46 protein-coding genes and 1 pseudogene (1 of these 47 only partly in view) are annotated in these 50,048 nt (G+C 32.6%); 32 read left to right on the forward strand and 15 right to left on the reverse strand.

What is annotated here, in order from left to right; all coding sequences use genetic code 11:
• The 13 genes from SD960_RS17660 to SD960_RS17720 all read left to right on the forward strand — a co-directional run.
• Window positions 1-1,492 carry the 3' portion of a right-handed parallel beta-helix repeat-containing protein gene (locus tag SD960_RS17660; RefSeq protein WP_318805076.1) on the forward strand. Its footprint begins 203 nt before the window's first position, so 1,492 of the gene's 1,695 nt are visible here — the last part of the coding sequence; the start codon falls outside the window, past its left edge; it ends in the stop codon at window positions 1,490-1,492.
• A gap of 42 nt (window positions 1,493-1,534) precedes the next feature.
• Window positions 1,535-1,939, forward strand: coding sequence for a GNAT family N-acetyltransferase (locus SD960_RS17665; RefSeq protein ID WP_318805077.1), 405 nt, complete (start codon window positions 1,535-1,537; stop codon window positions 1,937-1,939).
• An 86-nt stretch (window positions 1,940-2,025) separates the two neighbouring features.
• Window positions 2,026-3,018 carry an anthranilate phosphoribosyltransferase gene (gene trpD, locus SD960_RS17670; RefSeq protein WP_318805078.1) on the forward strand — a complete coding sequence of 331 codons (993 nt, stop codon included), beginning with the start codon at window positions 2,026-2,028 and terminating at the stop codon, window positions 3,016-3,018.
• An 85-nt stretch (window positions 3,019-3,103) separates the two neighbouring features.
• Entirely contained in the window at window positions 3,104-3,889 is a 786-nt protein-coding gene (gene trpC / locus SD960_RS17675) for an indole-3-glycerol phosphate synthase TrpC (RefSeq protein WP_318805079.1), read from the forward strand.
• 149 nt (window positions 3,890-4,038) lie between these two features.
• Window positions 4,039-4,671, forward strand: coding sequence for a phosphoribosylanthranilate isomerase (locus SD960_RS17680; RefSeq protein ID WP_318805080.1), 633 nt, complete (start codon window positions 4,039-4,041; stop codon window positions 4,669-4,671).
• Window positions 4,672-4,683: 12 nt separating this feature from the next.
• The gene (trpB, locus tag SD960_RS17685) at window positions 4,684-5,865 is read left to right on the forward strand and encodes a tryptophan synthase subunit beta (protein WP_318805081.1); all 1,182 of its coding nucleotides are present in this window, start codon (window positions 4,684-4,686) and stop codon (window positions 5,863-5,865) included.
• Window positions 5,866-5,919: 54 nt separating this feature from the next.
• A complete protein-coding gene (locus SD960_RS17690) occupies window positions 5,920-6,237 on the forward strand; it encodes a gamma-glutamylcyclotransferase family protein (RefSeq protein ID WP_318805082.1) in 318 nt (105 codons plus the stop codon).
• 16 nt (window positions 6,238-6,253) lie between these two features.
• Complete coding sequence (locus SD960_RS17695; RefSeq protein WP_318805083.1) at window positions 6,254-6,991, forward strand: carbon-nitrogen hydrolase family protein; 738 nt, start codon at window positions 6,254-6,256, stop codon at window positions 6,989-6,991.
• Between the two features lie 104 nt (window positions 6,992-7,095).
• Window positions 7,096-7,857: a tryptophan synthase subunit alpha gene (gene trpA / locus SD960_RS17700; RefSeq protein WP_318805084.1), complete on the forward strand. Its 762-nt coding sequence runs from the start codon at window positions 7,096-7,098 to the stop codon at window positions 7,855-7,857.
• Window positions 7,858-8,043: 186 nt separating this feature from the next.
• Window positions 8,044-8,673, forward strand: a complete 630-nt coding sequence (locus SD960_RS17705; RefSeq protein ID WP_318805085.1) for a TetR/AcrR family transcriptional regulator — start codon at window positions 8,044-8,046, stop codon at window positions 8,671-8,673.
• Window positions 8,663-9,982: a TolC family protein gene (locus SD960_RS17710; RefSeq protein ID WP_318805086.1), complete on the forward strand. Its 1,320-nt coding sequence runs from the start codon at window positions 8,663-8,665 to the stop codon at window positions 9,980-9,982. The genes SD960_RS17705 and SD960_RS17710 overlap by 11 nt, the downstream gene beginning before the upstream one ends.
• Window positions 9,983-9,994: 12 nt before the next feature.
• Window positions 9,995-11,074: an HlyD family secretion protein gene (locus tag SD960_RS17715; protein WP_318805087.1), complete on the forward strand. Its 1,080-nt coding sequence runs from the start codon at window positions 9,995-9,997 to the stop codon at window positions 11,072-11,074.
• 3 nt (window positions 11,075-11,077) lie between these two features.
• Window positions 11,078-12,667: an MDR family MFS transporter gene (locus tag SD960_RS17720; protein WP_318805088.1), complete on the forward strand. Its 1,590-nt coding sequence runs from the start codon at window positions 11,078-11,080 to the stop codon at window positions 12,665-12,667.
• A 196-nt stretch (window positions 12,668-12,863) separates the two neighbouring features.
• Here the strand turns inward: SD960_RS17720 and yaaA are convergent, their stop codons facing one another.
• Complete coding sequence (yaaA, locus tag SD960_RS17725) at window positions 12,864-13,622, reverse strand: peroxide stress protein YaaA (protein WP_318805089.1); 759 nt, start codon at window positions 13,620-13,622, stop codon at window positions 12,864-12,866.
• A gap of 432 nt (window positions 13,623-14,054) precedes the next feature.
• Between yaaA and SD960_RS17730 the strand changes: the two genes are divergently transcribed.
• A complete protein-coding gene (locus tag SD960_RS17730; RefSeq protein ID WP_318805090.1) occupies window positions 14,055-15,488 on the forward strand; it encodes a CCA tRNA nucleotidyltransferase in 1,434 nt (477 codons plus the stop codon).
• Window positions 15,489-15,504: 16 nt separating this feature from the next.
• Complete coding sequence (locus SD960_RS17735) at window positions 15,505-16,530, forward strand: COX15/CtaA family protein (RefSeq protein WP_318805091.1); 1,026 nt, start codon at window positions 15,505-15,507, stop codon at window positions 16,528-16,530.
• Window positions 16,531-16,676: 146 nt separating this feature from the next.
• On the opposite strand, the gene SD960_RS17740 is transcribed toward SD960_RS17735, so the two are convergent.
• From SD960_RS17740 to SD960_RS17775, 8 genes are all read right to left on the reverse strand, one after another.
• Window positions 16,677-17,444, reverse strand: a complete 768-nt coding sequence (locus tag SD960_RS17740; protein WP_318805092.1) for a LytTR family DNA-binding domain-containing protein — start codon at window positions 17,442-17,444, stop codon at window positions 16,677-16,679.
• A gap of 37 nt (window positions 17,445-17,481) precedes the next feature.
• Window positions 17,482-17,847: a 2TM domain-containing protein gene (locus SD960_RS17745; RefSeq protein WP_318805093.1), complete on the reverse strand. Its 366-nt coding sequence runs from the start codon at window positions 17,845-17,847 to the stop codon at window positions 17,482-17,484.
• A gap of 17 nt (window positions 17,848-17,864) precedes the next feature.
• Entirely contained in the window at window positions 17,865-18,170 is a 306-nt protein-coding gene (locus SD960_RS17750) for a 2TM domain-containing protein (RefSeq protein ID WP_042564696.1), read from the reverse strand.
• Window positions 18,171-18,172: 2 nt separating this feature from the next.
• Window positions 18,173-18,499 (reverse strand): 2TM domain-containing protein, encoded by a 327-nt coding sequence (locus SD960_RS17755; RefSeq protein ID WP_318805094.1) that lies wholly within the window; start codon window positions 18,497-18,499, stop codon window positions 18,173-18,175.
• Between the two features lie 2 nt (window positions 18,500-18,501).
• Complete coding sequence (locus SD960_RS17760) at window positions 18,502-19,869, reverse strand: histidine kinase (RefSeq protein WP_318805095.1); 1,368 nt, start codon at window positions 19,867-19,869, stop codon at window positions 18,502-18,504.
• A gap of 17 nt (window positions 19,870-19,886) precedes the next feature.
• A complete protein-coding gene (locus SD960_RS17765) occupies window positions 19,887-20,510 on the reverse strand; it encodes a hypothetical protein (protein ID WP_318805096.1) in 624 nt (207 codons plus the stop codon).
• A 48-nt stretch (window positions 20,511-20,558) separates the two neighbouring features.
• Complete coding sequence (locus SD960_RS17770; RefSeq protein WP_318805097.1) at window positions 20,559-20,966, reverse strand: DUF2141 domain-containing protein; 408 nt, start codon at window positions 20,964-20,966, stop codon at window positions 20,559-20,561.
• Between the two features lie 385 nt (window positions 20,967-21,351).
• Window positions 21,352-23,517, reverse strand: coding sequence for a TonB-dependent receptor (locus SD960_RS17775; RefSeq protein ID WP_318805098.1), 2,166 nt, complete (start codon window positions 23,515-23,517; stop codon window positions 21,352-21,354).
• Window positions 23,518-23,656: 139 nt separating this feature from the next.
• On the opposite strand from SD960_RS17775, the gene SD960_RS17780 reads away from it, so the two are divergent.
• The 9 genes from SD960_RS17780 to SD960_RS17820 all read left to right on the forward strand — a co-directional run bounded on the left by SD960_RS17780 (window position 23,657) and on the right by SD960_RS17820 (window position 30,046).
• Window positions 23,657-24,115 (forward strand): DinB family protein, encoded by a 459-nt coding sequence (locus SD960_RS17780; protein WP_042564665.1) that lies wholly within the window; start codon window positions 23,657-23,659, stop codon window positions 24,113-24,115.
• A gap of 12 nt (window positions 24,116-24,127) precedes the next feature.
• Window positions 24,128-24,700, forward strand: a complete 573-nt coding sequence (locus SD960_RS17785) for a sugar O-acetyltransferase (protein ID WP_318805099.1) — start codon at window positions 24,128-24,130, stop codon at window positions 24,698-24,700.
• Between the two features lie 2 nt (window positions 24,701-24,702).
• Window positions 24,703-25,092 (forward strand): VOC family protein, encoded by a 390-nt coding sequence (locus tag SD960_RS17790; RefSeq protein WP_318805100.1) that lies wholly within the window; start codon window positions 24,703-24,705, stop codon window positions 25,090-25,092.
• A 296-nt stretch (window positions 25,093-25,388) separates the two neighbouring features.
• On the forward strand, window positions 25,389-26,693 hold the full coding sequence (locus SD960_RS17795; RefSeq protein ID WP_318805101.1) for a chloride channel protein: 1,305 nt from the start codon (window positions 25,389-25,391) through the stop codon (window positions 26,691-26,693).
• 97 nt (window positions 26,694-26,790) lie between these two features.
• Complete coding sequence (locus tag SD960_RS17800) at window positions 26,791-27,390, forward strand: HPP family protein (RefSeq protein ID WP_318805102.1); 600 nt, start codon at window positions 26,791-26,793, stop codon at window positions 27,388-27,390.
• 179 nt (window positions 27,391-27,569) lie between these two features.
• Window positions 27,570-28,109, forward strand: a complete 540-nt coding sequence (locus SD960_RS17805) for an IS1096 element passenger TnpR family protein (RefSeq protein WP_318805103.1) — start codon at window positions 27,570-27,572, stop codon at window positions 28,107-28,109.
• 118 nt (window positions 28,110-28,227) lie between these two features.
• A complete protein-coding gene (locus SD960_RS17810) occupies window positions 28,228-28,587 on the forward strand; it encodes a four helix bundle protein (RefSeq protein WP_318805104.1) in 360 nt (119 codons plus the stop codon).
• A gap of 41 nt (window positions 28,588-28,628) precedes the next feature.
• Complete coding sequence (locus tag SD960_RS17815; RefSeq protein ID WP_318805105.1) at window positions 28,629-29,687, forward strand: nucleoid-associated protein; 1,059 nt, start codon at window positions 28,629-28,631, stop codon at window positions 29,685-29,687.
• A 122-nt stretch (window positions 29,688-29,809) separates the two neighbouring features.
• Window positions 29,810-30,046, forward strand: a complete 237-nt coding sequence (locus SD960_RS17820) for a hypothetical protein (protein WP_318805106.1) — start codon at window positions 29,810-29,812, stop codon at window positions 30,044-30,046.
• 84 nt (window positions 30,047-30,130) lie between these two features.
• Here the strand turns inward: SD960_RS17820 and SD960_RS17825 are convergent, their stop codons facing one another.
• Both SD960_RS17825 and SD960_RS17830 read right to left on the reverse strand, forming a co-directional pair.
• Window positions 30,131-30,712: a TetR/AcrR family transcriptional regulator gene (locus SD960_RS17825; protein WP_318805107.1), complete on the reverse strand. Its 582-nt coding sequence runs from the start codon at window positions 30,710-30,712 to the stop codon at window positions 30,131-30,133.
• A 71-nt stretch (window positions 30,713-30,783) separates the two neighbouring features.
• On the reverse strand, window positions 30,784-31,536 hold the full coding sequence (locus SD960_RS17830) for a glucose 1-dehydrogenase (RefSeq protein ID WP_318805108.1): 753 nt from the start codon (window positions 31,534-31,536) through the stop codon (window positions 30,784-30,786).
• Between the two features lie 227 nt (window positions 31,537-31,763).
• Between SD960_RS17830 and SD960_RS17835 the strand changes: the two genes are divergently transcribed.
• On the forward strand, window positions 31,764-34,133 hold the full coding sequence (locus tag SD960_RS17835) for a GAF domain-containing protein (RefSeq protein WP_318805109.1): 2,370 nt from the start codon (window positions 31,764-31,766) through the stop codon (window positions 34,131-34,133).
• Between the two features lie 17 nt (window positions 34,134-34,150).
• On the opposite strand, the gene SD960_RS17840 is transcribed toward SD960_RS17835, so the two are convergent.
• The gene (locus SD960_RS17840; protein WP_318805110.1) at window positions 34,151-35,335 is read right to left on the reverse strand and encodes a Pycsar system effector family protein; all 1,185 of its coding nucleotides are present in this window, start codon (window positions 35,333-35,335) and stop codon (window positions 34,151-34,153) included.
• Window positions 35,336-35,361: 26 nt separating this feature from the next.
• On the opposite strand from SD960_RS17840, the gene SD960_RS17845 reads away from it, so the two are divergent.
• Window positions 35,362-39,096, forward strand: coding sequence for a metallophosphoesterase (locus tag SD960_RS17845; RefSeq protein ID WP_318805111.1), 3,735 nt, complete (start codon window positions 35,362-35,364; stop codon window positions 39,094-39,096).
• A gap of 154 nt (window positions 39,097-39,250) precedes the next feature.
• Here SD960_RS17845 and SD960_RS17850 read toward each other — a convergent pair whose 3' ends face one another.
• A complete protein-coding gene (locus SD960_RS17850) occupies window positions 39,251-40,111 on the reverse strand; it encodes a hypothetical protein (RefSeq protein ID WP_318805112.1) in 861 nt (286 codons plus the stop codon).
• 104 nt (window positions 40,112-40,215) lie between these two features.
• A complete protein-coding gene (locus SD960_RS17855; RefSeq protein ID WP_318805113.1) occupies window positions 40,216-41,268 on the reverse strand; it encodes a hypothetical protein in 1,053 nt (350 codons plus the stop codon).
• Between the two features lie 107 nt (window positions 41,269-41,375).
• Between SD960_RS17855 and SD960_RS17860 the strand changes: the two genes are divergently transcribed.
• The 3 genes from SD960_RS17860 to SD960_RS17870 are packed head-to-tail and all read left to right on the forward strand — an operon-like array spanning window position 41,376 to window position 45,477.
• Window positions 41,376-42,287 carry an ABC transporter ATP-binding protein gene (locus SD960_RS17860; RefSeq protein WP_318805114.1) on the forward strand — a complete coding sequence of 304 codons (912 nt, stop codon included), beginning with the start codon at window positions 41,376-41,378 and terminating at the stop codon, window positions 42,285-42,287.
• Between the two features lie 3 nt (window positions 42,288-42,290).
• Window positions 42,291-43,127: an ABC transporter permease gene (locus SD960_RS17865; protein WP_318805115.1), complete on the forward strand. Its 837-nt coding sequence runs from the start codon at window positions 42,291-42,293 to the stop codon at window positions 43,125-43,127.
• A 13-nt stretch (window positions 43,128-43,140) separates the two neighbouring features.
• Window positions 43,141-45,477 carry a choice-of-anchor L domain-containing protein gene (locus SD960_RS17870; RefSeq protein WP_318805116.1) on the forward strand — a complete coding sequence of 779 codons (2,337 nt, stop codon included), beginning with the start codon at window positions 43,141-43,143 and terminating at the stop codon, window positions 45,475-45,477.
• 89 nt (window positions 45,478-45,566) lie between these two features.
• Here the strand turns inward: SD960_RS17870 and typA are convergent, their stop codons facing one another.
• Window positions 45,567-47,363, reverse strand: a complete 1,797-nt coding sequence (gene typA, locus SD960_RS17875) for a translational GTPase TypA (protein WP_318805117.1) — start codon at window positions 47,361-47,363, stop codon at window positions 45,567-45,569.
• 167 nt (window positions 47,364-47,530) lie between these two features.
• On the opposite strand from typA, the gene SD960_RS17880 reads away from it, so the two are divergent.
• The 3 genes and pseudogenes from SD960_RS17880 to SD960_RS17890 all read left to right on the forward strand — a co-directional run.
• A complete protein-coding gene (locus SD960_RS17880; protein ID WP_318805118.1) occupies window positions 47,531-49,243 on the forward strand; it encodes a PAS domain-containing sensor histidine kinase in 1,713 nt (570 codons plus the stop codon).
• A 5-nt stretch (window positions 49,244-49,248) separates the two neighbouring features.
• Window positions 49,249-49,659: a response regulator gene (locus tag SD960_RS17885; protein ID WP_318805119.1), complete on the forward strand. Its 411-nt coding sequence runs from the start codon at window positions 49,249-49,251 to the stop codon at window positions 49,657-49,659.
• Between the two features lie 146 nt (window positions 49,660-49,805).
• A pseudogene (locus tag SD960_RS17890) lies at window positions 49,806-50,048 on the forward strand (DDE transposase); the annotation flags it as partial.

Here is a 50,048-nt window from a genome sequence, read left to right on the forward strand (position 1 = left end):
TTATAATATAAAGTATCAAAAAAATGGATATCTGGCTTATGAGTTATTAAATATTTTCATCAATGGAACTATGAAGTTAGACGATGTAACCTTATCATCTAATAATCTGGTTTTGGTAAATGGAAATGTAAATGGGACATGGACAAAAGGAAATACTTATCGCGTTACTGGTAATATTGTGGTACCTACAGGTCAAACTTTAACAATTGAAGAAGGTGTAGAAATAAAATTTGACGGCTATTATTCCTTGATTGTAAATGGAACACTTTTAGCAAATGGTTCAGCAAATAATTATATCAAGTTTACATCAAACAGTTCGTCACCAACCAAAAAAGATTGGAATCAGATTGCCATTTATGGAACGTCAAAACTGGATTATTGCATCATTGAATATGGGAAAATTAAAAATGATGATAATATAGGAATCTTACATGTTCTGGGAAATCTAGATATTTCTAACAGTATTATCAGAAATTCAGAACAAAGTGCAATAAGCATTAGAAACTCAGCGAATTTGACTATTAGAAACAATAAAATATATAATTGTGCATACGGATTATCAATTGACACGACAGAAAAGATTATTGTTGAAAACAATGAGATATTTAATCTCTCTATAATTGGTTTAAATATATATCAGGCAGCAACTTCGTCAGTATTCAAAAATAACATTATCCACGATTGCTTATATTATGGAGTACAATTAATGAATGTTGATTACACTCTGGAACGCAACATTATCTACAACAATGATTCTGGAATATATGTATCATACAGTAAACCAAACATTATAAATAACACAATTATATTTAATAGAGATGGTATTAGTTTGTATGACAATGAAGCTTATAAAATAACAAACCCGGTTATTAATTCTAATATCATTGCTTATAACTCAAATTATGCAATATATTCGAGAAGTACCAATAAACCACAGTCTGTTTCGTATAATTTATTTAGCAATAATACAGCCGGAACCGGAAATGTATTACCTGTAGGCGTTGGTCCAATAATTACTCAAAATAAAAATAATACGCCATCAGATGCTTACTACAACATATTTGTTGACCCAGAATTTGAATCTACTATTCAAACAGAAAGCACTTTTTGCCATTTAAAAAGCGATTCTCCAGCTGTAAATGCTGGCGATCCATCAATAATAATATCGAATGGTACAATTGTAGATATTGGAGCAAAAGAATTAGGTGGGAATTTATCTACCGGAGAATTTACAAATAATAAATTAACTAAAATAAAAGTTTTCCCAAATCCAACAGCTGATTTTTTATCTTTTGAAACAAATCAAAATTACACATTCGACTCCATCAAATTCTTCGATATAAACGGTAAAAATATTGATCAGATTAAATTAGATGAATCTAAATCTTCGTATTTCTGGAAAGTATCTAGCCATTTTAACAAAGGCGTTTTTCTATATGTGGTTATGAATGGAAATTCAATTATTGACTCAGGAAAATTCATAAAAAAATAGAACATAATTAAAAATTTGTTAGGAAATAATAATCCCAAAGCAATGATAACACTTTCAGAAACCCGAGAAATCAACATCGAAGACATTCTGATCTTATACAAAGCAAATGAATGGAGTTCGGCGAACAAACCAAATGAATTATATAAAGGTCTTTTAAATTCAGAAACCTTAATTACAGCTTGGGAAGGGGAAAAATTAGTAGGACTTGGGAATGCAATTTCTGATGGATTTTTAACAGTTTATTATCCGCATTTATTGGTGCTTCCAGAGTATCAGGGAAAAGGAATTGGAAAAATGATTGTAGATAAAATGCAGGAGAAATACAGTCACTTTCATATGCAAATGTTAACCGCCGATGGAAAAGCAGTTGACTTTTATAAAAAAAATGGCTTTGAAAGAGCCGGAAAAACCGAACCCATGTGGATTTATCAGGGAAATGAACATTAAAAAACAAGTAGACAGTCTCAGTTTTAAGTCTCAGTTTAAAAAAACTTAGAACCTTAGTATTTTAGAATCTTAGCAACTTAAAAAAAATGAAAACTATATTAAATAAATTAATCAATCACGAAGTGCTTTCAAAAGAAGAAGCAAAGGATGTATTGATTAATATTTCAAGCGGAAGTTATAATCCAAGTCAGATTTCGGCATTTTTGACCGTATTTATGATGCGAAGCATTACGATCGATGAACTTTCGGGTTTTCGTGAAGCTTTATTAGAATTATGTGTTCGCGTTGATTTATCAGCATATAACACTATTGATTTATGCGGAACAGGTGGTGATGGAAAAGACACTTTCAATATCTCAACTTTAGCTTCATTTATTTCAGCCGGAGCGGGAATAAAAGTGGCGAAACACGGAAATTACGGTGTTTCATCTATTTCTGGTTCAAGCAACGTGATGGAAAAAATGGGAATTAAATTCAGCAATGACCCTTCCTTTTTAGAGAAATGTATTGATAAAGCCGGAATTTGCGTTTTGCACGCTCCCCTATTTCACCCGGCGATGAAAAATGTTGGACCAATCCGTAAAGAATTAGCTGTAAAAACATTCTTTAATATGTTGGGACCAATGGTAAATCCGTCGTTTCCACAGAATCAATTGGTTGGAGTTTTCAACTTAGAATTGGCAAGAATGTATGCTTATTTGTATCAAAATACCGATATCAATTTCACTATCCTGCATTCGCTTGACGGATATGACGAAATCTCATTAACAGGGCCAACCAAAACGATAACATCTCACATGGAAGGGATGTTAAAACCGGAAGATTTTGGTGTTAGACTTTTATCACAAACTGAAATAGAAGGTGGAAAAACTATAGAAGAATCGGCAGAAATGTTCACTAACATTATTTCTGGAAAAGGAACTGAAGCACAAAATAATGTAGTTTTAGCCAATGCAGCAATGGCGATTGCAACCGTTACAAAATGTTCTACTTTAGAAGGATTTGAATTGGCAAAGGAGAGCCTTTTCTCAGGAAAAGGTCTAAACGCATTAAAGGCATTACAAGAATTAAGTAAATAAAAAAATAGTTTCTTTTGTTTCAGGTTTCAAGTTTCAAGTTAGTTGGAACGTGAAACCTGAAACCTGAAACCTGAAACAAAATAAGATGAATATTTTAGATAAAATAATATTTGATAAACAGCGAGAAGTCATTCTTAAAAAATCAATTATTCCAGTTTCTCAATTAGAAAGTTCTGTGTTTTTTGGGAGAGAAACTATTTCTTTGAGTCAAAAATTGAGAACAAGCTCTACTGGAATTATTGCGGAACACAAACGTCGTTCGCCTTCAAAATCAGTAATCAATCACAGTTTTACAGTTGAAGAAGTCGTTAAAGGATATGAAAGTGCGGGCGCTTTCGGAATTTCGGTTTTAACAGATGGAAAGTATTTTGGAGGATCTTTAGACGATTTACTTTTGGCAAGAGCAAGTGTAAATATTCCGCTTTTGCGAAAAGAATTTATTGTTGATGAATACCAAATTCTGGAAGCCAAAGCTTTTGGAGCAGATTTGATTTTACTGATTGCTGCGGTTTTAACTCGTGAAGAAATCAAATCTCTATCTGAATTTGCGAAAAAATTAGATTTAGAGGTTCTATTAGAAGTTCATAATCAGGAAGAATTAGAAAAATCAATTATGCCAAGTTTAGACATGATTGGTGTGAATAATAGAAACTTAAAAACGTTTGAAGTTAGTCTTGATTTCAGTAAACAATTGGCATCACAAATCCCAGATGATTTCGTAAAAGTTTCAGAAAGTGGTATTTCATCTATCGAAGCCATTTCAGAACTAAGACCTTACGGTTACAACGGATTTTTAATTGGGGAAAACTTCATGAAAACCGATAACGCAGGAAATGCAGCTAAAGATTTTATCGACAAACTAAATCTATAAAAGTTGCCACGAATTTCACTAATTAGCACGAATTGAATTAGTGGAAATTCGTGACACGACCGATAGCGAACAGGCGAAGCAAATTCGTGGCGAAAAAAAAACAAAAAAACTTAGTGTCTTAGCGCCTTCGTGGCAAAAACAACAATAAAATGAAACTCAAAATATGCGGCATGAAATATCCAGAAAACATCCTTGAGGTAGGCGCACTCCTACCCGATTATATGGGATTTATTTTCTGGGAGAAATCCGCGCGATACTTTAATGGAGAAATTCCGGAACTGATAGAAACGATCAAAAAAGTGGGCGTTTTTGTAAATCAGTCTCAGGAAGAAATTCTGGAAAAAGTTAAAAAATACAATTTACAAGCCGTTCAATTACACGGAAATGAATCAATAGAATTTTGTGCCGAATTAAAAACAAAATTGAATCATAAAATCGAAATTATAAAAGCATTTTCTGTAGATAATGATTTTGATTTTGAGAGTTTAAAACCTTTCGAATCTGTTTGTAATTACTTTTTGTTTGACACAAAAGGAAAATTACCCGGCGGAAACGGAACTACTTTTGACTGGACAATATTAAAAAAATATAAATCTGATAAACCATTCTTTTTGAGTGGCGGAATCGGAATTCAGGAATTAAAAGCCATAGAAGAAATTTCAAAAACAAATCTTCCTATTTATGCAGTCGATATAAATAGTAAATTTGAAATCGAACCAGGGCTAAAAAACAAAAACCTATTTAGCAATTTCAAACGAAAATTTGATGTTGCCAACTTTTAAAATTTTAATAAAATGAATTTTAACGTTAACGAAAAAGGATATTACGGAGAATTTGGAGGAGCTTATATTCCTGAAATGCTATATCCGAATGTAGAAGAATTACGCCAGAATTATTTAAAAATTACAAGCGAACCTGATTTTAAAGCGGAGTTCGACCAATTATTAAAAGATTATGTTGGACGCCCTAGTCCGCTTTATTTTGCGAAGCGTTTGTCTGAAAAATACAACACCAAAGTTTATCTAAAAAGAGAAGATTTAAATCATACCGGAGCACACAAAGTTAACAATACAATTGGTCAGATATTGGTTGCCAAACGTTTGGGCAAAAAACGTATTATTGCCGAAACCGGAGCCGGTCAGCATGGCGTTGCAACGGCAACAGTTTGTGCTTTAATGGGCTTGCAATGCATCGTGTATATGGGCGAAATTGACATTGCGCGTCAGGCACCAAACGTGGCTCGTATGAAAATGTTAGGCGCAGAAGTTCGTCCTGCACTTTCGGGTTCAAGAACTTTAAAAGATGCTACAAACGAAGCAATTCGCGACTGGATCAACAATCCTGTTGACACACATTATATTATCGGATCTGCAATTGGACCTCATCCTTATCCAGATATGGTGACACGTTTTCAAAGTGTAATTTCAGAAGAAATAAAATGGCAGTTAAAAGAAAAAGAAGGTCGTGAAAATCCTGATTATGTTGTCGCTTGTATTGGCGGCGGAAGTAATGCTGCCGGAACTTATTACCACTTTTTGCATGAGCCGGAAGTTGGAATCATAGCAGTCGAAGCTGCCGGAAAAGGTGTCGACAGCGGACATAGCGCTGCAACCAGTAAATTAGGAAAAGTGGGCGTTATTCACGGTTGTAAAACCCTTTTAATGCAAACGTTAGACGGACAAATTACAGAGCCGTATTCAATTTCTGCAGGTCTTGATTATCCTGGAGTTGGCCCAATGCATGCACATTTGGCACAAACGGGGCGTGGAGAATTCTTTTCGGTGACTGATGACGACGCAATGAATGCTGGTTTACAATTGACTAAATTAGAAGGAATTATTCCGGCGATTGAGAGCGCACATGCTTTTGCGGTTTTAGATCAAAAGAAATTCAAACCAACAGATATTGTGGTCATAAGTCTTTCTGGCCGTGGCGATAAAGATTTAGACAATTATATTGAGTATTTTAAATTGTAGTAATAATAATTTGGGCGTTCTCTGCCAAAAACTAATAACGGAAAAACAGCAATCATGGAACAATTATTTTCTTACGGAACATTACGATCTAAAGAAATTCAAAGACAGGTTTTTAATAGAATATTAATCGGAAAACCGGATCAGCTTTTGGGTCATAAGCTTAAAAGTTTACAGATAGAAGAAGAATTTGGAATGGCAGACTATGTTGTAGTTGTACCAAGCGCAGATGCTTCAGACATTATACATGGCGTAGTTTTCGATGTTTCTAATGCTGATTTAGCGAAAGTTGACATATTCGAATCGAATTCCTATAAAAGAGTTAGAGTAAAATTGAAATCCGGCACAGAAGCCTGGATTTACATGGAAAATTAATATTTATAGACCAAAAATGATTCTAGCAGCAGCGCAAACAAAACCAACACGAGGAAACATTGAAGCTAATTTATTAGATCATTATCGCCTTATAGAATTGGCTGTTCAAAATAAAGCGCAATTAATTGTATTTCCTGAATTATCAATTTCAGGCTATGAAAGAGAAGATGCTCAAAAATTGGCTTTCTCAAAAGATGATTCGCGTTTGAATCATTTAAGAAAATTAGCTGTCGAAAACAATATTATTATCGTTGCCGGCGCGCCAATTCAAATTGGTAATCAATTATTTATTGGAGAATTTGTAATTTCTGCGGATAATTCAATTTCAATATATACGAAGCAATTTTTGCATGAAGGTGAAGATGAGTTTTTTGAATCTTCTTTTAATTATAATCCAATGATTACGATTGAGAATAAAAAGATTTCGTTTGCCATTTGTGCTGATATTGATAATCCGCTTCATGCAGAAAATGCTTGTGAAAGAGAAACGGATATTTATATTGCCAGTATTTTCTTTTCACCAAATGGCATTCCGAATGCCTATCGAGATTTACAAAGTTATGCTCAAAAACATAAAATGAATGTTTTGATGGCAAATTTTAGCGGAGAATCGTGGGGATATCCTTCCGCAGGACAAAGCGCTTTTTGGAATAATAAAGGTGAATTGGTTGGACAAATGAATGATTTAGATTGTGGATTATTATTAATAGAAAATAAAAATGACGATTGGACAAGTCGAGTTGTTATGCATTAGCGAAGGTTCCTACAAAGTTTACAAAACCTTGCGGGTATAAAATAAAGTATTAAGAAACACCTACAAGGTTTTGTAAACCTTTCAGGAGAAAAAACATAAACGAAATGAACAGAATAACTCAAAAATTACAAGAAGATAAAAAGATACTTTCTATTTATTTTTCTGCAGGATATCCTAACTTAAATGATACGGTTCAGATTATTCAGGATTTAGAAAAAAATGGCGTTGATTTAATTGAAATCGGTTTGCCTTTTAGTGATCCTTTGGCAGATGGACCAACAATTCAGGCGAGTTCGACAACGGCGCTTCATAACGGAATGACCACTCAAATTCTTTTTGATCAGCTGAAAAACATCCGCGAAAGCGTAAAAATTCCGTTGATTATTATGGGTTATTTTAATCCGATGTTACAATACGGAGTCGAAGCTTTTTGTAAAAAATGTGCCGAAATTGGTATCGACGGATTAATTATTCCAGATTTACCGGTTGATGTTTATGCCGATGAATACAAAGCTATTTTTGAAAAATACGGATTAATTAACGTGTTTTTGATTACGCCACAAACTTCAGACGAACGTATTCGTTTTATCGACAGCGTTTCAAACGGATTTATTTACATGGTAAGTTCTGCAAGTGTCACAGGTTCTCAATCTGGTTTTGGAAATGTTCAGGAAGATTATTTCGAAAGAATATCAAACATGAATTTGAAAAACCCTCAGATTATTGGTTTCGGAATTTCAAATAAAGAAACTTTTAATCAGGCTACAAAATTTGCAAAAGGTGCCATAATTGGAAGTGCTTTTATCAAACATTTGAGTGAAAGCGGTTCTGGAAAAATTAAAGAATTTGTTGGTGAGATTCGATAGTTAAACTCAAAATAAAAACACAATAAAGTCTAGTTTGTCAAAATTCAAAGCTGAAATTTACATTTCAGCTTTTTTTATTCTCAAAATCTACTACACCGTTTTATGTTAATATTATGTTAAACAAAAATTAAACGATCGTTTAATTTAAACACTTGTTTAATTTTGTATCCGAATAGAAACAATACCATGTCACACATCGAATTAAACGATAAAAAAATTCAGATTCTGGAAGTTGCTGAAAAGCTTTTTTCTGAAAAAGGATTTGAGGGTACATCGATACGGGATATTTCCAAACATGCAAAAATTAACATTGCAATGGTCTCGTATTATTTTGGTTCAAAAGAAAGGCTGCTGGAAGCTTTGATTCTTTACAAAACTTCTGATTTAAAATTACAACTCGAAAATTTATTACAGGAAAATCTGGAACCTATTGAAAAAGTCAATAAATTAATCGAAATTTACATTAACAGAATAAGTTGTAACAAAGGGATTTTCAGAGTTTTACATTTTGAATTAAACTCAGAGAAAAGAGAAAGAAGCATGATCGCTTTTACTGAATTAAAAAAAGGAAATTTAAAATCTGTAGAAACTATTATCACACAGGGCCAGGCACAAGGCGTTTTTAGAAAAGATATCATAATTCCGCTTCTTACACCGACCATAATCGGAACCTTTTTTCATTTCCACATGAATAAATCATTTTTTGTGGAATTACTGAATTTAAAAACCGAGGAAATGTATAACAATTACATTAAAACCAGTCTTACAAAGCACATTCAACAAACTATAAAAGCTCTACTTGTTTATGAAAATTAATCAATTAATGCTCTTTGGTATTTTCTTCATCGGAATTTCATCAATAGAAGCACAAGAAAAAACAAGTTTAACCTTGGACGAAGCCGTTAAAATGGCTTGGGAAAAAAGTAACGAAGTTACGCTTGCCAACACTAAGGTAAACACAAAAAAATACGAATTACAAACGGTTAAGAATAACCAATATCCAGATTTAAAAATATCGGGGCAATATCAGCGTCTTACAAAGGCTTCGATTGATATGCCAAATCAGGGTGAGAGCGCTTCTTTAGCTTCTCCTGATCGCGCAATGATAGGAATGGCAAATTTAAGCTTGCCGCTTTTTGCAGGATTTAAAATTCAAAGTAATATTGATGCATACGAAAGCTTGTATCAAGCGGAAAGCGTTAATGCTATTAAAACAAAAGAGGATGTTGCTTTAACAGTAATCACTTACTATACTGCATTATACAAGGCACAAAAAACACTGGATGTTTTAAATGAAAATCAAAAAAGCGCTAAACAACGTGTTACTGATTTTACAGAACTGGAAAAAAACGGAATTATTCCCAGAAATGATTTATTGAAAGCACAATTATTGGTTTCTAAAACACAATTATCTATTGATGAAGCTAATAATAATATCAATAACATTAATTTTTATTTAACGACAATTCTTAAATTAGATCCGTCTGTAAAAATTGAGGTTAATGAAGATGATTTCTTTAATTTAAAAACGACCAACGCACCAACATCTGATGCTTTGGCTCTTGAAAACAGAAAAGATTTAGAGGCTATACGCTTGCAGCAAAAGGCTTCTGAAGCTAATATTAAAATAGCAAAATCCGGATATTACCCAACTATTTCATTGCTTGGCGGTTACACTGCGTTAGATCTTAAAGATATAATTACTGTAAAATATGCTATGAATTTTGGTTTAGGTTTATCTTATGATTTATCGGGAATTCTAAAAAACAGCGCGCACGTAAAAGAAGCTGAAAGCAAAGCACTTGAAGTAAAAAATACTGAAGCTATTATGACAGACCGTATTAAGGTTGAAGTTCAAAAATCTATTGAAGATTACGACTTAGCTATTAATCAAAGTGTTGTTTATGATGAAGCACTTCAACAATCAGTTGAAAATTACAGACTTGTAAAAGATAAATTCGACAACGGTCTTGCTGATACCAATGATTTGGTTGAAGCTGATGTTGAGCAATTAAGTGCTAAAATAAATACGGCCGTATCTAAAGCAACTATAATTCAAAAATATTACGAATTACTTTCAGTATCAGGACAATTATCACAATCATTCAATCTTTCTAAAATATAATCGATAGCTCTCATGGAAAAGAAAAAAACAAATACTAAATTCATCATTATACTAACCGTTTTGGTTTTAGTGGGCGGAACTTACGGAATAACAAAATACATGCATTCATTGGCTCACGAAGAAACGGATGATGCTCAGATTGAGAAAAAAATGAATCCGATTATCCCGAGAGTTTCAGGATATATTAGCAAAGTGTATGTAAAAGATAATGATTTTGTAAAAAAAGGAGATACTTTATTTACTATCGATAAAAGAGATTACCAATTGAAGATTGATGAAGCTAATGCTGCTTTACTAGGTGCTGAAGGGCAATACGAAGCTGCAAAAGCAGATATTGGAAGTGCTTATGCAAGTATTTCTGTTTCTGATGCACAAATGAGATCTGCAGGTGGTTCTATTGAAAGTGCAAAAATCAGATTGAGACAATTGACAAACGATTTTAACCGTTACAATAATTTGTATAAAACACACACTATTACAAAACAACAATTTGAACAAGCTCAGGCTGCAAAAGACGAAGCTGAAAACCAAGTTCGAGTTTTAGAACAACAACAAAGAGCTTCTTCTTACCAAAAATCTGTAATTCAGTCAAAATCAAAAGTTTCAGATAAACAAACAGAAGTTGCTTCAGCAAACATCAAAAGAGCTAAAACTATGCTTGATGTTGCAAAATTAAATCTTACTTATACTGTTGTTACTGCAGCAATTGACGGTCAGGTATCTAAAGTTGATATTCAGCCAGGGCAATTGGTTCAGCCGGGGCAATCTTTATTTTATATCATTAATAATACTGAAGCCTGGGTTGTTGCTAATTTCAAAGAAACACAATTAAACAAAATGGTTGTGGGACAAAAAGTAAGTTTAAAAGTAGATGCATATCCAAATTATGAATTCAAAGGTACTTTAACATCATTTTCTCCTGCTACAGGATCACGTTTTTCATTATTACCTCCTGATAACGCAACAGGTAACTTCGTAAAAACGATTCAGAGATTACCGGTAAAAATTAGTTTAGATGAATCAAACGATCCAGAAAAAGTAAAATTACTACGTCCGGGGATGAATGTTGACGTAGACGTACATTTAAAATAAAATATGGCAACAGCAGTACAAGCAGACGACGATTTAGTAGAATACGGATACAGACGTGTGATCATTACGATTACTGCAGTACTTTGTGCACTGTTGGAAATTGTTGACACGACGATTGTAAACGTAGCGCTAACAGACATGCGAGGCAGCCTTGGTGCTACTTTGACGGATGTGGCTTGGGTAATTACGGCATACGCAATTGCGAATGTTATTGTAATACCGATGACGAGCTGGCTATCACAGCAATTTGGAAGACGTAATTATTTTGTGGCTTCTATCATAATATTTACAGTCTGCTCCTTTTTATGTGGTAACGCCAGTAATATTTGGGAATTGGTAGCTTTCAGATTTGTACAAGGTATGGGTGGTGGAGCTTTATTGGTAACAGCCCAGACTATTATTACAGAAAGTTATCCGGTTGCAAAACGTGGTATGGCGCAGGCTATTTACGGAATGGGTGTAATTGTTGGTCCAACATTAGGACCGCCTTTGGGAGGTTATTTAGTAGATAACTATTCCTGGCCTTATATATTTTACATTAATATTCCATTAGGAATTATAGCTACTATTTTGGCTCTAACTTTTGTTAGAAGTCCGAAATATGGAGAAAAATTAAAAGCAAATCAGGTTGACTGGTGGGGAATTATATTGTTAGCTTCGTTCATTGGATCTTTACAATTTGTATTAGAACATGGTCAGCAAGACGATTGGTTTAACGATTCATTAATTGTAACCTTAAGTGTTGTAACAGTTCTTGGTTTAATATTGTTTATTTGGCGAGAACTTACTTATAAATACCCGATTGTAAATTTGAGTGTTTTAAAAGATGGAAATTTAAGAATTGGAACCGTAATGTGTTTTATTCTTGGTTTCGGATTATATGGTTCGACTTTAATTATCCCGATTTATACGCAATCTATTTTAGGATGGACAGCCACAGATGCAGGATTATTATTGATTCCGGGTTCGATTACAACCGCGATTATGATGCCATTTGTTGGAAACATGATTCAGAAAGGTGTGCCTCAGGGTTATATGGTTGGAGTAGGATTTTTAGTTTTCTTCTTTTTTACCTTTATGATGCAGACACGAATGACACCTGATACTGGTGTAGAACATATGTATTGGCCTTTAATTTTAAGAGGAGTTGGTTTAGGACTACTTTTTGTACCTATTACCACACTTTCACTTTCTACCCTAAAAGGAAAACATATTGGTGAAGGAGCTGCTTTTACCGGAATGATGCGTCAATTAGGAGGGTCATTTGGTATTGCTATTATTACCACTTTTATTACCCGTTTTAGCCAGGAACACAGAGTAAATTTGCTAACAAATTTAGATCCTGCAGATTATCAGGTCCAACAACGTATTCTGGGAATGCAAAGAGCATTTGAAGCTAAAGGTTATAGTGCCGACGTAGCGCTTAAAAAAGCATATCAGGCTCTAGAATTTTCAGTAATGAAACAAAGTACAGTTATGTCTTATATGGATATATTTATGTACTTAGGAATCATGTTTTTATGTTGTATACCGATTATCCTTTTAATTAAAAAAGGAAAGAACAAGATTAATCCTGCTGATGCAATGCATTAATAATAATTATAATAATTGATTTATAATACGAAAACGCCTGGCTATTAACCCGGCGTTTTTATTTTGTATACATTTTAAATTTTGTTCTCACGATTTGAAGGGATTAAAATCCCTGCCTAAAATATGAACCGAACCTTCGGTTCTCTCCCAAAAACCTTAGTATCTTAGCGTCTCAGAAACTTAGAGCCTTCAAAAACTATCTTGTAAAAACCAAATGATTTCCTTTAGAAAGATTGGCATCAAAACCATATCCATCATAATTGAAACCTTTTAAATCGTCAATGGTTTCTGCATTGGTGTCGATAATATAACGTACCATCATTCCCCTCGCCTTCTTTGCGAAGAAACTTATCATCTTTAATTTTCCGTCTTTGTAATCTTTAAAATCAGGCGTAATTATTGGAACTTTTAGAGCTTTTACATCAACCGCAGAAAAATATTCGTTACTCGCCAAATTGACGAATAATTCTCCTTTTTTTAATTCTTTATTTAAAGCTGCTGTAACGGTTGGTTTCCAAAATTCATGAAGATTTTTATATTCGCCAACAGGTAATTTTGTCCCCATTTCTAAACGGTAAGCCTGCATTAAATCTAAAGGTTTTAAAACTCCATAAAGTCCTGATAATATACGAAGTTTACTTTGCAAAGCATCAATTTTATCTAACGGAATGGTATACGCATCTAAACCCGTATAAACATCCCCATCAAAAGTATAAACCGCCGGACGTGCATTTTCCGGAGAAAAAGGTGTTTTCCACTTTTGATTTCGTTCCCAGTTTAAATCAGATAATTTTTCTGAAATTGACATTAATTCCGATAATTCAGCTGGCTTTTTGGGTTTTAAAACTTTATGAACCTGACGCGCTTCTTTTAAAAAAGCGGGTTCTGTATATTGAGAAGTAGGTAATTCTTTTTCGAAATTTAAAGATTTAGCCGGCGATATAACAATTTTCATTTTTGCGATTTTATGTGATCAAAAATACAAATTGAAATTTTAAAAATATGTTATTGTAATTGATTTGTTTGATACTTACATAAAACACATATATCGCTGCAAGTCCCAGCGGGACAAAATGTTTATAGTATAAATAAACATCCCATTTTCAAAAACCCCGGCAGGGTGAAATATTTTGTCGTTACATAAAAGCAATCTTATATCGCTCCGATGGAGCTTTGACTAAAAGAATAAATAATTTGCTATAAATATTCTGCTCCGCTGGAGCATTGGTCTTTTGAAGTATAATTTTATTAAAAATTGATACCATAAACTAAGAATTTCTATAAAAAAGTCACCATTACATTATAAAAGGCATTTTCTATGTTGTAAATTTGCAGACCTTTCATTCTCTTCAAGAATAGAAATGTAATATTAAAAATTACTGAATTCGTGGCTATACAAACAAATTATAAAACAGCTTTACAACATAAAATCTTCGGAATTATTTCGAAAGCATCTCAGGAACTAAACGTTGACAGTTATGTTATTGGTGGTTTTGTCAGGGATTTGCTTTTGAATAGAGGTTCTAAAAAAGACATTGATGTTGTTGCTGTTGGCAGCGGTATTGAATTGGCTTTGAAAGTATCTGAATTACTTCCTAAAAAACCAAAAGTGCAGGTTTTTAAAACGTACGGAACGGCAATGCTTCGATTTGAAGATACTGATATTGAATTTGTTGGTGCCCGAAAAGAATCTTATAATTTTGATAGCCGAAATCCGATTGTTGAAAACGGAACACTTGAAGATGATCAAAATCGTCGTGATTTCACCATCAATGCTTTGGCTTTATCTTTAAACGAAAAAACTTTCGGAGACCTTTCTGATCCTTTCAACGGATTAGCTGATTTAGAGAACAAAACAATCAAAACGCCTTTAAATCCGGATATTACCTATTCTGATGATCCGTTGCGAATGCTTCGCGCGATTCGTTTTGCAACACAGCTCAATTTCGAAATTGAAGAAAATTCATTGAATGCGATTACGAAAAATGCAGATCGTATTAAAATTATTTCCGGTGAAAGAATTGTAGACGAATTAAACAAAATCCTATCTACACCAAAACCGTCTATTGGATTTTTACTTTTATATCAAACCGGACTTTTAGATATTATTCTTCCCGAATTAACGGCATTGAATCAGGTGGAAGAAATTGAAGGTCATACGCATAAAAACAATTTCTATCACACTTTAGAAGTTGTCGATAATATTTGCCCAAATACAGATGATGTTTGGTTGCGCTGGTCGGCTCTATTGCATGATATTGGAAAAGCGCCAACAAAACGTTTCAACAAAAAACAAGGCTGGACCTTTCACGGACATGAATTTTTGGGCGGAAAAATGGCCAAAAAAATATTCGAACGCCTTCACATGCCATTGAATCACAAAATGAAGTTTGTGCAAAAAATGGTTATTATGAGTTCGCGTCCTATTGTTTTGGCGCAGGATATTGTAACAGACAGCGCGGTTCGTCGTTTGGTTTTTGATGCCGGAGAAGATGTCGAAGATTTAATGACGTTATGCGAAGCAGATATAACAACTAAAAACCCATCAAAGTTTAAAAAGTACCATAAAAACTTTGAAATTGTTCGCAAGAAAATTGTTGAAGTAGAAGAACGCGATCATGTACGTAATTTTCAACCACCAATCTCTGGTGAAGAAATTATGGAAATATTCGATTTGAAACCTTCACGCGAAATTGGGGTATTAAAAGAAGCTGTAAAAGAAGCCATTTTAGAAGGTGATATTCCAAATGAATATCAGGCGGCTTATGATTTTGTAATTAAAAGAGCGGAGAAATTAGGCTTAAAAAAAGTAGAGAAATAAGTATTTTTTAATAGAAATGAAAAAAGAAAATAAATCAGTAATCATTTGGTTACTATCGGGTTGTGTTTTATTGTTTTTAATGGTTGTTGTTGGAGGAATTACCCGTCTGACAAATTCGGGTTTATCAATGACCGACTGGCATTTGGTGACGGACACATTTCCGCCTTTGACAGAAGCAAAATGGAATGAAGCTTTTGAACAATACAAGAAATTTCCTGAGTATCAAAAAATCAATATTCACAATGATTTTCAATTAGCCGATTATAAATTTATTTACTTCTGGGAATGGTTCCACCGCTTTATTGGTCGAATTATTGGCCTTGTTTTCTTTGTGCCGTTTGTCTATTTCTTAATTAGAAAAAAACTGGATCGCGAAACTATTAAAAAATGTATTGTTCTTTTGGCGATGGGTGGTTTCCAAGGATTTTTAGGATGGTTTATGGTTCGCAGCGGATTAATTGATAATCCGGATGTTAGCCATTTCAGACTTTCACTTCACCTGACTTTTGCTTTTATCACTTTTGCTTATACTTTATGGGTTGCATTAGATTTGATTTATCCTAAGCGGGACATTAATAAAATAATTCCGCTTCGAAATATTGCCAGATATTCCTTGGCTGCTTTATTAATTCAAATTATTTATGGAGGTTTTGTTGCAGGATTAAATGCAGGATTAATTCACAATCACTGGCCTTTAATGAGCGATGGACAATTTATACACGATTCTGTTTTTATTGAGCAATCGACTTTGGTGAAGAATTTAATCGAAGGAAAAAGCGGTGTTCAGTTTGTGCACAGAACTTTTGCTTATGTTGTTGTTGCCCTTATATTGTTTTTATATTACAAAAGCACGAAATTTTCGCTTAACAGAACTCAAAGTAACGGAGTTAAAACTTTGGTTGTTTTTGTTTTCATTCAATTTTTATTAGGCGTTTTTACACTTTTATATAGCGTTCCATTGGCTTTAGGATTGATTCATCAAATTATGGCATTTTTCCTATTGAGCGCAATGACTTTTACTTTGCATCGTTTGAGCAAATAAAAAACAAAACATAAAAAAATCCTTCAAATGAAGGATTTTTTTATGTTTTTTTTAATGCTGATTCGATATGTAAACCGGATTAAAATCCGGCCCTACAAAATGGATCGAGCCGCTGGCTCTTTAATGTTGGAATGAATACAAATATTTTATCCTAACCAAGTTTTAAAATCCTGTACTTTTTCGCGGCTTACAATAACCTCGTCTTCTTTATATGTTGGTAAAATAACTTTTAGACGAGAATTGGTATAAACCTGAATTTCTTTGATTGCAGGAAGCGGAACAATAAATTTTCTGCTTACGCGAAAGAAGTTCTTCATGTCTAAATCCTGCTCCAAAATTTCTAGAGTCGAATCGATTAGATAATTTCTATTATCGAAAGTATGAATATAAGTTCCTTTGTTTTCACTAAAAAAACATTCTATTTCATCTGTCGTAATAACTTTTAAATGCTGACCGATTTTAACTGTAAATCGCTTTTTAAAACTTTTTTCAAAAGGATTAGATAACATTTGACGTATTTGTTCAAAATCCAGCTGAAGATTTTTAGTCTCAGATTCTATTTTAGGCAAACGCATTTTAAATTTAGTAACCGCAACGTCAAGATCATCTTCATCAATAGGTTTTAAAAGATAATCGATGCTGTTGAGTTTAAATGCTTTTAAGGCATATTCATCATAAGCAGTTGTAAAAATGATAGCGCTTTTAATGTCTACTTTTTCAAAAATTTCAAACGACAAACCATCTGACAATTGAATATCCAGAAAAATCAAATCCGGATGCTCATTATTGGAAAACCAGTTAACTGATTCTTCTACAGAATGTAACATGGTTTCTACAACTATATTTAGTTTTTCTAACTTTCGTTGCAATAACCTTGCAGCTGGTTTTTCGTCTTCTATTATTAGTGTTGTCATTTATTACAAAGCAAAATTTAAAAAAGTAAATTTACAATTATTCCCATTTATTACTGGCAGCTTCCTTTTTCATATATTCCTCAATTTTTCTTTGCTCCCAATCAGCGCTAAAAAACACATCTCTTCCAAAAACAGAGAGTCCGTGAGCCAATAAACCTATTCCCCAAAACAAAGCGGTTGAATATGTTTCCCAATCTAATAATCCGTTATCCAGAATTCCTTTTGAAAAAAAGTCGTCATTTACACTGGCAACAATGATGATAGCGTTTACAATAATATAAATTCTTAAATGCGAATAAAAACTTTTTATTCTTTTTACTTTTCTGTACGCTTCATTAAAGCGTTCATCTGTTGAAAATTCTTGCGAATATTCTTCGTACATGCGTCTTCTAAATCTTCCCATTATATTATTAAATTAAATTATTTCCACTTGTTTTTGTTCTCTTTTTCCTTTTCCATAAATTCTTTGATTTTTCTTTTCTCCCAGTCTTTTCCTAAAACCGGAAGTACTTCAAAAACCTTTAATCCGTGAAAAAGCACGCCTAATCCCCACCACAATAGCGGCCAGTAAAACCACAAATGATCTGGTGTTGTATATAAATTAATAAAAATTAAAATCACATTCACACCAATAAATGACGTAAGATTTGCGTAAAATCCTTTTATGCTTTCTACTTTCTTTTTTGCAAGATAGTATCTGTCTTCTTCGCTAAAATTCATTTCCATGATTACTCCCATTTTTGTTTTTCTTTTCTTTTATCTAAAATATTTTTGACTTTATTCTGCTCCCATTCCTCTCCAAAAATCTTATAATAAGCAAATGTATCAACTGCTGAAATTATAAATACACAAGTCCAGATTAACATTATAATGTAATTAAGATATTGGAACGGAAAGAAGTTAAGTGGAAATCCGAAATAATCTTTTAAAATAAAAATAATTAATCCTGTGATGTAAATAAACGTGTGAACATAAAATGACTTTAGTTTAATTACTTTTTTACTGGCGATTTTAAAATCAAATTTTTCACGATCAATATTAGAATTTGTTTCCATGACTATTTCCAGTTTTTTTGATTGTTATTCTCTTTTTCCAGAATCTGCCTAATTTTTCGTTCTTCCCAATCAGAGCTATAACCAAAAACTTTAAAAGCGTGCATTACTACTCCAAATCCCCATCCTAAAGCAGAAAACCAAAACCATTGAAATCCTGGTGAAAATTTTAAATTTATAAAGATCAGAAATGGAATTACACAACAATATGAAAGTATATTTCCGTAAAAACCTTTTAGTTCTTCAACTCTTTTTTTAGCTCTGAAATAAGCTTTATTTTCATCATTATAATCTACACTTGCATCCATAACTGTAATTTGTTTGGTTAAAATTGGAATTTTAACGGTGAAAGTTTCCGTGTTTTGTTCTATCAAAACCTTTCTGTTGGTTATAATTCCGTATCGATCAACAATATTCTGCAAACCAACTCCTTGTCTATCCTGCAAAACTTCTTTCTTTTGAAAAACATTTTGAATGGCCAAATAATCTCCGTCAACAAAAATTTTAATATGTAATGGTTTCTGCTCGCTTACAACATTGTGTTTTACTGTATTTTCGAGCAAAAGCTGTAAGGATAACGGAACCACTTTTGCATCGGGATTAATATCTGCTGTCGCTGGCAATTCGTAAAACAAGCTGTTTTCGAAACGCATTTTCAGCAAATTCATATAGGTTTTTGCAAACGACAATTCATCTTCAACAGAAACCAGTTCTTTATCTTTTTGCTCTAAAACATAGCGATATACTTTAGATAAAGAGGTCGTAAATCGCTGTGCATTATCTGGATTTTCTTCGATTAAGGAACTTAATACATTTAAACTATTAAAAAGAAAATGAGGATCTATCTGATTTTTTAAACTTTCGAATTTCGCATTTGCTGTTCCTGCGATAATTTTTTGCTGTGTAACTTCAAACTTCGAAGCCTGTTTCCATTTTACCATGAAACTTCTGGCTTGCATAAAAGTCGAAACTCCTAAAGAAAGGATAATATAAAAAAGATGAACCCAAAGCATTCTATCCCCAAAAAACTCTTTTATTGTCATGTCTTGCAGAACAATAAAAATGTAATAGTTAATGCCCAGCACTACCGGAACAGTATATAAAATAGTTACCAAGATTCCGTAATAAACTCTAAGATTTGTTTGCTCCAGCCAGTCCCATTTTTTATCTAAAAGACTGTTGATAAATCCGTTGCCAAAACCTAATCCAAAAGAATAAAGACAACTTATAAAAAAAGTAATAAGAACGTTTTTAACATTTAAATCTACTCCTAAAAAGGCGGTAAAGATTATTGTAAAGACCATAGAAATCTTGAAAGAAACAATCGTTCCGCTTTTTAAATCCCTATATGTTATATTTCTATGATCTTTCATTTATAAGTAGTTTAAATTTATTTTTTACAAGATTTTTGGGTTTCCAAAGCTCTGTCTAATCCCCATTTTGGAGAGAAAGGTGTTTCTGGTTTAAAAGTAGCAAAAAGTTCAATAGCTTTATCAACTTGCGCGCACAGCGGTTTTGTATCAACGCCTGTCCATTTTGCACCTCCTATTTGATAATCTGCTTCACCAAAAACGATTCTCGGATTGTTTGGATCTATCGCTTTTCCTTTTGCATACGCTTCCATTACTTTAGGTGAATATTTCATTCCGTTTGTCATTGGATCCGCAACAACATAAGCTGTATAAATCAAAGCCTGCAAAGCATATAATTCGGCATTATTTTGGTCTTTTATTAATTCAATATCCAATGCATCTTGCGCTTTTGTCAATTGTAAATCAACTTTTGTTTTATCTTTTTCTGTAAACGAAGATGTGGTGTTGATTAAAGCCACATAATAATTTGGCAAATAACTTGTTTTTTCAGCCGCCGCAATTCTTTCAAACATTGCCGAAGCTTCTGTATTTTTTCCTTCTTTCCAAAGTCCGAAGGCTTTTGTCATTCCTTGTTCAAACTGTGTTTGTGCAGTGCTTATTGCAACTATAAATAATGCGGTTAAAGTGATGATTCTTTTCATTTTATAAGTAATTTAAATGGTTATATTGATTTATTGATTAGTATTTATTTATAATGTAATTTCAATTTTCGAATCTTTATTGACAACAAATTTAGCATCATTATAAGCAGGCGGTCCCATAAATCCTTTTGCATTGTTTGAAGCTGCGTAATCTTCAGATGGAATTCCCATCATATTTTTATCCAACTTTCCGTTATTGTTTTCATCGTGATACGTTGAAATTGCATATTCTCCCGCCGGAAGATTCTCAAACGTCACAACTGCTTTATCGTTTTTAATTTCAGAAGAAAGGCTTTTATATACTGTTTTTAAGAATGTTCCTTCTGAGTTGTACAAGCCTACTTTAACAGCTCCTGTACTGCTTTTTAAACCTGAAACAGAAACAGTTAGTTTTACATTTTGAGCAGAAATAAAACTGCAGATAAATAACATTGTAATGGCGATAATTTTGGTCATGGTTTCTTTTTTTAAGGTTCTGAGGTACTAAGGTTCTGAGGTTCTAAGTTTTTTTTTCTTAGTTTCTTAGCAACTTAGTTTCTTTGATTTTGATGATTAAAACTCTGTTTGTTATTATTTTTAAGATTCTGAGGTGCTAAGGTTCTGAGGTTCTAAGTTTTTTTCTTAGTATCTTAGAAGCTTTGCAACTTAGTCCCTTCTAATTTTATAGTTCAAAAGTATGTCTGATTTTATTCATTTAAAATTAAATAATACTGAGTTGTTGATTTTGGTTACTGAATTGTTTTTTTTTTAGGGCCAAAGGTTCAGAATTACAGAGGTTCAAAGGTTTTTCTTTTGATTTTTACAGAAACCTTTGTCGCTTTGAACCTTTGCTCCTTTGTACCTATAAGTTTTTCAACTGATTTTCATTTTTATTATCACTGATTGTCCAGAAGAAACCAACGAAAAAGAATCTGTCTGCGGTTGGTGTTACGGCTTGTCTGTTGTAGATTCCGTTTGTATCTGGAGTTTTGGCGTAATCGTATCCAAAAACGTTTTGAGTTCCTAACACGTTTGAAACTGAGAAATACAGAATTTTTTGTGTTGTTAATAAATACGCCCAGTTAAAACTCAAACTGTTATATGATTTTGTTTTTCCGTTCATGAATTGCGTTTGGTTTGGATCATTATACGGACGACCTGAACTGTAACTGTTTGTAAAACCTATTTGCGATTTCCAATCGGTAATAAAATATTTTGTTACGATTGATAAACTATGATTGGCAACAAAATTTGGAGTGGCCATCGTTGGAAAATTCTTGTATTGTCTTTCAGAATCGATATAAGAATACGAAATCCAATATTCTAAGTTTTTATACAAATTACTGTCTCTCCAAAATAAATCCAATCCTTTTGCGTAACCTGAGCCGTTGTTATTGAAAACCGAATTGTAGGCAATATCTTTTGTATCATATTGAACCAAATTGCTGTAATCTTTATAATAAGCTTCGGCTCTAAAAGTTTGTCCAGGTCTTGTAAATTGGTAATTTAAAATATAATGCTGTGCTTTTTCACTTTCAAACTGATGGTATTTTGAATATTTGATATAATCAACAACCGGTGTTTGAGAAAAATCTCCGTAAGCAAATGAAAACTGACTTGTTTTAGAAACTTTATAAGCGATAGAAGCTCGTGGCGCAAGATTGGTTTCATTTAATAAACTATTGTTTGAAAGTCTGGCTCCGACTTTCATTGCCAGATTTTTTGAGAATAAGATATCTCCTTCGGTATAAAAAGCAGCGATGTTTGAATCATAACCGTTTGCAACATCAATAGAAACATTATCCTTGAAATTTTCATTGAATTTTGTGATGAAATAATCTCCACCAAAAGATAATTTAAAATAGTTCGAAATATTTTTTCTCAACTTCAATTTCAACTGCATTGCATTTTCATTCGAATCAACATCATTAATATCGTATTTAACTTTGTTTTTACTGTATCCGTAACTAATCCCTGAAGTTAATTGCCAACCAGTTCCAAAATCTCCTTTGTAAGAACCGTTTAAATAAAAGTTATTATTGTTCAGATCAGTTCTTATCGGATCAACGAAGTTTACATTTTTTTGATTTAAATCGAATTTCTCCGAATCAAAAGCAGCGTATAATTTAAAAATACCTCTTTCAAAATGATATCTGTAAACAGCTTCTCCTCCTAAAGATTGATACGGATTATTCCAGTCTACATTTTGTGGAATCACAGCCTGATAAGGCGCTAAATTGATATAATTGGTATTAATACTAAAAGAACTTTTTTTCCATTTTTGTGTATTTCCAATTCCTAAACCTACGGTCATTAAAGCAATATCTGTTTTATTTTGATCCGGTTCATCTTGTGTATTCAACAATAAAACACTTGATAAAGCTTCGCCATATTCTGCAGAATATCCTCCGGTAGAAAATGCGATTCCGCTAAATAAGAAAGGAGAAAATCTGCTTCGGGTTGGTAAATTATTGGTTGATGCACCGTAAGGCTGTGCAACGCGAAGTCCGTCTACAAAAGTTTGGGTTTCGCTGGCTTCTCCTCCACGAACAAATAAACGTCCGTCTTCGCCCACATTTTGTGTTCCCGGCAATGTTTGTAAAGCCGCAATAATATTTCCGGCAGAACCAGCAGTTGTTACAATATCTAAAGGTTTTAAAACAGAAACTCTCGCTTTGTCTCCAGATTCTAATGTTCCGGCTGTGATTACAACAGCATCAAGTGCGTTTACATTTTCTCTCAGTTTTACCGTTTGATCTTTATAATTGGTAACATCAATTTCTTTTTTGAATGTTTCATAAAGTAAAAAACTCACTACTATAAATTGATTTCCTGTTGCAGTTGTTTCAAAAGAAAATTCTCCTGTTTCAGAACTTGTGGCTCCATCGTAAGTTCCGTCGATATAAATATTTGCTCCCGGAACTGGTTTTCCTTTTTCATCTACCACTTTTCCTGAAATGGTATTTTGAGCAAAAATAACTGTCGTAAAAAATAAAATGCTAATTGTAAAAAGTAATTTGGTTGTCATGGTTTTTGATTTTGATGAAGCAAATGTATTTTAACAATCTAAGTTAAAAAATAATAAATAACCCAATTGTAGAAATTTGAGGATGAGTTGTAAATTACTTATTCGTATCTTAGCTTTCACGTTTAAAAACTATCAAATTATGTCAGAAAGTAAAAGAGTTTCAAATTTATATCAGTCCATTTACAATGGAAATCCGTGGCTTGAGGTTACCTTAGCCGATACTTTAAAAGATCTTACAGCAGCGCAGGCTATCAAAAAAGTAAACCCTAATCTAAATACGATTTGGGAAATTGTCAATCACCTGATACAATGGAGAAGAAATATTTTAAGACGTGTTCAGGGAGAAATTATCACCACTCCGGATCACAATTATTTTGTACCCATATTAGATTCATCAGAACCTGCATGGGAACAATCTTTACAGAGTCTTGCAAAATCTCAAGAACAATGGAGTGCCTTTTTAAGTGATTTTGATGATGCAGGTTTTGATAAAATAGATCCAAATAACAATCATAATTTTTATGAAGATATTCATGGAATTATTCAGCATGACGTTTATCATTTAGGTCAGATTGTTATTTTGAAGAAATTGCTTTAAATATTTAGAATATTGAAAACAGAAAAAGAAAAAATGATTGCCGGAGAATATTACATTGCCGGCGATCCTGTTTTAGTAAAAGATCGCCGAAGAGCTAAAAATCTATTACATCGTTTAAACGTAACTGAATATCGCCTAACCAAAAAAGCCAAAGAAATTTTAGCAGAATTGATTCCTAATACGGGTAAAAGCTTCTATATAGAGCCCCCGTTTCATTGCGATTACGGATATAATATTTTTTGTGGTGATAACGTTTATTTTAATGTCAATTGTGTTGTTCTGGATTGTGCGCCCGTTAATATTGGTTCGAATGTGTTTTTTGCGCCTAATGTTCAAATTTATACGGCAACGCATCCGCTTGACGCCGTATTAAGAAGATCGCTTGAAAACGCATTGCCAATTTCTATTGGAGACGATTGCTGGATTGGCGGAAATTCTGTTATTTGTCCCGGCGTTACCATTGGAAAAGGATGTGTAATTGGTGCAGGATCTGTAGTAACAAAAGATATTCCGGATAACTCACTAGCCGTAGGGAATCCGGCAAAAATTATTAGAAAATTAAATCAGGAAACTGAATCAAAATAAAAATGCTCACCTTAAATAAAGTTCACCACATTGCTATCTTATGTTCTGATTATCAAAAATCTAAAACTTTTTATACGGAAGTTTTAGGTCTGACAATTATTAGAGAAATTTATCGTGAAGAACGGCAATCCTACAAACTCGATCTGGCTTTGAATGGCACTTATATTATCGAATTGTTTTCATTCCCGGATCCGCCAAAACGTCCTTCAAGGCCTGAGGCTGTCGGGTTACGTCATTTGGCTTTTGAGGTGATTAATCTGGATGAAACTGTTGCTTTTTTAAACACAAAAAATATAGAAGCAGAACCCATTCGAATTGATGAAACGACCGAAAAACGGTTTACATTTATTGCAGATCCTGATTTGTTGCCCATTGAGTTTTATGAGCGATGATATTTTGCCACGAAGGCACTAAGACACAAAGTTTTCTTTAAGATTAAGTGATTAAACGTACTGTTTGTCATTTCGAACGAAGGAATCTTCGCGAGTAACTCTATGTGCAAAATCGCCAATCTTTGTCGAGCTTCTTGTGAAGATTTCTCCTCCGTCGAAATGACAAAAAACAAAAAAACTTTGTGTCTTCGTGTCTTCATGGCATTTAGTCTTTTTAAAGTTTTAACACATTTTAATGATTCTTTTTTGCGAAAAAACGAATTTGATTATCTAATTTTGTAATCCGCATAAAAATAATGCGGTTTACAAATTTACTTCTGATGAACAAAACGGCGCAAATCAAAAAAAATCATCAATTTATTAAGTTCCGAAAATTAGTTATTGTTTCTATTTTAATTGGCTTTCTTTCAGCCTTTTTAGGAATTTCACTTAAAAAAATCACTGAATATTACGAAGAAATCTTCTTTCATGAAGTTTCTGTAAATCCACTTTTTTACATTCTTTTTCCGGTTTTCGGATTGTCTGTAATTTATTTCCTTAGACAATATCTTTTTAAGAAAAAAGAAAACAAAGGAATCAAGGAAGTTTTTGAAAGCACAAAATCAACTTCAAAAAACTTACCTTCTTATAAAATTCCATCGCACTTTATAAACGGATTATTAACCGTTATTTTTGGAGGTTCAACCGGAATCGAAGTTTCTACCGTTGTTGCAACTGCCACAATTGGTTCTGTGGCTCAGCAAAAAGAAAATGTATTTCGTCAATACAAAACCGAATTAATTTGTGCGGGAGTTGCGGCTGGAGTTACAGCTTTATTCAGTTCTCCCATTGCAGGAATTTTATTTGCTTTGGAAGTTATTTCACGAAAAGTAACCCGTGCTTTTATTATTTCTAATGTTATTGCGGTTTCAATAGCTTTCGGTTTACTTTCTATTTTAAAAGAAGAACCTTTATTTGCTGTTACAATTTCAACCTGGCACTTAAGAGCAATTCCGTATTTTATTCTTTTGGGAATTTTAGCCGGAATGAATTCTGTTTACCTAACTCGTTGCGTATTATTTTTTAAATCTCAATTCGGAAAAATCGATACTCATTATTATAAAATCATTATTGGATCTGTAGTATTAAGTGTTTCTCTTTTTATTTTTCCACAATTATACGGAGAAGGATATCACGCCATAAAAGGAATATTTGGCAGTTCATCGCAACTTCCGCTAACCTTAACGTTGGCTTTTACCTTTGTTGGAATTTTACTTTTAAAACCAATTGTTACTTCCATAACATTAGCTTCCGGAGGCGACGGCGGTGTTTTTGCCCCGAGTCTTTTTATTGGTGCGTTTTTAGGATTATTGTTAGCATCGATTTTAAATACTTTTTTCCATGTTAATGTAATTCCGGTAAATTTCATGATTATAGGAATGGCAGCTGTTTTAAGCGCCAGTATTCACGCACCTTTTACAGCCATATTTTTAGTTTGCGGATTAACAAATGATTATACTTTATTTTTACCGATTCTTGTCGTTTGTTTGATTTCAAAATACACTGCAAAAATGATTTATCCTTACACAGTATATTCTTATACACCAGGTTTAGTAAAATAGGAAAAGATATTTTCGCACAGATTAATTAAATTGCCCACAGATAATTAATCTTTAAAATCATTTAATCTGTGGCAAAAAATAAAATAATACCACATAAATGCCCACTCAAAAATTAAAAAGAAGCTATCGCAAAACACGTTATATTCTTTATAAAGAAACATTAATTGATTATAAAGAACACTTTTGGTCTTTTATAGGATCGTTTGTCGGGATTGGAATTTTGGCTTACATTCAATCGATTCATTTTTCAGGAAACGATGCTGTTTATTTAATTGGTTCTTTTGGAGCTTCGAGTGTTCTGGTGTACGGAATCATTCAAAGTCCGTTTTCACAGCCACGAAATCTCGTTGGCGGACATCTTGTTTCTGCCTTTATTGGCGTTACAGTTCATAAACTTGCTCCGGATATTATCTGGATTGCTGCTCCCCTGGCCGTTTCGCTGGCTATTATTTTAATGCAAATTACCAAAACACTTCATCCGCCCGGAGGAGCAACGGCTCTTATCGCCATTATTGGTTCAGACAAAATAAAAGCTTTGGGTTACGAATATGTTTTTTCTCCCGTATTAGTCGGTGTTTTGATTTTGCTTTTAACAGCTTTGGTTTTTAATAATATGACCCCAAGCAGAAGTTATCCAAGTCATAGTTCTTATCATAAACGTTACCATAAGATTAGAAAACGCCTGGTTGGAAAATAGTAGTTTTTCTCTCCTGCAAGGTTTCCAAAACCTTGTAGGTTTCAATCGCAATCGTAGTTATACCTACAAGGTTTTGAAAACCTTGCAGGATCAGGAAAAATCTTTTCAACAAATCGCAATTCGTGATTCGGATTTCATTTTTTATATTTTACCTTTGACTTTTCAAAAATACAAAGATTATGGTTTATAAATTTAGAGTAATTCTAGACGCCGAAGAAGACATTTTTAGAGACATTGCAATTCTTGAAGACGATACGCTTGAGGATTTACACAATGCGATCTTCAACGCTTTCGGTTTTGACGGAACTGAAGTTGCTTCATTTTATACTTGTGATGAAACCTGGAATCAGGAAGATGAAATTCCGCTTTTTGATACTGGAGACGTTCCCGGCGAACAACGAACTATGGGCGATTATCCATTATCTAGTATTTTGGACAAGGAAAATACTAAAATCATTTACGTGTATGATTTTATCAGCATGTGGACTTTCTTAGTTGAATTGGCTGCGATCGAAGATCAAATTGCCGGAGCGACTTACCCTGAAACCTTATTCTCTCACGGAGAAATGCCGGACGAAGCCACCGAAAAAACTTTCGAAGCCGATATGCACGATGATATCTACGGAGAATTTGAAGATGATCTTGACGAAGACGATCTTGACATGTTCGAAGGCGACGACAGCTTTGAAGATTATGGATTTGAGGAGAATTGGAATTAGTTTTTTTTAGGTTCAAAGGTTCAGAGTAGCAAAGGTTCAGAGGTTTTTTCTTTTTAAATCTTTGATTTAAAATATACGAATATTCTTATTTTTGTATTTAATTTTTTAAATATAAAATATGAATACTTTTCGAGACCTTTTAATCTGGCAAAAATCAATGACCATAGTAACTGAAATTTACCAGTTAACAAATTCATTTCCCAAAGAAGAAATTTATGGACTATCTTCACAAATTAGAAGATGCTCTATATCAATACCAAGTAATATTGCTGAAGGTTACGGAAGAGATGGAAATAATGATTACCTGAGGTTTTTAAATATTTCAATGTCATCATTATTCGAGATGCAAACACAACTTGAAATCTCATTCAATTTAAAATATTTAAACGAAAATCAATTTAACAAAATAAATGGAGAAAGTAGAGAATTAGAACGAATGTTAAGTGCTTTTATCCGAAAAATAAAAGACAGGAAATAACCTTTGTTACTTTGAACCTCTGTACCTCTGAACCTTAAAATATGATCAACCTATTCAACACCCACATCGAGACGCTTGCGATACACCGCGTAGGGAACAAAAGCAGAAACGAAGCTATTTTTTTATCGGAACAGCCATTTAATTTAAATGATGAAATTGTGCCTTTGATAAAAGAGTACTTTTTTAAGCCTTTTAGAGAGAAAGAAGAAAACTATTATCAGTTTGCGCACGAAGTCGATTTGGATTACAATGACATGTTTAAATATGCAACTGAGATTTTTACTAATCCTGGTAACTTACAGGAGATTTCAAAAAAAATCACGACGCATTTGTTCGAGCAGTCAAACCATCCGCACATTAAAAACGGAGAGGTTTATGTAACGTATTTAACAAATTTAAGTATCGACAATAACATTGTGGATGCTATCGGAATTTTTAAAAGTGAGTTACAAGCCGACTTTTTACAGTTTGAAGAAAAAGACAGCAACCTTGAAATGATTTTGCAGCAAGGAATCAACCTGAGCAAACTTGATAAAGGATGTTTGATTTTTAATTATAAAAAAGACGAAGGATATAAAATTCTAACTGTAGACAGTAACCGTTATGATGCGCGTTATTGGTTAGAGCATTTTTTATCTGTAGATGCTTTTGAAGATGAGAACTTCATCACAAAAAAATACCTGAAGTTCTGTCAAAACTTCGCAAAAGATGTGGTTTTACCGGCCGAAGACAAAAAAGAAGAAGTAATGTTTATGAACAGATCTGTGAATTATTTCGCAAAAAATGATCAGTTTGAGGAACAGAATTTCCTGAATGAAGTATTAGACAATCCAGACTTGATTCCTGAATTCAAAAACTATAAGGTTGATAAAGGAGAAAAATACAGCATCGAAGATGTAACCTCATTCCCTATTGCAAACGCAGCAGTTTCAGACGCCAGAAAATCGATTAAAAATGTTATTAATTTAGATACACACATTCAGATTAAAATGGATTTTATCAACCCTGAAAGCGCAGAAAAATTTGTTGAAAAAGGCTGGGATGAAGAAAAACAGATGTATTACTACTTAGTTTATTTCAATAAAGAAGAAAAAAGCTAAGAGTTATTCATTTTCTATTACTTACTTAAAACAAAAAACGGCAACTACATTCAGTAATTGCCGTTTTTTATTTATTGTTATAAATTTTACTAGATTTGATATCTATTTCACTTACATAAAAAATGGCAGCTTTAAAAAAAACAGACCTTACATTAGAAGAACGAGCTTTTGAAACTGCAAAAACATTGCTGAAAAAATATCAAAATCCACATAATCTTAAATTGGAGGAAAATTCAAATTTAGAAGATTCTTATAGTATTTTAATCACTCTTTTATACACTGAAAAATTAGACGAGGAAGAACAATTAGCAATCGTCTCTATTATAGATGAAATGAAACTACTGGACGGAAACAGATAACTATTTTATTTTTCTATCAATTAAAACAAAAAAACGGCAACCACATTAGTAGTTGCCGTTTTTTTGATTGAACTGTTTTCTAAATTATAATATAGAAAATAATGCTTTTACAATATCGTCATAAACTTGTTTATCTCTTTCGCCGGTTCTGGCGAGAACCCTGATCCCGTAATAATTGTTGAAAATAAATCGGGCTAAAACTCTCGCATCAGTACCTTTAGAAATATGTCCGGCCACTTGTCCTTTTTGAACTGCTTTTGTAAAAACTTCCTCCATTGTCTGACTGTTGTTCTTTACGATTTTTGCAATCTCTTCATCATGCATGGCAAGTTCAACAGAAGAATTGACCATGAAACAGCCTTTTGTAATTCGGTCTTCTAAGCTCTCGATAATTGCCTGTTTAAAAATATCATGCAATGTTTCTTTTACGTTTACAGATTCATCCAAAAGTTTAACAACCTGATCTTGCGACTGTTTTTGATAACGCAACAACGATTGAGCAAATAATTTCTGCTTGTCTCCAAAAGTATCATACAAACTAGAACGGCTTAACCCTAAATGCGTTACCAAATCCTGCGCTGAAGTTCCGTTGTAACCTTTGTGCCAAAAAATCTCGATAGCTTTGTCTAAAGCCTGATCTTCGTTAAATTCTTTTGTTCTAGCCATAACTTTTCAATTAAATTACTTTGCAAAGATACAAAAATACGGAACAATCGTTCCTGAATTAGTCAAAAAAATTATACAACAGCATTTACTGTAAGTCCGCCATCGACAACAATTTCTGTTCCTGTAATAAATGAAGCATCATCTGAAGCAAGGAAACCAACAGTCTTTGCAATTTCTGCAGATTGTCCAAAACGTTTCAATAAGATTTTATCAGCCAAAACTGCCCCAAAGCCTTCCACTTCTTCTTTTTGCAAACCTAATTTTCCATAAAGCGGAGTTTCAACAGGACCAGGAGAAACGGCATTTACTCTGATTTTTCTTGGAGCCAATTCTGTTGCAAAAACTTTGTTTAAAGATAAAACAGCAGCTTTACTTGAAGCATAAACGCTGGAATTTGGCATACCAACATGTGCGTTGATTGAAGTGTTGAAAATAATAGAACCTCCATCATTTAAAATTGGCAACACTTTTTGAACTGTAAAATAAACTCCTTTTACATTTACATTCATAATACTGTCATAATGTTCTTCTGAAGCTGATTCTACCGGAGCAAAAGATGCAATTCCGGCATTTAAAAACAGAATATCAACTTTTCCGAATTTTGCTTTTACCTGTTCTACTAAACTATCGATTGATTTTAAATCTGATTGATCTGAGATAATCCCAGTTACATTTAATTCTTTTTCAGCCTGAGCCAAAGCTTCTTTGTTTCTTCCTGTTATAATTACTTTTGCGCCTTTCGCAACTAATTCGGCTGCTGCTGCATACCCTATTCCGCTATTTCCACCTGTTACAATAGCTACTTTGTTTTCTAAATTTTTCATTTTTATTTGTTTTTAAATTATTGATTATTCAATTATTATGGTACAAAGATATTATAACGGAACGATCGTTCCGTTATAATCAATGTTAATATTTAGTTAAAATAATTAATCGTTTTTAAAAGTGCCCAGTTATAAGGCTTTCCCTCTATATTGCCATAAACGAAAGAAATCGTAAAATGTCAAACATTCTTAATTTATGCTTAATTTTGTAGCCTAAATAAAATACCATGGATAATCTTCTACACAACGAAAGTCCTTTCCAAACCATAATATCTTTTCATAAGCTAATTGAATCTTTTGAAGAAATTGCTTTATCAAATATTGATTATCGATCCAATTATGCCAAAGCAATTTTAAAGGAAGTTGAAGCAATTCCGGAATTCAGGACAGGAATTCACGACTATGCGATAATTAAAAAGAATGAAGCTTTAATTAAAAATATTACCGCAGATTTATTTCCTACCGCATTAACATACAATGAAATAAAAGCGATTACGATTCCTTTTCAAAATATATCTTTTAATTATACCGAACGTTTCAAGAAAATCCTGCGTAATGCGGGAGACGAATTTTACATGGAAATTCGTGATTTTGATAGTCATCAGTTTTATATCAACAATTGCTGCCTTATCCTGAGCAGTTATTACAAACAAAATATAGACTTCAACAAACCTTTCTTTTACGATATTCCGGATGAAGAAGGTGTCGAAAAACATTATCGAATTTTGTACAATGCCGATTTCATGGAAATTATTCCAACCGAAAATTCAGTGCATTTAACGCAGGATGATATCGATTTGTTAATTGATAATTATAATGATATTGATTTATGGAAATCTAAATTTCCTCCGGGAAGCTGGACTTTAAAAGGTTTCGGTATTGTTTCTTTATTTGATGCAACGACTGAAAGTGCTATTTCGAACTTAAAAAGCAATTTACTTAAACCGGATACAAAAACTGTTGCTTCTAACGATATTATAGAGAATATTTTTAAATCAATTTTTAAAATTTCACATCTTAAAGTTGGTTTTATTATTTATAATCCAGAAGAAGAAAAATTCATCAGACCGGTAAAATATGATAATCAGCTGCAGAGTTTTTTACTTTCTAAAGAACAGGAAGTGGATTGCAAGAACGCTTTTTTTGGATGTTCGTTTGAAAATTTATTAGATAATAAAGAGCCATTTGTGATTTCGAATGTAAAAAAATTCATTGAAGAATCTCCAAATCACAGGCTTGGCGAACATTTATTAAAACAAGGCATTCAAAGCGCTGTATTTGCACCTGTTGTAAAAGACGGAAACTTACTTGGGGTTGTAGAATTGGTTTCTGAAAATCCTAGAGATTTAAATAGTGTAAATGCAACTAAACTCGAATTGGTTTTACCGTATTTAACAGATACCATTGATCGTTATAATACGGATATGCAACATCAGGTTGAAGCGATCATTCAGCGTGAATACACTACGATTCACCCAAGTGTTTATTGGAAATTTAAAAAAGAATCACAAAATTATTTTCAAAACAGTAATCATACGAAAGATTATATTTTTAAGGAAATTGTTTTTAAAAATGTGTTTCCGTTATACGGACAAATCGACATTAAAGGTTCGTCTGAACACAGAAATGAAACGGTTAAAAGAGATTTAAAAAATCAGCTGACAACGCTTTTGGATATTTTCGAAAATCAAAAACCCAACAGCAATTTAGTACTTCTTGAACAACGAAAATTTGAATTGGAGTCTATGCGTGCTGAGCTGGAGAATCCTTTAAAAGCAGATACTGAGCAACATATTCAACGTTATATAGAAGAAGAAATTCATCCTATTTTAAAGAATACGAAAGACACGGCAAAAAACCAAAAACTGGAAGAATTGTATTTTGAAAGTCTGGACGAAAAAACAGGAATGTTCTATCAGGAAAGAAAGAAATTTGACAATGCAATGTCTATTATAAACAAGAGATTAGCATCGGTTCTGGACAAAAAACAGCTTGAGGCACAACAAATTTATCCGCATTACTACGAGCGTTTTAAAACAGATGGTGTTGAACACAATTTATATATTGGTGCTTCAATTTCGCCAACAAAACCTTTTGACATCATGTATTTGCACAATTTACGTTTGTGGCAATTACAGACTTTATGTGAGATGGAATTAGAACATCACCAGCTTAAAGAATCTTTACCTTATGAGTTGGATGTAACTTCGTTGATTTTAGTTTTTAGTCAGGCGCTTTCTATTCGTTTTAGAATGGATGAAAAACGTTTTGATGTCGATGGAACTTACAATGCAAGATATGAAGTTGTAAAAAAACGTATTGACAAGGCACATATCAAAGGCACAACAGACAGAATTACTGAAAAAGAAAAAATTACAATTGTGTATTCTCAAAATAATGAGGAAACTGAATATTTGAAATACATTAAATATTTACAGCATAAAAAAATCCTGGAACCTTCTATCGAGCAATTCGAAGTAGAAGATCTTCAGGGTGTTTCGGGTTTACGTGCTATTCGTGTAAAAGTAATTAACAATGTAAACAATCAGGCAACAAAAAAAATAACCTATCAGGATTTATTGGATGAGCTCAACTAATTAGTTGAGCTTTTCTTTTAAGCGCTAACTCCTTTAAAAGCTATTACAAAAGCAATTACGGTTATAATAATTCCTGCCATAAAAAGATTATAGGCAATGCGTAGTAAATTGTATTTACGCTGTAAAACCAATCCAAGATAGTACAAATCTTTAATCATGGTCGAATACAGATATTCGCGATCTTTCATCATTTCATTCATTGCCCAATCGTATTCTTCTAAAGGCATTTTGTAGAAATTCCCAAAAAACAATAAATTGATCTTTTTGGCTTCTATATCTTCTCTTGTAAAAACTCCCGTCGTTACTTTTGGACGTGTTGAAAGAATAGCAAAAATAATTGTTGTAACACTAGACATTAGCATAATAAATGTCGGAATCACTAAATGCGCATTTTTCGGACTGTCTAATTTTGGGATAATAGATGAAAGTGCAATCGAAATGATAATTGCATTTACAGATAATAAGATATTGGCTTTACTATCTGCGATTCCACTTAAGCGTGTATGATTTCCCAGCGTAACGCGAAATAAGGTATCAACGCCGCGATCGGGTTTTTCTATTTTATCTTTCTTTTTATTTTCTTCTTCCACTTTGTCGGCAGCTTTCTTTTCTTGTTTATCAATTTTTTTCTGAACAAGAATTAAGTTTTTCTCTTTTAAAGGCTGCCATTTTTTCAAGGCATAATCTGTATAAAAGCGATGTTTATTTAGTAAAAAGTTCAGGTTTTCTTTTGCCCATTCGGTATTAGAAAACGAAACATTGTAAGCGTTTTTTAATTCGAGACGTAATAATTCACAAGTTGTTTCATATTGGGATCCCATTAGATGTGCGTAATCTGCATCTTTTATGATTTTTTCCAAATGAGTTTTTGGAACATATTCTTTTATAGTAGCTAAAATTAAAGAAGCAACTTTTGCAATAAATTCATCAGATTGTCCTTTTTCTTTCAAAAACTTGGTTGCAATTTTAACACTTTCTTCTTCATGTTTTTCATAACCAACGGTATAACCTGTGTCGTGAAACCAGGCTGCGACCAAAAGCATTTCTTTTTCATTTCCATCTACATCTTCTTTTTTACACAGCTCTTTTACCGCATTTACTACAGTTAAAGTATGGTTAAAATTATGGTAAGAATATAAATTAGAAAGTTTATCTTTGAGTAAATTACTGACGAAATCTTCGGACTGTTCTATTAGATTCATAAAGAATATTTTTATACCACTAAATTATGAAATTGTTTTTGGATAATCATTTTATTACTAAGATTAAAAGTTATTCTTTAGTAATTACCCTATTATTCTTACTCTATTCTTGCGCAACACATAAGGCGCAATACGGAAAAAATGTAAGCGCTAACGAAACTGACAACGCAACTGATACAATAAAAATTGCACACACTTTATTTTTGGTGGGAGATGCCGGAAATGCAGATGAAGAGCAATCGCAGCAAACACTTGAATTATTGCATCAAAAATTGAAGAAGGCGAATAAAAAATCGACTTTGATCTTTTTGGGAGATAATATTTATCCAAAAGGTTTTCCGAGTAACGACAATGCTTCGGATAAAACTTTGGCAGAAACAAAATTAACCAATCAATTAAAATTAACAGAAGGATTTAAAGGCAAAACCGTTTTTATTCCCGGAAACCACGATTGGTACAGCGGTATTAAAGGTCTGGAACTTCAGGCAGATTTTGTAACGAAATATTTAAATGATAAAAAGGCATTTTTGCCAAGAAAAAGCTGCCCGATAGAAGATATAAAAATTGATAGCACAGCAACATTGGTTGCTATTGACAGTGAATGGTTTCTGGAAGATTGGAACAATCATCCAACAATTAATGATAATTGTGACATCAAAACCAGAGAAGATTTTTTTGATGAACTGGAAAACATTCTAAACAAAAATCAGGAAAAAACTGTTGTTCTGGCAATTCACCATCCCTTATTAAGCAACGGAACGCATGGAGGTCAATTTTCGTTAGAAAAACAATTATTTCCTTTAGAGAAAAAAATTCCGCTTCCGATAATTGGTTCGTTTATTAATTTACTTCGAAAAACATCTGGCGTGAGTCCGCAGGATATTCAAAATAAACAATATACTATTTATGCCAAGAGAATTAAAACACTTTTACAAGGGCAGAAAAATGTAATTGTAGTTTCGGGACACGATCATAACCTTCAATATATTAGCAAAGAAAATATCAGGCAAATTATTAGTGGCGCAGGTTCTAAATCTGAAGCTGCGAGAGCCATTAATGAAAATGATTTTTCGTACGGCGGAAATGGTTATGCAACGCTCACTTTATTTAAAAGCGGAGATGCCAAAGTAACCTATTTTGGTAATGAAAATCAAAAAGAAAAATTGCTTTTTGAACGTGAGATTATAAAAGCTAAAGAAATTAACTGGGCGGCGGGTGAATCAAATAAATTTCCTGCTACAATTAATACTTCAATTTATTCTGCTGAAATGACTGATAAAAGTTTATTTCATAAATTTTTATTTGGGCAGCATTACAGAAAATATTACAGTATGCCTATTGAAGCGCGAATTGCTACCGTAGACACATTAATGGGTGGTTTAAAACCTATTCGCGAAGGCGGCGGGCATCAATCTGTATCTTTAAGAATGTCTGATCCAAAAGGGCGAGAATATGTAATGCGTGCCATGAAAAAAAGCGCTACCGTATTCTTACAGTCGGTTGCATTTAAAGATCAATACGTTGTAAATGATTTCGAAGAAACCTATACTGAAAATTTTCTATTAGATTTTTATACGACTTCTCATCCTTACGGACCTTTTGCAATTGGCAGTATGGCAGATCATTTAGGGATTTCGCACACCAATCCGGTTTTATATTATATTCCAAAACAAAATGGATTGAAAGAATTCAATGCAAACTTTGGCGATGAATTGTATATGGTAGAAGAAAGACCCGCAGATAATCATCTGGATGGCAAAAATTTTGGAAATCCAACCGATATTATCAGTACCGAAGATATGATGGCCAACCTTCATAAAGACGAAAAATATTCGGTTGATGAAAAAGAATATATGAAAGCGCGTTTGTTTGATATGCTAATTGGCGACTGGGACAGACACAGCGATCAATGGCGTTGGGGAGAATATAAAAAAGGTGACAAAGTGGTTTACAAACCAATTCCGCGTGACCGTGATCAGGCTTTTGCCAAATATGACGGAACTTTACTTTCTATTTTAATGAATATTCCTGCGCTTCGTCATATGCGTACTTTCAAAAACAAAATTGACAATGTAAAATGGCTCTCCAGAGAACCTTATCCTATGGATTTGGCTTTCCTAAAAACTTCTGAAGAAAAAGACTGGATCGAACAGGCAAAATTTATTCAGGAAAACTTATCAGATGCTGATATTGATAATGCTTTTAAAAACATGCCGAAAGAGGTTCAGGATGGAACTATTGAAGATATTAAACGCAAGCTGAAAAACAGAAAAAAAGACCTGCAAAAATATGCTTCAGAATATTCAGATGTGCTGTCTAAAACTGTAATGATTGCCGGGACGGATAAAAAAGACAAATTCGTTATCAACCATAATGCCAGAAAAAGCATTGAAATTCAGGTATACCGAATTAAAAAAGACGGCGATGAACTTGTTTATACCAAAACGGTAACGGATGCTAAAACCAGAAATCTTTGGGTTTATGGTTTAGACGATTCTGATGTTTTTCAGGTTGTTGGAGATCAGAAATCAAAAATCAAAATTCGCTTAATTGGCGGACAAAATAATGACACTTATAATATCGAAAACGGAAAAAAAGTAATAGTTTACGATTTCAAATCAAAAAACAATACTTATAATCTTGATTCTAAAACAAAAACGGAGCTTACAGATGATTATGATGTAAACTTATACAATTATGAAAAACCAAAGTATAATGTTATTTCAGGGCTTCCCAATATCGGATTTAATCCTGATGATGGCGTAAAAGTTGGTGTGAATTTAAATTATACCGTAAACAATTTCAAACAGAATCCGTATACGCAAAGACACGTTGTAAATGCATTTTACTATTTTGCTACAGGTGGTTTAGAATTTAATTATGTAGCACATTTCCCTGGATTATTGGGTAAATGGGTTATTGATGTTGAATCACTTTATACAACTCCAAATTTTGCTATGAACTATTTTGGCTACGGAAACGAAACCACATATGATAATCAGGAAGTTGACATGGATTACAACCGTGTTCGCATTAGAAAATTTAATGTTTCAGGTGCCATCAGACACGTCGGACGTTATGGAAGTGAATTTAGTGTTCAGCCTGTTTTTCAAAGACTGACAGTTGAAGAAACCCAAAACAGATTTATAGACACTCCAAATATTATAAATCCAAATGTTTTTGATAGTCAGAACTATGGTGGTTTAAAAGTTAAATATCTTTTTAAAAATTCTGATTTTGCTGCTAAACCTACTTTAGGGGTGGCTTTTATGGTTTCGGCAACCTGGCTGACTAATTTAGATGAAAGCAAACAAAATTTCCCAACTCTTGAAAGTCTTTTAGGATTTACTCATAAAATTGATCAAAACGGAAAATTAGTGCTGGCTACCTATCTAAAAGGAAAAGCTGTTTTAAATAATAATTATGACTTCTATCATGGTGCAACTTTAGGTGGAGATACTGACTTAAGAGGTTACAGAAACGAACGATTTTTAGGAAGTTCTTACTTTTCTCAAAGTAGTGATTTACGATTGAGCCTTGGTAAAATTCAAAAAACAATTGCTCCCTTAACATACGGAATTTTGGGTGGTTTTGATTATGGAAGAGTTTGGCTTGACGGTGAAGATTCTAAAAAATGGCATCAGGATTACGGTGGTGGACTTTGGGTAAATGCTATTAATGTTTTAACTGCCAGAATCTCCTATTTTAAATCTCCTGATGAAGTAGGAAGAGTTATTTTTGGAGCGGCATATAGTTTTTAGGAAAGGTGCTAAGTTGCTAAGATTCTAAGATACTAAGTTTTTTTAGCCACGAATTCACGAATTTTTTATTACAATAATTCGTGAATTCGTGGCAAACTTTTTTCTCTTAATATCTCAGAATCTTAGTGACTTAGAACCTTAGTATCTTAGCAACTTATTTAAGCTTGAACTCGTAGACGTTCCCTCCTACTTTGTTTGTTTTTTCGTCGGCGATAAGCAGCGTGCTGTTATCTTTAAAAACTATAGCTTCTTTTTGGGAAAAGTGATTTAGTTTGATTTCTGTCTGAGTGCCTTTGTGGAATAAATCTCCTTTGAAATCTTTAAACAAAACTATTTTATCATGACTTAATACTACAACTTTCTTCCCATCCGGACTGATCGTTGCACTTGTTAAAACGCAATGATTATAGTTATCGCAGGTTTTAAATTCTCCAATTTTTGTTGCTTTTTGAGTTCCGGCTGCGTTTAGGATTTTGTAGATAAAAACTGTTCCGTCAAAGTTTTTACTTCGGTTTTTTGTGAAAAGGTAAAAATAATTTCCATGTTCAAAAAAACCTTCAACATCATAAAACATTTCTTTTTTCTTTGGAGGAAACTCTGTTTGTTCCGGATACGAAAATGAAACTTTATATTCGGCTACAGCCATATCTTTATCCAGCTCATTTTTAGCAACTTTATAAATACATAAATCTTTACGTTCGTTGTCGTTATTTCCAAAATCACCAATATAAATATTATCGTTTTTATCTTTGGTAATATCTTCCCAATCTACATTTGTGGCATTTGTAATTGTTATTGTTTTGGCTAATTTTCCGTCTGAATTTAAAGCATAAATGGCATTTTTATTCCCACTGTCTTCTAATGTATAAATCAAATTGTTTTTAGGAAAATAGGTAATCCCGGAAACTTCTTTTAACTTTTTAGGAAGTGAATAAAGTTCCTTTAAATCATTATTTGATTGTTGCTGACAAGCCAATAAAGCAATGGAAATTCCAAGTAAAAAAAACTTTTTCATAATATATATTTATTATTGCTACGATTTTTAACCATATAAGTCATATAAGATATTTAAGTTCTGTTTTTAAATGAACTTATATGACTTATATGGTTTAAGAACCTTTAAATCAAATTAGTATTTTTAAAATTACGCGTAATAAACTCAAAAGCTGCAAACATAATATGTCCCATTGATTTTGCATTTTTGAATTTCATATCATTTGTATAACGGTACAATTCCATTTTTAGTTGATTGAGATGTTCTTCTGTCGAAATGGTGTCATGACACATTATATTCAATAGTTTTTTAATTCTGTTTTCGGCAGAGTGAATACGTTTCGCCAAAATTGCTCTTTCCTCATCTTTATACTGAATAATAGAACGTTCTTCTAATTTTTCTTTGATGAGCTTTATCATCGGATAATTTTCCTTAAAAAATTGTGGACGATAAATTTTAAAATTTCCCTCATAACATTGCTGATCAAAGTCAATTGGGCGAATTTTATAAACTACCTGATCAAAATCGTGAATTGGCACAATTACATAATTATATGCTCGCATATCGCCTAAAAGCCGAATCATACAACGTTCGTTGAATTTTACAAACTCTTTTGCAATTTGAGATTTCTCCATTTCGGTACAATTATCCAGTAAAGTATCCATGAAAACATCTCCGGGAATTCCGATAATATGCTCCTCGATTAGAGTGTCTTTAAAAACTAAAAAATTTATTTTATCTGGAGAAAGAATATCTTCCAATTCTAAACCATAAATCCTTGAAGCATCTGCTTTTTTGATATAAAAATGAACGTAATTATCATTCAGAATATTTCTAACTTTTATGCGAAAAGGTTTCGAGTTTCCGAAAGTACAATAATCAATTGCATCAATATTTAAAAACTGGATAATCTCGCTATTTCCATCAGAATGCAGGAGTGAGTAGATTTTTTTTAGATTAAGGTCGATTTCACTTCTTTCAAATTCACTGTAATATACACGAATCCAGAGCGTATCGGTTTCATTCTTATCATAAACATTTACAGAACCGGCAAACCGCAATAAATCATCATAGAACACTGATACTTTTGAAATTCGTTCGTATCGTTCTAAATAACTTAAAAGAGATTGCGTTAAAGGATAAGATGGTTTTTTTAAAACCATTAAAGGTTCGCTCATTTTGAATATCTTTAATACAAATTTACATCAATAGCATGATATAAATAAATTTAGCGTAACAATATACAAGTTGAATCGTCATACTAAAAACTAAAACCGAAATAAATTTGGAAACCATACTTACTATTGAAAATCTTCACAAACGATACGGGCGTATTCAGGCCTTAAAAAATGTATCTTTTGAAATTCAAAAAGGCCGTGTATATGGCATTTTAGGCCCCAACGGAAGTGGAAAATCAACCACGCTGGGAATTGTACTGAATGTTGTAAACAAAACCTCAGGCGATTATCGTTGGTTCAACGGCAACATTCAAACGCATGAAGCTTTAAAAAAAGTTGGTGCAATTATCGAAAGACCAAACTTTTATCCTTACATGACTGCCGAAGAAAACCTGAAGTTAGTCTGTAAAATAAAAAGTATTGACTATTCTAAAATAATCGAAAAACTGGATTTAGTAGGTTTATCAGAAAGAAAAAACAGCAAATTCAGTACTTTTTCTTTAGGAATGAAACAACGTTTGGCCATTGCTTCAGCACTTTTAAATGATCCTGAAATTTTAATTTTGGATGAACCAACAAACGGATTAGATCCGCAGGGAATTCACCAGATTAGAGATATTATAAAAAAAATTGCATCGCAGGGAACAACAATTTTATTGGCTTCACATTTGTTGGATGAAGTCGAAAAAGTGTGTTCTCATGTTATTGTTTTAAGAAAAGGTGAAATTTTATACTCTGGTTCAGTAGATGGGATGTCTGCAAATGAAGGCTTTTTTGAAGTTATGGCAGATGATAATGTACTTTTAAAAACTGTTTTGCAGCAGCATCCAGCAATAGACAGAATTACTGAAGAAGATGGAAAATTATTGGTTTATTTAAAATCAGATTTATCAGCATCAGAACTGAATCAGTTTTTGTTTTCTAAAAACCTTACTTTAAGCCATTTGGTAAAACGTAAAAATAGTTTAGAAGCACAATTTTTAGAATTAACCAAAAATGCCACCATCAAAAACAACTAAACCATGAACCGACTTATATCTATAGAATTACAAAAAATCTGGAAAAACAAAGCCAGTCGTGTCCTTACTTTAACGTATTTTATTTTACTTTCTTTTATTGCCTTAATTGCTTCGATAAAATTCGACTTTGGAGTTGTTAAAATTCATGTGGCAGAAATGGGAATTTTCAACTTCCCCTTCATCTGGCATTTTAACACTTATATTGCTGCGTGGCTAAAGCTTTTTCTGGCGATCGTAATTGTTTCAATGATGGCGAATGAGTACAGTTATGGTACTTTAAAACAAAACCTAATTGATGGTTTAAGTAAAAAAGAATTCATTTTGTCTAAATTCCTGACAGTTGTACTTTTTGCATTATGTTCTACAATTTTTGTTTTTGTAATGAGTCTAATTTTAGGATTTAGCTTTTCATCTTACACAGAATTTGACGTTATTTTTATGGATTTGGACTACCTTTTGGCCTTTTTCGTTAAACTTACCGGATTCTTTTCTTTTTGTTTGTTTTTAGGAATCTTCGTAAAACGATCTGCGTTTGCATTAGGTTTTCTTTTAGTATGGCTTTTTGTAGAATCAATTATAAAAGGGCTTTTAGTTTTTCAGGTTTTTCCAAATAGTAAGACTGGTGATTATATCATGCAATTTTTACCTTTAGAAGCAATGTCTAATTTAATTGTTGAACCATTCACAAGATTATCAGTAATAAAAACGATTGGAAACCAAATTGGCGTTGAAAATACTAAGGATTATGACGTTCATTATCTTTCAATTCTGATTGTTTTGATCTGGACATATTTGTTTGTTTATTTTTCTTACAGAATACTAAAAAATAGAGATTTATAGTATATTTGCTACTATGAATTATTTTAAAATTGCTTTGTTTGTTTTATTTCTAAGTTGTCTATCTGTAAAGGTAAATGCACAATTTATAAGTATTGATGATCAAAAAACACCCCAGCAGCTTGTTGAAAATATTTTAGTAAACAGTTCATGTGTTACTATTACAAATACATCAGGAAAAGGAGATGATTTTAGTCCCGGTCAAAAAAGTTTTGCTTATTTTAATGCCGGTTCAACCAGTTTTCCTTTTACTGAAGGTATAGTTTTAGCAACTTCTAAAAGTACAAACGCAATTGGTCCTTATAAAAGTGATTTAGGTGAGGGAAATACAAAATGGCTAGGTGATTCAGACTTAGATCAAACTTTAGGAATTAGCTCTATAAATGCTACTGCATTAGAATTTGATTTTGTACCATTAACAAACTTTTTAAGTTTCAATTATATTTTTGCATCAAATGAATATCAATCTTTTTATCCATGTGTTTATTCTGATGGCTTTGCATTTTTAATTAAAGAAGTCGGAACAACCGATCCTTATAAAAATCTGGCTGTACTTCCTAATACAAATACACCGGTTTCGTCAACAAATGTTCATCCAAAAATTGAACCTAGTGTTGCCATTAATGGGGACAAATATGACGGCTGCGCAGCTAAAAACGAAATTTATTTTAATGGATTAAATAGTGATTCGAGTCCTGTAAATTATGCTGGACAAACTGTTGTCATGAATGCGCAGACTACTGTAATTGCAGGAAGAAAATATCACATAAAACTCATTATTGCAGATGATAAGAACCAATATTATGATTCAGCTGTGTTCTTAGAAGCTGGAAGTTTTATTTCAAAAATTGATTTTGGAGAAGATCGCACAATTGCAACCAATAATCCCGCTTGTTTTGGAGAAAAAATTCTTTTAGACAGCAAACTTTCCGCTACTGATCATACATTTAAATGGTATAAAAAAGATAATCCTGCTACAATTTTAGGCACAAATTCAACTTTTGAAGTTGCAGAAGCCGGAACTTATAAGGTTGAAGCTACTGTAATAGGCACGACATGTGTATTATCCGGAGAAATAAAAATTGATTATGCTCAGCAAATCCTTTCGACAAATACTACCTTAATACAATGTGATGATAATACAGATGGAATTTCAATTTTCAATTTAACGAAAGTAAATAATATCATAAAAAATAATGATTCGGAAATTCTAAACAGTGGATATTATGAATCATTAGCTAATGCACAAGCTAAAATAAATCCAATTTTAACGCCTGAAAAATACACGAATAAATCAGCCTCTCAAATTATTTTTGCAAGACTAGAAAACAAGTACGGTTGTTATAAAATAGCCGAAATAACATTACAAATTTCAAATACAACTATTGCAAGTCAAAACCCGGTAGCTACATGTGATGGAGATGAAATACAAGACGGTTTTTATCAATTTGATCTAAGTGCAGAAGTTACTCCTCAAATTATTTCAGGGTTACCAGCTGGATTAACTGTTCAATATTATTTAGATACAAATACTGCAGTAACAGAAACAAATCCTTTAGCCAATATCTTTAAAAACACAACAGCTTTTACACAAACAATCTATGCGAGAATTGTTAACGGACCGGATTGCTATGATATAGCTCCGATTACACTTGTTGTAAACACTTTTGATCCGCCAAATTTTGAAGATGAATCTAAATATTTATGTAAAGGAGATGAAATTGATCTGACAGTTGCTACAGGATTCTCAAGTTATTTGTGGAATACAGGAAATACAACAAATACAATAACTGTAAATGCAGCCGGAGATTATTCAGTTACTGTAAAAGACGCAAATGGTTGTGAGAAAACTAAAAAATTCAAAATAATTTTATCAGAACCAGCAACTATAACAGGTGCAGTAATAAAAGATTTTTCTGCCAATGAAAATTCAGTTTTACTGGAATATACAGGAGTTGGAAACTATGAGTTTTCATTAGACGGAATTGTTTTTCAAAAAGATCCATTATTTAACAATGTTACTCCTGGAATTTATAATGCTATTGCCAGAGATCTAAATGGCTGCGGTTTATCAAACTCTTATCTTATATATGTTTTGGACTACCCTAGATTTTTTACTCCAAACGAAGATGGATATAATGATTTGTGGTTTATTAAGAACTTAGATCAACTACCTAATTACACGCTCTTTATTTTTGATCGTTATGGTAAATTACTAAAACAAATGAACCGAAACAGCAGTGGTTGGAATGGAATCTTTAACGGACAATTATTACCGTCAGATGACTATTGGTTTAATCTAACTTTTGTAGATGGTAAAATTGTTAAAGGTCATTTTAGTTTAAAAAGATAACGGTACAAAATTCCAAATTTCAATGTCATAAAATAAAAAATCCCAAACTCCTTACGGAATTTGGGATTTTTATATTGAAATTTAAAACCTTAGATTTTATATCTTTTTCTATCAGTTTCTGTCAAATAGATTTTTCTCAAACGAATAGATTTTGGAGTTACCTCTACATATTCATCTTTTTGAATGTACTCTAAAGCTTCTTCAAGAGAGAAAATAATTGGCGGGATGATTCTTGCTTTTTCATCATTTCCAGAAGAACGAACGTTAGATTGTTTTTTCTCTTTTGTTACGTTTACACACATATCATCAGCACGAGAGTTTTCTCCAATTACCTGACCTTCGTAAATTTCAGCATTTGGTTCAACAAAAAACTTACCACGATCTTGCAATTTATCGATAGAATAAGGAATAGCTTTTCCTTTCTCCATAGAAATCAACGAACCTTTGTTACGTCCTGCAATTTCTCCTTTGTAAGGCTCATATCCAATAAAACGGTGTGCCATAATAGCCTCACCAGCTGTTGCAGTAAGTAATTGATTACGTAATCCAATAATTCCACGAGATGGAATATTAAATTTTACAATCATACGTTCCCCTTTAGTTTCCATAGAAAGCATTTCTCCTTTACGCATTGTAACGAATTCAACTGCTCTACCTGAAAGGTTTTCCGGTAAGTCGATTGTCAATTCTTCAATTGGCTCACATTTTTTACCATCAATTTCTTTGATGATAACTTGTGGCTGACCAATTTGCAACTCATATCCTTCTCTTCTCATTGTTTCGATAAGAACAGATAAGTGAAGTACTCCACGGCCAAAAACCATGAATTTATCAGCAGAATCAGTTTCACCTAACTTCATAGCTAAGTTTTTCTCCAATTCTTTTGTTAATCTTTCTCTAATATGACGAGAAGTTACAAATTTACCTTCTTTACCAAAGAAAGGTGAATCGTTAATTGTAAACAACATACTCATTGTTGGCTCATCAATTGCGATAGTTTGTAAAGCTTCAGGATTTTCAGCATCGGCGATAGTATCTCCAATTTCAAAACCTTCAACTCCAATAATAGCACAGATATCTCCAGCAATTACTTGTTGTACTTTTTTACGGCCTAAACCTTCAAAAGTATGTAATTCTTTAATACGTGATTTTATAACTTTACCGTCTCTTTTTACCAAAGAAATTGGCATACCTTCATTCAAAATTCCTCTTTCAAGACGACCAATAGCGATACGACCTGTAAATGCAGAGAAATCTAAAGAAGTAATCAACATTTGAGGAGTTCCTTCTGATACTTTAGGAGCTGGTACATTTTTGATTACCATGTCTAATAAAGGCTCAATGTTGTCAGTTTGGTTTTTCCAATCGTCAGACATCCAGTTGTTTTTAGCAGAACCATAAACAGTTGGGAAGTCTAATTGCTCTTCAGAAGCACCTAATTCAAACATTAAGTCAAAAACTTTTTCATGAACTTCTTCAGGAGTACAGTTTTCTTTATCAACTTTGTTGATAACTACGCATGGCTTAAGACCTAAGTCAATCGCTTTTTGTAATACGAAACGAGTTTGTGGCATTGGACCCTCAAAAGCATCAACTAGCAAACATACACCATCGGCCATGTTCAATACACGTTCTACTTCACCTCCAAAATCCGCGTGACCTGGAGTGTCAATAATGTTGATTTTAGTTCCTTTGTATTGAACTGATACGTTTTTAGAAGTAATAGTAATACCTCTCTCACGCTCTAAATCGTTATTATCAAGAATTAAATCACCTGTATTTTCGTTGTCACGAAATAATTGACAGTGATACATAATTTTATCAACCAAAGTGGTTTTACCGTGATCGACGTGGGCAATAATTGCAATATTTCTAATAGATTCCATCTGAGATTTTTAATGGGTGCAAAGGTACACTTTATTTTGATATAAAAAACGTTTCTTTGATAGTTTGCGTATCTCCAAGTAATTAGTTCAACTCTCAATGTTAATTTTAAGGTCAAAATGAAATCTAATTTTTGCTTAATTATGGTTAATTTAATTATATTTGAGTAATGAAAAGTAAAACTATCCAAATTACTCTAATCTATATTATGATTTCGTTATTTGTGACTATAATCTGTCATAAATTACTCACTAGTTTTATCTCCTCTAAAGAAAACTTTTATTTTTTCATTATAAAAGACATCATCTTCATTTTAATTACTGGTCTTGTTTTCAAATACATACTTTCAAAAAACGAAAGCAAAAATGTCTCAATTTTCGAAAAATTAAAACAGACAAACGAAGAAATCAAAGAATCAAATGAAAAATATGATATTGTAGCAAAAGCTACCAGCGATACTATTTGGGATTGGAAAATACAGGAAGACCGCATTAACTGGAACAAAGGAATTGAGAGCGTTTTTGGATACAAACAAGAAGAGGTTGGTAAAACTTCAAAATGGTGGTTTGACAAAATTCATCCCGAAGACAGTATCAGAATGTCTATAAAACTATATTCCTTTATAGAGCAAAAAACCGAAAAATGGCAGGATCAATATCGCTTTAGATGCTCAGACGGAACCTATAAATATGTTTTAGACCGGGGCTTTTTACTTAAAGACGAAAATGGAAGAGCTATTAGAATGATCGGAGCAATCCAGGATATTACTAAACAAAAAGAAGAAGAACAACGATTGAAGCTTCTCGAAACTGTAATCACACAATCGAAAGATTCGATTTTAATTACAGAAGCGAACTCTATAAACGGAAAAATACCTAAAATTGTTTATGTAAATCCTGCATTTTTACAAATGTCAGGCTATCATTCAAATGAAATAATTGGAAAATCAACTAATATTTTCAATAAAGGACCAAATTCAGATTCGGATGAATTAAAAAAACTTTTGCGAGCTATTAAAAATGAAGAAGAATGCTTAATAGAAACTATAAGCTACACCAAACATAAAGAAGAATACTGGGTGCGTTTTTCTATGATTCCAATTTTTAATAATGAAGGAGTAATTTCACATTGGATTTCGATTCAACGAAATATTACAGATGAGAAAAAACTAGAAACAGAAAAAGAACATCTTATTCGCGAATTAACACAAAATAATAAAGATTTAAAACAATTTTCATACATCACATCACATAACCTGCGCGCGCCTTTGTCTAATTTAATTGGACTTTTAAATCTTACCGAAGATATTCCGATAGAAAACACGGAATTAAAAGAAATATTAGCCGGTTTTAGCAAGTCAACTCACTTATTAAATGAGACCATTAATGATTTAGTAAAGGTTATTATTATTAAAGACAATCCTTCAATGCAAAAAGAAGAAGTCTCTCTAAAAGAAGTATTCGAAAACGTATTTAGCCAACTATCATTTCAAATCGAATTACACAAGCCAATAATCAAACTTAAGTTTGACAGAGTGCCATTATTAAACACAAACAAAGCTTATATTGAAAGTATTTTACTTAATTTACTCACCAATTCTATAAAATATAAATCAGAAAACAGGAAACTAAAAATATCTATAACTGCTGAACAAATAGATCATCAAGCCATTCTAACCTTTAAGGATAATGGAATTGGAATTGATATTGAAAGAAATCGCGATAAAATTTTTGGATTATATCAAAGATTTCACAATTACCCAGATAGTAAAGGATTAGGATTATACCTTGTAAAATCTCAAGTAGAGACTATGGGAGGCACTATTAGTATAGAAAGTGAAGTTAACAAAGGAACTACTTTTACAATAACATTTAAAAATTAATTATTATGCTTGAGCAAATTTTATGTATTGATGACGACCCTATCACACTAATGCTATGCAAAAAAGTGATTGCGAAATCTTCTTTTTCTAAAGAAATCATTACAGCTCCAAATGGCGAAGAGGCATTACATCATTTCAATACATTAAAATATAACAACAAAAACAAAATAAGCAAAAAACCGGAATTAATCTTTTTAGACTTAAATATGCCTGTAATGGGTGGTTGGGAATTTTTAGACCATTTTACCTCTAAGGCTTATTCTGAATTTAATACCGCAAAAGTTATAGTATTATCATCCACAATTGATCCGCACGATCTGGCCAAAGCAAAAAAATATCCTATAATAATAGATTTTCTTTCAAAACCAATTACAAAGCCTATGTTAGAATATTTAAAAAAGAAAATGGAACTTTAAAAACATACAATCGAAAAACCAGATTCAAATATTTCTGTAGAAGTATTTGAATCTGGTTTTTTTTATTAGAAATAGAAATGGATCAACACATATTGTTGTGGGGAAATATTATAATCTTGATATTTGTATTTTAAAAATAAATAGCAATGCAAGATTCTTTTATCGATATCCTTAAGTTATTGTTGCCTGAGATAATAGTTGATTACTTTGAACTTACTTCTTATAAGAAGGGAGATGATATACTTCATTTGTATTTAAAAGAGATTAATTCAATTCCCAAAGAATACAGAGACTCTAAATTAAGCTCAAAGGGATTCTTTGAAGAAATAACGGTTCAGGATTTTCCTATTCGTGGTCATCAGGTATATCTTCACATTACTCGCAGAAGA

This window comes from Flavobacterium sp. MMLR14_040, from assembly GCF_033657265.1.
GTDB lineage: Bacteria > Bacteroidota > Bacteroidia > Flavobacteriales > Flavobacteriaceae > Flavobacterium.

Coding starts and splice junctions, on each gene's coding strand:
- SD960_RS17865 (WP_318805115.1), top strand. CDS start 42,291: ATGAACCGACTTATATCTATAGAATTACAAAAAATCTGGAAAAACAAA.
- SD960_RS17780 (WP_042564665.1), top strand. CDS start 23,657: ATGTCAGAAAGTAAAAGAGTTTCAAATTTATATCAGTCCATTTACAAT.
- SD960_RS17715 (WP_318805087.1), top strand. CDS start 9,995: ATGGAAAAGAAAAAAACAAATACTAAATTCATCATTATACTAACCGTT.
- SD960_RS17750 (WP_042564696.1), bottom strand. CDS start 18,170: ATGGAAATGAATTTTAGCGAAGAAGACAGATACTATCTTGCAAAAAAG.
- typA (WP_318805117.1), bottom strand. CDS start 47,363: ATGGAATCTATTAGAAATATTGCAATTATTGCCCACGTCGATCACGGT.
- trpC (WP_318805079.1), top strand. CDS start 3,104: ATGAATATTTTAGATAAAATAATATTTGATAAACAGCGAGAAGTCATT.
- trpB (WP_318805081.1), top strand. CDS start 4,684: ATGAATTTTAACGTTAACGAAAAAGGATATTACGGAGAATTTGGAGGA.
- SD960_RS17740 (WP_318805092.1), bottom strand. CDS start 17,444: ATGACAACACTAATAATAGAAGACGAAAAACCAGCTGCAAGGTTATTG.
- SD960_RS17770 (WP_318805097.1), bottom strand. CDS start 20,966: ATGACCAAAATTATCGCCATTACAATGTTATTTATCTGCAGTTTTATT.
- SD960_RS17855 (WP_318805113.1), bottom strand. CDS start 41,268: ATGAGCGAACCTTTAATGGTTTTAAAAAAACCATCTTATCCTTTAACG.
- SD960_RS17805 (WP_318805103.1), top strand. CDS start 27,570: ATGGTTTATAAATTTAGAGTAATTCTAGACGCCGAAGAAGACATTTTT.
- SD960_RS17840 (WP_318805110.1), bottom strand. CDS start 35,335: ATGAATCTAATAGAACAGTCCGAAGATTTCGTCAGTAATTTACTCAAA.
- SD960_RS17745 (WP_318805093.1), bottom strand. CDS start 17,847: ATGGGAAGATTTAGAAGACGCATGTACGAAGAATATTCGCAAGAATTT.
- SD960_RS17735 (WP_318805091.1), top strand. CDS start 15,505: ATGAAAAAAGAAAATAAATCAGTAATCATTTGGTTACTATCGGGTTGT.
- SD960_RS17775 (WP_318805098.1), bottom strand. CDS start 23,517: ATGACAACCAAATTACTTTTTACAATTAGCATTTTATTTTTTACGACA.
- SD960_RS17820 (WP_318805106.1), top strand. CDS start 29,810: ATGGCAGCTTTAAAAAAAACAGACCTTACATTAGAAGAACGAGCTTTT.
- SD960_RS17665 (WP_318805077.1), top strand. CDS start 1,535: ATGATAACACTTTCAGAAACCCGAGAAATCAACATCGAAGACATTCTG.
- SD960_RS17825 (WP_318805107.1), bottom strand. CDS start 30,712: ATGGCTAGAACAAAAGAATTTAACGAAGATCAGGCTTTAGACAAAGCT.
- SD960_RS17720 (WP_318805088.1), top strand. CDS start 11,078: ATGGCAACAGCAGTACAAGCAGACGACGATTTAGTAGAATACGGATAC.
- SD960_RS17790 (WP_318805100.1), top strand. CDS start 24,703: ATGCTCACCTTAAATAAAGTTCACCACATTGCTATCTTATGTTCTGAT.
- SD960_RS17705 (WP_318805085.1), top strand. CDS start 8,044: ATGTCACACATCGAATTAAACGATAAAAAAATTCAGATTCTGGAAGTT.
- SD960_RS17760 (WP_318805095.1), bottom strand. CDS start 19,869: ATGAAAGATCATAGAAATATAACATATAGGGATTTAAAAAGCGGAACG.
- SD960_RS17680 (WP_318805080.1), top strand. CDS start 4,039: ATGAAACTCAAAATATGCGGCATGAAATATCCAGAAAACATCCTTGAG.
- SD960_RS17710 (WP_318805086.1), top strand. CDS start 8,663: ATGAAAATTAATCAATTAATGCTCTTTGGTATTTTCTTCATCGGAATT.
- SD960_RS17815 (WP_318805105.1), top strand. CDS start 28,629: ATGATCAACCTATTCAACACCCACATCGAGACGCTTGCGATACACCGC.
- SD960_RS17885 (WP_318805119.1), top strand. CDS start 49,249: ATGCTTGAGCAAATTTTATGTATTGATGACGACCCTATCACACTAATG.
- SD960_RS17765 (WP_318805096.1), bottom strand. CDS start 20,510: ATGAAAAGAATCATCACTTTAACCGCATTATTTATAGTTGCAATAAGC.
- SD960_RS17755 (WP_318805094.1), bottom strand. CDS start 18,499: ATGGAAACAAATTCTAATATTGATCGTGAAAAATTTGATTTTAAAATC.
- SD960_RS17795 (WP_318805101.1), top strand. CDS start 25,389: ATGCGGTTTACAAATTTACTTCTGATGAACAAAACGGCGCAAATCAAA.
- trpD (WP_318805078.1), top strand. CDS start 2,026: ATGAAAACTATATTAAATAAATTAATCAATCACGAAGTGCTTTCAAAA.
- SD960_RS17835 (WP_318805109.1), top strand. CDS start 31,764: ATGGATAATCTTCTACACAACGAAAGTCCTTTCCAAACCATAATATCT.
- SD960_RS17850 (WP_318805112.1), bottom strand. CDS start 40,111: ATGAAAAAGTTTTTTTTACTTGGAATTTCCATTGCTTTATTGGCTTGT.
- SD960_RS17830 (WP_318805108.1), bottom strand. CDS start 31,536: ATGAAAAATTTAGAAAACAAAGTAGCTATTGTAACAGGTGGAAATAGC.
- SD960_RS17800 (WP_318805102.1), top strand. CDS start 26,791: ATGCCCACTCAAAAATTAAAAAGAAGCTATCGCAAAACACGTTATATT.
- SD960_RS17880 (WP_318805118.1), top strand. CDS start 47,531: ATGAAAAGTAAAACTATCCAAATTACTCTAATCTATATTATGATTTCG.
- trpA (WP_318805084.1), top strand. CDS start 7,096: ATGAACAGAATAACTCAAAAATTACAAGAAGATAAAAAGATACTTTCT.
- SD960_RS17690 (WP_318805082.1), top strand. CDS start 5,920: ATGGAACAATTATTTTCTTACGGAACATTACGATCTAAAGAAATTCAA.
- SD960_RS17810 (WP_318805104.1), top strand. CDS start 28,228: ATGAATACTTTTCGAGACCTTTTAATCTGGCAAAAATCAATGACCATA.
- SD960_RS17845 (WP_318805111.1), top strand. CDS start 35,362: ATGAAATTGTTTTTGGATAATCATTTTATTACTAAGATTAAAAGTTAT.
- yaaA (WP_318805089.1), bottom strand. CDS start 13,622: ATGAAAATTGTTATATCGCCGGCTAAATCTTTAAATTTCGAAAAAGAA.
- SD960_RS17870 (WP_318805116.1), top strand. CDS start 43,141: ATGAATTATTTTAAAATTGCTTTGTTTGTTTTATTTCTAAGTTGTCTA.
- SD960_RS17695 (WP_318805083.1), top strand. CDS start 6,254: ATGATTCTAGCAGCAGCGCAAACAAAACCAACACGAGGAAACATTGAA.